The sequence below is a fragment of the Flavobacterium sp. FlaQc-48 genome, assembly GCF_044007335.1.
GTDB lineage: Bacteria > Bacteroidota > Bacteroidia > Flavobacteriales > Flavobacteriaceae > Flavobacterium.
The window spans coordinates 1-57,671 of the sequence record NZ_JBIPCR010000029.1; the positions used below are offsets into that span (position 1 = coordinate 1).

General features: G+C 33.5%; 57 protein-coding genes and 1 tRNA gene. 30 read left to right on the top strand and 28 right to left on the bottom strand.

The genetic code is table 11. The features are described from left to right. The 3 genes from ACHRWY_RS26715 to ACHRWY_RS26725 form a co-directional block, all read right to left on the bottom strand. Positions 1-2,569: hypothetical protein (locus ACHRWY_RS26715; protein ID WP_395358929.1), on the bottom strand; the 2,569-nt coding region annotated here is incomplete at its 3' end. A 269-nt stretch (positions 2,570-2,838) separates the two neighbouring features. Next, the gene (locus tag ACHRWY_RS26720) at positions 2,839-3,900 is read right to left on the bottom strand and encodes a helix-turn-helix domain-containing protein (RefSeq protein ID WP_395358931.1); all 1,062 of its coding nucleotides are present in this window, start codon (positions 3,898-3,900) and stop codon (positions 2,839-2,841) included. Between the two features lie 17 nt (positions 3,901-3,917). Further along, positions 3,918-4,976: a helix-turn-helix domain-containing protein gene (locus tag ACHRWY_RS26725; protein ID WP_395358933.1), complete on the bottom strand. Its 1,059-nt coding sequence runs from the start codon at positions 4,974-4,976 to the stop codon at positions 3,918-3,920. A gap of 212 nt (positions 4,977-5,188) precedes the next feature. Here ACHRWY_RS26725 and ACHRWY_RS26730 point away from each other — a divergent pair, with 212 nt between their 5' ends. From ACHRWY_RS26730 to purE, 4 genes are all read left to right on the top strand, one after another. Then, positions 5,189-6,343 carry a 5-(carboxyamino)imidazole ribonucleotide synthase gene (locus tag ACHRWY_RS26730; protein WP_395358935.1) on the top strand — a complete coding sequence of 385 codons (1,155 nt, stop codon included), beginning with the start codon at positions 5,189-5,191 and terminating at the stop codon, positions 6,341-6,343. A 66-nt stretch (positions 6,344-6,409) separates the two neighbouring features. Further along, positions 6,410-7,648: an AAA family ATPase gene (locus ACHRWY_RS26735; protein ID WP_395358937.1), complete on the top strand. Its 1,239-nt coding sequence runs from the start codon at positions 6,410-6,412 to the stop codon at positions 7,646-7,648. Between the two features lie 3 nt (positions 7,649-7,651). Then, entirely contained in the window at positions 7,652-8,242 is a 591-nt protein-coding gene (locus ACHRWY_RS26740) for a hypothetical protein (protein ID WP_395358939.1), read from the top strand. Between the two features lie 61 nt (positions 8,243-8,303). Continuing rightward, a complete protein-coding gene (purE, locus tag ACHRWY_RS26745) occupies positions 8,304-8,789 on the top strand; it encodes a 5-(carboxyamino)imidazole ribonucleotide mutase (RefSeq protein ID WP_039111763.1) in 486 nt (161 codons plus the stop codon). Between the two features lie 217 nt (positions 8,790-9,006). Here the strand turns inward: purE and ACHRWY_RS26750 are convergent, their stop codons facing one another. Further along, positions 9,007-9,678, bottom strand: coding sequence for a hypothetical protein (locus ACHRWY_RS26750; protein WP_395358941.1), 672 nt, complete (start codon positions 9,676-9,678; stop codon positions 9,007-9,009). 225 nt (positions 9,679-9,903) lie between these two features. Between ACHRWY_RS26750 and ACHRWY_RS26755 the strand changes: the two genes are divergently transcribed. Both ACHRWY_RS26755 and ACHRWY_RS26760 read left to right on the top strand, forming a co-directional pair. After that, on the top strand, positions 9,904-11,931 hold the full coding sequence (locus tag ACHRWY_RS26755) for a M3 family metallopeptidase (protein WP_395358943.1): 2,028 nt from the start codon (positions 9,904-9,906) through the stop codon (positions 11,929-11,931). Between the two features lie 145 nt (positions 11,932-12,076). Further along, entirely contained in the window at positions 12,077-12,736 is a 660-nt protein-coding gene (locus ACHRWY_RS26760; protein ID WP_395358945.1) for a vancomycin high temperature exclusion protein, read from the top strand. Between the two features lie 110 nt (positions 12,737-12,846). Here ACHRWY_RS26760 and ACHRWY_RS26765 read toward each other — a convergent pair whose 3' ends face one another. The 3 genes from ACHRWY_RS26765 to ACHRWY_RS26775 form a co-directional block, all read right to left on the bottom strand. After that, the gene (locus ACHRWY_RS26765) at positions 12,847-14,109 is read right to left on the bottom strand and encodes a cation:proton antiporter (RefSeq protein WP_395358947.1); all 1,263 of its coding nucleotides are present in this window, start codon (positions 14,107-14,109) and stop codon (positions 12,847-12,849) included. A gap of 267 nt (positions 14,110-14,376) precedes the next feature. Next, positions 14,377-15,297: a cupin domain-containing protein gene (locus ACHRWY_RS26770; RefSeq protein WP_395358949.1), complete on the bottom strand. Its 921-nt coding sequence runs from the start codon at positions 15,295-15,297 to the stop codon at positions 14,377-14,379. A 6-nt stretch (positions 15,298-15,303) separates the two neighbouring features. Beyond that, a complete protein-coding gene (locus ACHRWY_RS26775) occupies positions 15,304-17,079 on the bottom strand; it encodes a GMC oxidoreductase (protein WP_395358951.1) in 1,776 nt (591 codons plus the stop codon). A gap of 488 nt (positions 17,080-17,567) precedes the next feature. On the opposite strand from ACHRWY_RS26775, the gene ACHRWY_RS26780 reads away from it, so the two are divergent. The 8 genes from ACHRWY_RS26780 (at position 17,568) to ACHRWY_RS26815 (ending at position 22,780) form a co-directional block, all read left to right on the top strand. Then, positions 17,568-18,071: a GbsR/MarR family transcriptional regulator gene (locus tag ACHRWY_RS26780; RefSeq protein ID WP_395358953.1), complete on the top strand. Its 504-nt coding sequence runs from the start codon at positions 17,568-17,570 to the stop codon at positions 18,069-18,071. 510 nt (positions 18,072-18,581) lie between these two features. Beyond that, on the top strand, positions 18,582-19,634 hold the full coding sequence (locus ACHRWY_RS26785; RefSeq protein WP_395358955.1) for a YqjF family protein: 1,053 nt from the start codon (positions 18,582-18,584) through the stop codon (positions 19,632-19,634). Between the two features lie 12 nt (positions 19,635-19,646). Next, positions 19,647-19,979 (top strand): hypothetical protein, encoded by a 333-nt coding sequence (locus ACHRWY_RS26790; protein WP_395358957.1) that lies wholly within the window; start codon positions 19,647-19,649, stop codon positions 19,977-19,979. Between the two features lie 2 nt (positions 19,980-19,981). After that, positions 19,982-20,329, top strand: coding sequence for a hypothetical protein (locus ACHRWY_RS26795; RefSeq protein ID WP_395358959.1), 348 nt, complete (start codon positions 19,982-19,984; stop codon positions 20,327-20,329). An 18-nt stretch (positions 20,330-20,347) separates the two neighbouring features. Further along, on the top strand, positions 20,348-20,734 hold the full coding sequence (locus tag ACHRWY_RS26800; RefSeq protein ID WP_395358961.1) for a hypothetical protein: 387 nt from the start codon (positions 20,348-20,350) through the stop codon (positions 20,732-20,734). Positions 20,735-20,806: 72 nt separating this feature from the next. Beyond that, complete coding sequence (locus ACHRWY_RS26805) at positions 20,807-21,712, top strand: TIGR01777 family oxidoreductase (RefSeq protein ID WP_395358963.1); 906 nt, start codon at positions 20,807-20,809, stop codon at positions 21,710-21,712. Between the two features lie 145 nt (positions 21,713-21,857). After that, entirely contained in the window at positions 21,858-22,313 is a 456-nt protein-coding gene (locus ACHRWY_RS26810; RefSeq protein WP_395358965.1) for a cell division protein, read from the top strand. Between the two features lie 68 nt (positions 22,314-22,381). Next, complete coding sequence (locus ACHRWY_RS26815) at positions 22,382-22,780, top strand: DUF1090 family protein (RefSeq protein ID WP_395358966.1); 399 nt, start codon at positions 22,382-22,384, stop codon at positions 22,778-22,780. A 312-nt stretch (positions 22,781-23,092) separates the two neighbouring features. Here ACHRWY_RS26815 and ACHRWY_RS26820 read toward each other — a convergent pair whose 3' ends face one another. Further along, entirely contained in the window at positions 23,093-23,899 is an 807-nt protein-coding gene (locus tag ACHRWY_RS26820; protein ID WP_395358968.1) for a hypothetical protein, read from the bottom strand. A 219-nt stretch (positions 23,900-24,118) separates the two neighbouring features. Here ACHRWY_RS26820 and gcvP point away from each other — a divergent pair, with 219 nt between their 5' ends. From gcvP to ACHRWY_RS26850, 6 genes are all read left to right on the top strand, one after another. Beyond that, positions 24,119-26,968, top strand: coding sequence for an aminomethyl-transferring glycine dehydrogenase (gene gcvP, locus ACHRWY_RS26825; protein WP_395358970.1), 2,850 nt, complete (start codon positions 24,119-24,121; stop codon positions 26,966-26,968). A 560-nt stretch (positions 26,969-27,528) separates the two neighbouring features. Beyond that, a complete protein-coding gene (locus ACHRWY_RS26830) occupies positions 27,529-28,587 on the top strand; it encodes a 3-oxoacyl-ACP synthase III family protein (RefSeq protein WP_395358972.1) in 1,059 nt (352 codons plus the stop codon). Between the two features lie 140 nt (positions 28,588-28,727). After that, entirely contained in the window at positions 28,728-29,255 is a 528-nt protein-coding gene (locus tag ACHRWY_RS26835) for a methyltransferase (RefSeq protein WP_395358974.1), read from the top strand. Positions 29,256-29,352: 97 nt separating this feature from the next. Further along, the gene (locus tag ACHRWY_RS26840; RefSeq protein WP_395358976.1) at positions 29,353-30,201 is read left to right on the top strand and encodes a glycosyltransferase; all 849 of its coding nucleotides are present in this window, start codon (positions 29,353-29,355) and stop codon (positions 30,199-30,201) included. An 80-nt stretch (positions 30,202-30,281) separates the two neighbouring features. Next, entirely contained in the window at positions 30,282-31,028 is a 747-nt protein-coding gene (locus ACHRWY_RS26845) for an ABC transporter permease (protein ID WP_055091648.1), read from the top strand. Further along, positions 31,028-31,789, top strand: coding sequence for an ABC transporter ATP-binding protein (locus tag ACHRWY_RS26850; protein ID WP_395358979.1), 762 nt, complete (start codon positions 31,028-31,030; stop codon positions 31,787-31,789). The genes ACHRWY_RS26845 and ACHRWY_RS26850 overlap by 1 nt, the downstream gene beginning before the upstream one ends. A gap of 81 nt (positions 31,790-31,870) precedes the next feature. On the opposite strand, the gene ACHRWY_RS26855 is transcribed toward ACHRWY_RS26850, so the two are convergent. The 7 genes from ACHRWY_RS26855 to ACHRWY_RS26885 all read right to left on the bottom strand — a co-directional run bounded on the left by ACHRWY_RS26855 (position 31,871) and on the right by ACHRWY_RS26885 (position 37,993). Beyond that, the gene (locus ACHRWY_RS26855; protein WP_395358981.1) at positions 31,871-32,491 is read right to left on the bottom strand and encodes a hypothetical protein; all 621 of its coding nucleotides are present in this window, start codon (positions 32,489-32,491) and stop codon (positions 31,871-31,873) included. A 157-nt stretch (positions 32,492-32,648) separates the two neighbouring features. Next, complete coding sequence (locus ACHRWY_RS26860; RefSeq protein ID WP_395358983.1) at positions 32,649-33,254, bottom strand: SprT-like domain-containing protein; 606 nt, start codon at positions 33,252-33,254, stop codon at positions 32,649-32,651. A 110-nt stretch (positions 33,255-33,364) separates the two neighbouring features. Then, entirely contained in the window at positions 33,365-34,042 is a 678-nt protein-coding gene (locus ACHRWY_RS26865; RefSeq protein ID WP_395358985.1) for an SDR family NAD(P)-dependent oxidoreductase, read from the bottom strand. A 35-nt stretch (positions 34,043-34,077) separates the two neighbouring features. Continuing rightward, positions 34,078-35,055 carry a M20/M25/M40 family metallo-hydrolase gene (locus ACHRWY_RS26870; RefSeq protein WP_395358987.1) on the bottom strand — a complete coding sequence of 326 codons (978 nt, stop codon included), beginning with the start codon at positions 35,053-35,055 and terminating at the stop codon, positions 34,078-34,080. 313 nt (positions 35,056-35,368) lie between these two features. After that, the gene (locus ACHRWY_RS26875) at positions 35,369-36,079 is read right to left on the bottom strand and encodes an NRDE family protein (protein WP_395358989.1); all 711 of its coding nucleotides are present in this window, start codon (positions 36,077-36,079) and stop codon (positions 35,369-35,371) included. Then, on the bottom strand, positions 36,067-36,555 hold the full coding sequence (locus ACHRWY_RS26880; protein WP_395358991.1) for a DinB family protein: 489 nt from the start codon (positions 36,553-36,555) through the stop codon (positions 36,067-36,069). The genes ACHRWY_RS26875 and ACHRWY_RS26880 overlap by 13 nt, the downstream gene beginning before the upstream one ends. Positions 36,556-36,850: 295 nt before the next feature. Then, positions 36,851-37,993 (bottom strand): acyl-CoA dehydrogenase, encoded by a 1,143-nt coding sequence (locus ACHRWY_RS26885; RefSeq protein ID WP_072960457.1) that lies wholly within the window; start codon positions 37,991-37,993, stop codon positions 36,851-36,853. 486 nt (positions 37,994-38,479) lie between these two features. On the opposite strand from ACHRWY_RS26885, the gene ACHRWY_RS26890 reads away from it, so the two are divergent. The 3 genes from ACHRWY_RS26890 to ACHRWY_RS26900 all read left to right on the top strand — a co-directional run bounded on the left by ACHRWY_RS26890 (position 38,480) and on the right by ACHRWY_RS26900 (position 41,689). Next, positions 38,480-39,055 carry a chalcone isomerase family protein gene (locus ACHRWY_RS26890; protein WP_395358993.1) on the top strand — a complete coding sequence of 192 codons (576 nt, stop codon included), beginning with the start codon at positions 38,480-38,482 and terminating at the stop codon, positions 39,053-39,055. 147 nt (positions 39,056-39,202) lie between these two features. Beyond that, complete coding sequence (locus ACHRWY_RS26895; protein WP_395358995.1) at positions 39,203-40,429, top strand: Glu/Leu/Phe/Val dehydrogenase dimerization domain-containing protein; 1,227 nt, start codon at positions 39,203-39,205, stop codon at positions 40,427-40,429. A gap of 312 nt (positions 40,430-40,741) precedes the next feature. After that, positions 40,742-41,689: an energy transducer TonB gene (locus ACHRWY_RS26900; RefSeq protein WP_395358997.1), complete on the top strand. Its 948-nt coding sequence runs from the start codon at positions 40,742-40,744 to the stop codon at positions 41,687-41,689. A gap of 425 nt (positions 41,690-42,114) precedes the next feature. Here the strand turns inward: ACHRWY_RS26900 and ACHRWY_RS26905 are convergent, their stop codons facing one another. Beyond that, on the bottom strand, positions 42,115-42,510 hold the full coding sequence (locus tag ACHRWY_RS26905) for a biopolymer transporter ExbD (RefSeq protein WP_134150421.1): 396 nt from the start codon (positions 42,508-42,510) through the stop codon (positions 42,115-42,117). 3 nt (positions 42,511-42,513) lie between these two features. Continuing rightward, positions 42,514-43,209 carry a MotA/TolQ/ExbB proton channel family protein gene (locus ACHRWY_RS26910; RefSeq protein ID WP_395359000.1) on the bottom strand — a complete coding sequence of 232 codons (696 nt, stop codon included), beginning with the start codon at positions 43,207-43,209 and terminating at the stop codon, positions 42,514-42,516. Between the two features lie 129 nt (positions 43,210-43,338). On the opposite strand from ACHRWY_RS26910, the gene ACHRWY_RS26915 reads away from it, so the two are divergent. From ACHRWY_RS26915 to ACHRWY_RS26930, 4 genes are all read left to right on the top strand, one after another. Beyond that, complete coding sequence (locus tag ACHRWY_RS26915; RefSeq protein WP_395359002.1) at positions 43,339-44,565, top strand: bifunctional folylpolyglutamate synthase/dihydrofolate synthase; 1,227 nt, start codon at positions 43,339-43,341, stop codon at positions 44,563-44,565. 178 nt (positions 44,566-44,743) lie between these two features. Beyond that, a tRNA-Val gene (locus ACHRWY_RS26920) sits at positions 44,744-44,821 on the top strand. A 257-nt stretch (positions 44,822-45,078) separates the two neighbouring features. Beyond that, the gene (locus tag ACHRWY_RS26925; RefSeq protein WP_395359004.1) at positions 45,079-46,029 is read left to right on the top strand and encodes an SMI1/KNR4 family protein; all 951 of its coding nucleotides are present in this window, start codon (positions 45,079-45,081) and stop codon (positions 46,027-46,029) included. A gap of 184 nt (positions 46,030-46,213) precedes the next feature. Next, complete coding sequence (locus ACHRWY_RS26930) at positions 46,214-46,609, top strand: helix-turn-helix transcriptional regulator (protein ID WP_395359006.1); 396 nt, start codon at positions 46,214-46,216, stop codon at positions 46,607-46,609. A 72-nt stretch (positions 46,610-46,681) separates the two neighbouring features. Here the strand turns inward: ACHRWY_RS26930 and ACHRWY_RS26935 are convergent, their stop codons facing one another. The 9 genes from ACHRWY_RS26935 to ACHRWY_RS26975 form a co-directional block, all read right to left on the bottom strand. Then, positions 46,682-48,361, bottom strand: coding sequence for a HEAT repeat domain-containing protein (locus tag ACHRWY_RS26935; RefSeq protein WP_395359008.1), 1,680 nt, complete (start codon positions 48,359-48,361; stop codon positions 46,682-46,684). A 289-nt stretch (positions 48,362-48,650) separates the two neighbouring features. Then, positions 48,651-49,109, bottom strand: coding sequence for a hypothetical protein (locus tag ACHRWY_RS26940; protein ID WP_395359010.1), 459 nt, complete (start codon positions 49,107-49,109; stop codon positions 48,651-48,653). A 123-nt stretch (positions 49,110-49,232) separates the two neighbouring features. Next, a complete protein-coding gene (locus ACHRWY_RS26945; RefSeq protein ID WP_395359012.1) occupies positions 49,233-49,808 on the bottom strand; it encodes a hypothetical protein in 576 nt (191 codons plus the stop codon). A 76-nt stretch (positions 49,809-49,884) separates the two neighbouring features. After that, positions 49,885-50,403, bottom strand: coding sequence for a hypothetical protein (locus ACHRWY_RS26950; RefSeq protein ID WP_395359014.1), 519 nt, complete (start codon positions 50,401-50,403; stop codon positions 49,885-49,887). Between the two features lie 112 nt (positions 50,404-50,515). Continuing rightward, positions 50,516-51,721, bottom strand: coding sequence for a hypothetical protein (locus ACHRWY_RS26955; protein WP_395359016.1), 1,206 nt, complete (start codon positions 51,719-51,721; stop codon positions 50,516-50,518). Next, positions 51,714-51,977 (bottom strand): hypothetical protein, encoded by a 264-nt coding sequence (locus tag ACHRWY_RS26960; protein WP_395359018.1) that lies wholly within the window; start codon positions 51,975-51,977, stop codon positions 51,714-51,716. The genes ACHRWY_RS26955 and ACHRWY_RS26960 overlap by 8 nt, the downstream gene beginning before the upstream one ends. A 38-nt stretch (positions 51,978-52,015) precedes the next feature. Beyond that, positions 52,016-52,213, bottom strand: coding sequence for a hypothetical protein (locus ACHRWY_RS26965; protein WP_395359020.1), 198 nt, complete (start codon positions 52,211-52,213; stop codon positions 52,016-52,018). A 258-nt stretch (positions 52,214-52,471) separates the two neighbouring features. Beyond that, positions 52,472-53,242 (bottom strand): SDR family oxidoreductase, encoded by a 771-nt coding sequence (locus tag ACHRWY_RS26970; RefSeq protein WP_395359022.1) that lies wholly within the window; start codon positions 53,240-53,242, stop codon positions 52,472-52,474. A gap of 31 nt (positions 53,243-53,273) precedes the next feature. After that, positions 53,274-54,029, bottom strand: coding sequence for an SDR family NAD(P)-dependent oxidoreductase (locus ACHRWY_RS26975; protein ID WP_395359024.1), 756 nt, complete (start codon positions 54,027-54,029; stop codon positions 53,274-53,276). Between the two features lie 106 nt (positions 54,030-54,135). On the opposite strand from ACHRWY_RS26975, the gene ACHRWY_RS26980 reads away from it, so the two are divergent. Together ACHRWY_RS26980 and ACHRWY_RS26985 are read left to right on the top strand one after the other, a co-directional pair. Beyond that, positions 54,136-54,489: a winged helix-turn-helix transcriptional regulator gene (locus tag ACHRWY_RS26980; RefSeq protein ID WP_395359026.1), complete on the top strand. Its 354-nt coding sequence runs from the start codon at positions 54,136-54,138 to the stop codon at positions 54,487-54,489. A 272-nt stretch (positions 54,490-54,761) separates the two neighbouring features. Continuing rightward, on the top strand, positions 54,762-55,631 hold the full coding sequence (locus ACHRWY_RS26985) for a DMT family transporter (protein WP_395359028.1): 870 nt from the start codon (positions 54,762-54,764) through the stop codon (positions 55,629-55,631). Positions 55,632-55,686: 55 nt separating this feature from the next. On the opposite strand, the gene ACHRWY_RS26990 is transcribed toward ACHRWY_RS26985, so the two are convergent. After that, positions 55,687-56,424: an SDR family oxidoreductase gene (locus tag ACHRWY_RS26990; RefSeq protein WP_395359030.1), complete on the bottom strand. Its 738-nt coding sequence runs from the start codon at positions 56,422-56,424 to the stop codon at positions 55,687-55,689. A 78-nt stretch (positions 56,425-56,502) separates the two neighbouring features. Further along, on the bottom strand, positions 56,503-57,072 hold the full coding sequence (locus tag ACHRWY_RS26995; protein WP_395359032.1) for a Crp/Fnr family transcriptional regulator: 570 nt from the start codon (positions 57,070-57,072) through the stop codon (positions 56,503-56,505). Positions 57,073-57,200: 128 nt separating this feature from the next. Between ACHRWY_RS26995 and ACHRWY_RS27000 the strand changes: the two genes are divergently transcribed. Continuing rightward, complete coding sequence (locus ACHRWY_RS27000; protein ID WP_395359034.1) at positions 57,201-57,599, top strand: VOC family protein; 399 nt, start codon at positions 57,201-57,203, stop codon at positions 57,597-57,599. The last annotated feature ends 72 nt before the right edge of the window (positions 57,600-57,671 follow it).

The following is a 57,671-nucleotide window of genomic DNA, read 5'->3' on the forward strand; positions in this document are numbered from 1 at the left end:
CGTTTGAAGCAATCACAGGAATTTGATTATCGGTTACGGTTATGGTTTGAATTACTTCAACAGCATCATTTCCGTTAACATCTTTTACATTCCATTTGATTGTTGTTGTTCCTGCCGGATAAACATCAGTAAGCAATTTAGCATCACTTCTTACTCCTGTTGGAGTTCCAACGAAACAATTATCTGTAGCCGATGCTGAAACGGTTACATTTGCACCGCAAGTATCTGTATCAATATTTACACTTTGATCTCCGTTTGAAGCAATCACAGGAATTTGATTATCGGTTACGGTTATGGTTTGAATTACTTCAACAGCATCATTTCCGTTAACATCTTTTACATTCCATGCAATTGTTGTTGTTCCTACCGGATAAACATCAGTAAGCAATTTAGCATCGCTTCTTACTCCTGTTGGAGTTCCAACTGTACAATTATCTGTAGCCGATGCTGAAACGGTTACGTTTGCACCACAAACATCTGTATCAACATTTACATTTTGATCTCCGTTTGAAGCAATGACAGGAATTTGATTATCGGTTACGGTTATGGTTTGAACTACTTCAACAGCATCATTTCCGTTAGTATCTTTTACATTCCAGGCAATTGTTGTTGTTCCTACAGGATAAACATCAGTAAGCAATTTGGCATCGCTTCTTACTCCTGTTGGGGCTCCAACTGTACAATTGTCTGTAGCCGATGCTGAAACGGTTACGTTTGCACCACAAACATCTGTATCAACATTTACATTTTGATCGCCGTTTGAAGTAATAACAGGAATTTGATTGTCAGTTACTTCTATGGTTTGAAGTACTTCAACAGCATCATTTCCGTTAACATCTTTTACATTCCATTTGATTGTTGTTGTTCCCACCGGATAAACATCTGTAAGTAATTTGGCATCACTTCGCACACCTGTTGGATTTCCAACGCCACAATTGTCTGTTGCAGATGCTGAAACGGTTACAGTTGCACCACAAGTATTTGCATCAACATTTACATTTTGATCTCCGTTTGAAGTAACAACGGGAATTTGATTGTCTTTTACTTCTACTGTTTGTGTACATTGAACTGAGTTTCCGGAAGCATCAGTTGCTTTCCAAATTACTTCAGTAATTCCTATAGGATACACTCCCGAGGCGTCATTCGTTCCGGTAATATTATTGGTAACTGTAATTCCATTTGAACAATTATCCGAAGCTATTGAATTTGCATTACCAGCCACCCAAAGAAGTGCGTTTTTCATCAGAATAGTTCCATCTGTAGTAGCATTCCAAAAATCAGATCGTGAGGTTGATGAAGGAGGGAAAAAATTTAAATCTGCCCTGCGAACCTTTAATAATCCAACATTTTCTTTAATAATTACAAGTGGTGTCCCATCTGCCCAGTCTGCAATCTTAACCGCTCCTGTTGCCAATGTTCTGGAACTGCTTCTATAACCTGAAGTTCCCCCATTAAAACTTAACACCCCATTCATAATTGGATGCATTGAGTTGTAAACTGTCCCTAATGATTGCGATCTACCATTCAACTGCCCCCCTGCAATAAGACAACGGTATGCATCTGTATTAAAAGCACCTGACACTCCTAAGCCACTAAGTTCAAATACCATTGACACAACTCCTCCGCCATTATCTATATAAGTTGCTAAATTATTTCCTAAAAGTGTTGCGTTATTTAAAACATTATCAGTCCAAACTAATGCGGCTTTATAGTTAGCCAAAAGCGTCGTACCGGGCGTACCTGAAGCTGCATTAAAAACATCAACCGAGTCAAAAGCTCCAGTTGCAATTAATTTATTTTGTACTTCGGCTACCCAACTTGCATTCTCAGCAGCAATAAGTAATATTTTAGGTTTCAAATTACCTGCCTTAGGAATTACAACATTTGCAGTGCAAATTCCGGGATCACTATTTGTCACAATATTAGCAGGGCACGTTATTACCGGCGCAATATCGTCTATAACCTTAATTATCGCTGTTGCATAACTTTTATTTCCATCCGTATCAGTAACAACAAGAGTAACTGTATTGTCGCCAATATTTGCACAGCTAAAATTGAAAGAAGGTTTTAAAGATGCCGGTGCTGGTTCATATGAAGCGCTTATAGAAAGTACCTTACCTATATTCGGACAAGGATCGCCTCCCATATTGGCATTACTTATAAAAATACTGGCTGAATTTTTATTCAAGAAATAAGACGAAACAAAAGCTTGAACATTTGAATAACAGGAAGGATAAGAAGCATCTGCACAACTTTTGGCTGATGTACCATAAATTGCAAAATCTACCGTCTTAAAAATCGATCCTGTTGCTGCATCAGCCAACAGCGTACTGTTCTCATTTGCTGTAATACAACGCGTTCCAACAGTAGCGGTCGTCAGCATGTAACTGGCGATTCCTGTGTTATCTGTAGAACCATTATCCACATCCTGAGCATTCACTGTCACATTTCCGGAAGCATCGAGCTTTACAGTAATGTTTTTTGCTATTGCAGTAGGGGGATTTTGAGCATGTATCATATTGATAAAAAGAAATATGATACTCACTAAAAAGAGTAATTTTAATTTCATACTGGTTAGGTTTAGATTTATTTCAAGCGCAAAAATAGACTGAAATACAACCGTCGAATAGCCCATTCGGACACATCGATAGCCCGAAACGACCAACAAAATTAGCGATACCAGCAACCCTGTCTAAAACCTGAAAAACACAAACATTAACACGTTAAAAATCAATAATTTAAAAACAAAAACAGGTATAAATACGGTATTTATTAAATCATTGGGAAAAATCAGATTTAGGAGTAAAAAAAGAAAGAAAAGAAAGAATTTTACAGCGATTAAAACCGTATTTCAGAAGGCATTTTTCCAAAACGTTTTTTAAAATTTGCCGTAAACTTGCTGGAACTTTTATAACCCGTAGCCAAAGCAATATTTTTTATCTGCATATCGGTGTTTTGAATTAGCTGCATAGCAAGAAGTAATTTCTTTTCTTTATGATATTGCCCCATTGAAACACCATGAACTGATTTAAAAGTCAATTTGAGTTTTGTTGGAGACATCTCTACTTTTTTTGCAATATATTCGACTCCTAAAAAAGGATTGGCTATCGTATCCAAAAGTAATTTTTCGACTTTGGCAATTTTTCTATACTCTGGAGTCTCTGTTGGAGTATAATTACCTATTCGCTGATCTATATAAGCATTTTTAAAAAAGGTAGAAATCAGTTGAAATGTTTGTGTTTTTAAAATGGCTTTGCTTAACAAATCCCGATGATTTCTTTCTAAATTAATTAAAATTTCTTTAGACAATTCTGCAGCATTAGGCACAATATCCTGATAGGTAATAAAGCCTTTATCAGAATTCAGGAATTTTTTAATCTGGTTATCTTCAGGTAAGGTTCCAAAAGAAAAATTGAGTTCAGCCCATTCTTTACTAAATCCGTACAAATAAAATTCACAAACGGAACCTTTATAAAAATAAGCACCAACTTCTGTTCCGGGTCTTTTAAATCCCCAGTATTTGCTCGAAAAAGGCGTTTTATCGGCAAATGTATTTTGTAATTTTACCTCACTTTCAAAAACCGAAAAGGTAAGTGTATAATAGTCAATCGGAAAGTCTTCATCATAAATAGCCTTCAGCATCACGTTTTTCTTAAAAGTGATACTTGTCGCAATAATCCAGAAACCTTCTTCGATTTCGCGATAACGCATAACACCTTTCGAAAAAGGATTGTTCCTGTAAACTGCCTGTTCTTCTACAACATGTTTAACAGACGGAGAATTGACGATACTTTGTACGATTACCTGAGGAGAATTAGACAAATAAGGCAATTCAAAAAAACCATCTCTATAAAAGTTGATATTGTCTTTTATAAATTTAACCCACCTACCTACATTCATATACGGATGCTCATATTTTAATTTTCTCTAAAAACCGAAGGTAATATGCCAAATCTCTTTTTGAATGTGGCTGAAAATTTACTGGCACTTTCATAACCGGTGATGGCCGCAATCATCTGAATTTCGACTTCAGAGTTCTGCAGTAACTGTTGGGCAAGAAGCATATTTTTTTCTTTGTGATATTGCAGCATCGAGAATCCAAATACAATTTTAAAATTGGCTTTTAGTTTGGTTGGAGAAGTATTTACCTCAGCTGCAATAGTATCGATTCCAAGAAAAGCAGCTTGTAAATTATGCAGAATCATTTTCTCTGCTTTAGCCACATTAAAGTAATCTAAATTGCTTAACGAAACATTATCCGGTATACGACTATCCTCAAAAGAATGTTTAAAAAACTCGGTAATCAACTTCATACACGACTTGCGCAATTCTACTGTATTTAGATGTATTTTATCTTCAGCTTCTAAGATTTTTGATATTTTCTTTGATAAAATATGAGCATTTGGAGCAATATCCAGCCAGGTATAAAATCCTTTTTGTGTATTAAAAAAACTTTCCAAAACACCTTTTCCACAAAATTTACCTGATTTAATATTTTGATCAACCCATTCTTTATTCATCGCAATGTTAAAGAATTTCCCTTCAGTCCCTTTATAAAAATAGGTAGCCACTTCAGTTTCCGGTTTATAAAAAGTCCAGCAGGTACTCAATAAAGTAATAGGATCAGCATCCTTAAAAGGAAATTTATATTCGAAAACAGAAAACGATAAAATGTAATACTCTTTGAGGTGATCCTTTGTATAAGTAGCTTTTGCAAGGACATTTTCTTTAAGTGCAATATTGGTTTCCAAAATCCAGAAACCTTTTTCGATCTTGCGGTAACGCATTTTACCCTTCCAAAAAGTATTGTCTGAAGAAATAACCTGCTTTAAAGCATTATGTTTGATTATAGGGATTTTTATCAGACTGTCTAACATCACCTGAGGAGAATTAGACAGGTACGGTAATTCGAAAAAGTCATCTTTTAAGAGAAAAAGAAACTTTTGAATGTGTTTTGCCCAATCGTTTGTGGTCATGTACTTTATTAAATCTAAGGCGGTTAAAAATCGGATCAAACGTACGGAATTCAAGCCCACAAAACAAAATTTTAAAACGAGATATTTCAAAAAATTTTAACATTTGAAACAATCTTTTTTTTTTGTACTACTAATAGTAAAAAACAGCAATTCAACACACAATAAATTGGCATTTCTATTTTATCAAGTATCTTTGCAAAAACACAACTACAATGAATTATTTTTCTTCTGATTTTAAATTAGGAATATTAGGTGGTGGACAATTAGGCAAAATGCTGTTGTCTGACACCCGAAAATTTGACATACAAACTTATGTTTTAGATCCCAGCGACGAAGCGCCGAGTAAAATTGCCTGTAATAAATTCTTCAAAGGCGATTTGATGGATTATGAAACGGTTTACAATTTTGGAAAACAAGTCGATGTTCTGACTTTTGAAATCGAATTGGTGAATCTTGAAGCTTTAACGCAACTGGAAAATGAAGGATTAAAAGTATACCCTTCCCCTAAAACCTTAAAAGGGATTCAGAATAAAGGAACCCAAAAAGATTTTTACACTAAAAGCAATATTCCAACAGCTGTCTATTTACGATTTGAAAGTCCGTTGCATTTGCAAAAATCAGTTGGAGATAATGAAATCACCATTCCTTTTGTATGGAAATGTACGGAGTTTGGTTATGATGGAAATGGTGTAAAAGTAATTCGTCAGATTTCTGATATGGACGATTTACCAAACGTAGAATGTATTGCAGAGACCATGGTACCGTTCAAAAATGAATTGGCTGTTATTGTAGTAAGAAACCCATCAGGAGAAATTAAAACTTATCCGGTTGTTGAAATGGAATTTCATCCGGAAGCCAATCAGGTAGAATATGTCATTTGTCCTGCCAGAATCGACGAGAAAGTCGCAGAAAAAGCCAGAGCTATTGCTTTGAACGTTTCAGAGAAATTCAATCACGTTGGACTTCTTGCCGTTGAAATGTTTCAAACCAGCGATGATGAAATTCTGGTAAATGAAGTTGCTCCCCGTCCCCACAATTCAGGACATTATTCTATTGAAGCCAGTTATACTTCACAATTCGAAAATCATTTACGGGCCATTTTAGATCTTCCGTTAGGAAATACAGACAGTAAAGTTGCCGGAGTTATGGTCAATTTAGTAGGTGCTGAAGGTTTCTCCGGAGATGTAGTTTACGAAAACATCGAAACCATTTTAGGATGGGATGGCGTTACCCCACATATTTATGGTAAAAAGCAAACAAGGCCTTTTAGAAAAATGGGGCACGTTACGATTGTAAATGAAGATATGAGAGAAGCGAGACGAATTGCAGAAGAAGTTAAGAATACGATTAGAGTGATTAGTATATAGTTTTCAGTCTCGGTCGCAGTCTATAATAGCAATCATTTTTTAATTAGCTTTGTAAAAACTCAATAAATGAAAATTTCAAAATTACATATCGATCAGTTTAGGCATTTAGAAAATCTAGATTTTGATTTTACTTATCCTGAAGATTTCCATATTGAAGAAAAAAGAGGAAAACCCTTAGACAAAATATGTTTTATTGGGCAAAGTGCGACGGGAAAAACTAGTTTGTTAGAGTTGATAGATATTAAAACACATAACAATTCTTATATTGATTACCCAAAAGAATTTGAACATCACCCGTCACTCGAAAAACTAAAAGCATCATTACATGTATTTTTCAACGATGATACAGAAGAGTTTTGCATTCAAAATCAAGAAATATTAATAAATTATTTTGTTGAAGAAAAATTAAGAACAGATGATGAAACAAAAAAAATATTTTTTCCTTCAGAATTAAACATAAATAAAGTTATAAACTTCCTTCAACCTGAAGGCTTACAAAATTTAAATAATTTAGACAAAAATCTTCTTTTAAAAAAATACAATCAATTTAAACTTGAAGAGAATAATTACTCTGAAATTTATCAATATCTTTTAAATGATTTTATAGATTATCGAGAGAATCTTTTAAAGAAAAGTTCTCAGCTTTTCAATTTCAAAAATCCAAACAAGTTTATTGATGATTTTAATTCATGGAGACTTCACAACCCAAATCCTAATGAGGAATTTGCTATAAAATTTAATAATGTTTTAAAAAAATTAAATCTAGAAGTCGATATAAACAATCCTTCATCATTTCTGAATGTTAAACATTTTAACAATGAAGATTTCATACCAATACATTCGCTAAGTACAGGTACTAAACTTTTAATTTCTTTATTATTACCTCTATTTAAGTTTAATACTAAAGATGCAATAATTTTAATAGACGAACCTGAACGTTCTTTATACCCAGATATACAAATGGATCTAGTCGACTATTACCAAGATCTAGCCCCAGAAGCACAATTTATCATTGCTACTCATTCGCCTTTTATTGCTGCTTCATTTGAACCAGACGAACGATTTATTTTATACTTTGATGAAGAAGGAAAAGTTGCTGTTCGTAGAGGAAGTTCTCCTATTGGTGATGATCCAAATGATATGCTTTATAATGATTTTGGAATTGATTATATAAACAGATATGGTAAAAAAGTTTATAATGAATATCTTGAAAAAAGAAGACAATTGTTGTTTGAAAAAGATGAAGAAGTAAAACAAAAACTTCAAGATGAAATTGAATCTATTGGAGATAAGTATAATTTTTAATGAATGAAAAGAGTTTTAAAATCTCCGATTTCTCAAATTATTTCTGACAAGATCACTTATAAGTCTAAAGGAGATAATTCTAAATTAGGTTCGCTTCTTTTAAAAGAACAAAAAGGTTTTTGTGCTTATACGGAACATTACATTGGATTTGAAGATGCAAACGACACTGAGCATTTTAATCCAAATTTAAAAGACCAGCCAGAAGATAATTATTATAACTGGTATAAAGTCAAACACCTTCCTAATCAAAGAAAAACAAATAGTTGGATAGAACCAATATTAATGCCCTATGCTGAAGATTTTGAACATAGAGTTATCTATAATGAAGGCGAATATTTTGCAAAGCCAGATGACGATGAAGCAAATAACCTAATCATTTTATTGGACTTAAACAATCAAAAAAGAGTTGAAGATAGAAAAAACTATATTAAGCGAAGAAGAGAATCTATAAATGATAGAAAGCTTCAAACTGATATAGAAATAAAAAAGTATTTTCAAGACAAAATTGATAACGAAATTAATTCAATTTCTTATTTAAGAGCAATCCAAGAAGAATTCGGTATAGATATCTGGAACATGATTCCAGAACTTTAAATAAAGAGCAAAAGTCTTTCAGTCTCAACAATAACCTGAAACAAAAACAAACAACACACACATGAGCAAAGTAGCCATTATAATGGGAAGCATCTCAGACATGCCGGTCATGCAGGATGCCATCGACATACTAAAACAATTTAATATAGAAACCGAAGTAGATATTGTTTCGGCACACAGAACGCCGGAAAAATTATTTGATTTCAGTAAAAATGCGCATACCCGCGGTATTTCGGTAATTATTGCCGGAGCCGGAGGAGCTGCACATTTACCTGGAATGGTCGCTTCGATGTCACCGCTTCCTGTAATTGGAGTTCCGGTAAAATCAAGTAATTCTATAGATGGCTGGGATTCGGTTTTATCGATTCTGCAAATGCCTGGTGGAGTTCCGGTTGCAACGGTTGCTCTAAACGGAGCCAAAAATGCAGGGATTTTGGCAGCACAAATCATAGGAAGTCACGATAAGAAAGTACTTGATACTATTATAGCTTACAAAGAAGAATTGAAAGCAGCAGTTAACAAAGCGGCCGAAGGATTGAAAAAATAAGTTTATTCCGCAGAGATACACAAAGAAAAGATAAAGAGATTCACTAAGATTTTTTACATCTATTTTGAAGAAAACTTTGTGAATCTCTGTGTTTTCTTAGAGACTCTTTGTAAAACAAAAATTTATGCACATTCTAAGAAAATAAAAAAATAAAACATACAAAAAACAGAAAGGCTTCCCATCACGGAAGCCTTTCTTGCTTTATCGTTTTTTGAGATTACGCTTCCTCTTCAATATCTTCCAGAACAGATTCAAATTCATATTCCGTTATATCTTCTTTATTTATCCAGTTTTCAGAAGTAACGAGATTATAATTTACATTATCTTCTGTTGTCAATTCCCAAACAATAGCTTCAGATTCAGGAAATGGAATGTTTTGAGAGATTTGATTTTCAAACAATCTTTTGATAAGGTTTCTGTCAGACAGGCCATTATTCAATAATTTCAACACATTTTCGGGTGTCAGTTTTTGTACTTCACCTTCAGTGGGTGTCATTGAAAAATGAACAACAGACGCTTTTGCATTCGGGAATTTTCCGTTGTATGCTTTAAAAAGTAATTGATTAATATGAAACAAAGTTCCCTGCATGTCTATTTCGGGGTATTCCTCACAAACCTTATCAATTAACATATTGTGCGATATTTGCTCGATTTGTCCGTCGCCTAATCGATCAGCAAATTTATATTTCAAGGCTATTTCGGCAGCTTCATTAGGTTCGTAATCCGATATAGCCATTTCTAACAATTCCGGCAAACTCGCTTTGTCTGCAGTTGCCCCGTCCGGATAATTGAATTTTTCTAACAACTGGACAAAATCTTCATCAGTCCAATATCCTTCTACTTCATTAACCGTATCTATATTCTTTATTACAATTTGATAATTCATCATTTTCTTTTTTACAATTATTTCTGATTAGCGTTTTATAATGCTAAATCGTATTTTTTTTCAATTTACGCTTTTAAAAAGGCGTACAGAAATAAATAACATATCTATAACACAATTTAAGAGGATTTTATGCCCGGAATCGATTTTGTTTAGATGATTAGATTTTTATAAATTGCTATCTTTGGAATTCAAAAATATTGACTTCAATTCATAAAATAATATATCATAATGAACGTTTTACTTTCAAAATTTACCACCAAACATAATACAGCACCTTTTTCGCAAATTAAAATCGAAGATTATATCCCGTCTTTTCAGGAAGGAATTGCTTTGGCTAAAGCCGAAATTGATGCTATTGTAAACAATCCCGAACCACCAACTTTTGAAAATACAGTTGTAGCGATGGATTATGCGGGAGATATTTTAGATCGCCTTTCGAGTATTTTCTTTAATTTGAATTCGGCAGAAACAAATGACGAAATGCAAAAAATCGCTCAGGAAGTTTCGCCCTTATTATCAGAATTCGGAAATGACATTACGCTAAATGCTGCTTTGTTTGCTAAAATAAAAGCCGTTTACGATCAAAAAGAAACACTGAATTTAAATCCGGAACAAACAACCCTTTTAGATAAAAAGTATAAGAGCTTCTCGAGAAACGGAGCCAATTTGCCTGAAGACAAAAAGGACAAACTACGTGAAATTGACAAAGAATTATCTAAAGTAAGTTTACAGTTTGGCGAAAATATTTTAGCTGAAACGAATGCATTCGAATTGCATTTAACAGATGAAAAAGACTTGGCCGGATTACCGGAAGGAACCATTGAAGCGGCAAAATTACTGGCTAAAAGCCAGGAAAAAGAAGGCTGGATTTTCACTTTAGACTATCCAAGTTATCTTCCGTTTTTAACGTATGCCGACAATCGCGAATTGCGTAAAAAAATGGCAATTGCTTTTGGGGCAAGATCATTTCAGAATAACGAATTTGACAATCAGGAAAATGTTTTAAAAATTGCCAAATTGCGTTTCGAAAGAGCCAATTTGTTAGGTTATAAAACGCATGCTCATTTTGTTCTGGAAGAAAGAATGGCCGAAAGTCCGGAGAAAGTTTTCTCTTTCCTCAATGATTTATTAGCAAAAGCAAAACCGGCTGCTCAAAAAGAATTTGCTGAATTAACGGCTTTCGCCAAAGAACTGGACGGAATCGAACAATTAGAAAAATGGGACGGTGCTTATTATTCTGAAAAATTAAAACAACAGCTTTTTAATTTAGATGATGAAAAACTGAAACCTTATTTTCAGTTAGAAAAAGTATTAAACGGCGCTTTTACGGTTGCCAAAAAATTATACGGATTAACCTTTACCGAAGTTTTTGATATCGATAAATACCACGAAGAGGTAACTACTTATGAAGTAACCGATGCTGAAAATAATTTAGTTTCTATTTTCTATGCTGACTTCTTCCCAAGAAAAGGAAAACGAAATGGTGCCTGGATGACTTCGTTTAAATCACAATCTATAAAAGACGGCGTAAACGAAAGACCACACATTTCGAACGTTTGTAATTTCACCAAACCAACAGAAACGAAACCTTCCTTACTAACCTTTAACGAGGTAACCACTTTATTCCATGAATTTGGTCACGGTTTACACGGAATGTTAGCCAATACAGTTTATCCTAGTTTATCCGGGACTTCTGTATTTTGGGATTTTGTAGAATTACCAAGTCAGATTATGGAAAACTGGTGTTATGAGCCGGAAGCTTTGGCTTTGTTTGCGAATCATTATGAAACCGGAGAAATTATTCCGATTGAATATGTACAAAAAATCAAAGAAAGTGCCAGTTTTCAGGAAGGTTTAGCTACGTTGCGTCAGTTAAGTTTTGGTTTATTGGATATGGCATGGCACGGACAAGATCCAACTTCTATTACGGATTTAAAAACTTTCGAAACAGAACAATTTGCCAATACACAATTGTATCCTGATGTAAAAGAAAATGCCATGAGTACCGCTTTCTCTCATATTTTTCACGGCGGATATTCTTCCGGATATTATAGTTACAAATGGGCCGAGGTTCTGGATGCTGATGCTTTTGAATACTTTCAGGAAAAAGGAATTTTTAATCCTGAAGTAGCAACAAAATTCAAAGACAATGTACTTTCAAAAGGAGGAACAGAACATCCGATGATTTTGTACAAACGTTTTAGAGGTCAGGAACCAAAACCGGAAGCTTTATTGAAGAGAGCAGGATTGTTATAGACTTTCCCAGATCTTTAGACTTTATACAATAGTAGAAACCGGGATAGAAATATTTCGGTTTTTTTATGCTGTTCTGACAAAAACACTAAACATAATTTTACTTATCTTCACTACTTTTTAAACCTGTAATCTTATAAATAATACTTTGAAAAAATATTTTAGAATAGCTCTTTACCTCGCCATTATTGGACTGGTTGCCATTGTTTCCGTAAATTATTACGTAAAGTCTTCGACTAAAAAACATATTTATTATTCGATTAAAAAGTTCCCTAAAAATGATGTAGGAATTATTTTTGGAGCGGGAATCAATGGAGATCAACCCAGTAAATATTTAAAAGACCGCCTTGATGCCGGAATTTCTTTATACAAAGCAAACCGAATTAATAAAATTTTACTTTCGGGAGATAATGGACGTGATGAATATGATGAATTAACGGTAATGAAAACGTATTGTTTCAATCATGGAGTAGACACCACAAAAATATTTATTGATTATGCCGGTTTCGATACCTATTCAACAATGTATCGTGCGAAACATATTTTCAAGATTAAAAAAGCAACATTGATTTCTCAGGAATATCATTTGAATCGTGCGATTTACATCGGACAAAAACTCGGAATTAAATCGGTCGGATATTCTGCAAATTCGGGAGAATACAGAGGTTATAAATATGTCACTTTTAGAGAATACATTTCTGTTTTTAAAGCACTTTTTGATGTCTTAAGAAATCGGGAACCCCGTTTTTTAGGAAATCCAATTGATATAAATGGCGTTTCAAATTATTCTAAAGAAGACAAAAGATAAAAAAAACCTGCAAAATAATATTGCAGGTCTTCTGGTTTATAATTTTAAAGATAAAAAATTCTTATTCTATTTTCTTTATTCTATTTTCTTTATTCTTTATTCTATTTTCTTTATTCTTTCTCCAAAACCCTTTTGGCTAATTTCCCCACAGTCAGTCCCTGTACCACAATCGAAAATAAAACTACAATATAAGTTACTTCCAGAAGCAGGTTTTTATATTCGCCCTCTGGCATAGAAAGTACTAATGCAATAGAAACCCCTCCTCGAATTCCTCCCCAGACCAGTACCATTAAAGAGCCTTTGTTGTAAGCAGATTTTATACCGAAAATCTTAAATATATCGAAGAATTTCCAGGGTAAAACTATAGAAGCAACTCTGGAGAACAACACTATAAAAATCGCTACAAAGCCTGTTAAAAGTTGTTTGTTCAGATCTGGTAACAGTAACAATTCAAAGCCAATAAATAAAAATAAAATAGCATTGAGTATCTCATCAATAAGTTCCCAAAATTTCCCTAAATAATCTTTTGTAACTTCACTCATCGCAACTTTTTTTCCGTAATTACCAATGATCAATCCGGCAACTACCATGGCCAACGGACTTGAAACATGTAAACTTTGGGCAATTAAAAATCCTCCCATTACAATAGAAAGCGTGATTAAAACGGAAACTTTATAGTCATCTATTTTTTTCATAACCTTTGATGCTGTAAATCCTAAGACAGCCCCTAATAAAAGCCCTCCTATTCCTTCCTTTGCAAACAACCAGGCAATAGAACCAAAACTCATATCAAATGTTGGATCGGTTGCCATTTTTAAAACAACAGCAAACATAACTACTGCTACTCCATCATTAAACAATGATTCCCCAACAATTTTAGTTTCAATTCTTTTGGGAACTTTAGCTTCTTTTAAAACACCCAGCACCACGATTGGATCAGTTGGAGAAATTAATGTTCCGAAAACCAAACAAAATATATAAGGAATCTTTATACCCAAAACTGGTGCAGTATAAAAAAGCAATACAGAAATAATTAAGGCAGACAATACTACACTAACTGTAGAATAAATCATAATAGGAACTTTTTGTTCTTTAAGATCCGACATATTCACATGCAGTGCGCCTGCAAACAAAAGAAAATTCAACATCGCCCCCATTAAGATTTCGTTGAAGTCAAATTCTTTTATCAATTCAAAAAAATGTTTTGTGGTAGCCGGAAAATAAGAATCTCCCAACAGGCGAATCCCAACGGAAACCAACATTGCAATAATCATGATTCCGATAGTTCCCGGGAGTTTTAAAAATCTTAGATTTAAATAGGCGAAGAAAGAAGCCAATACAATTAGTATTGAAAAAGTGTAGTATAATTCCATAAAAGTGATTTTTACAAAAATAAATTTCCATTATCTAATACAAAATTCCATTTCCTGAATTAACATAACTTTATAATTCTCAAAATGGCTTTTAAAACTATTCCTGAAATTTATAACTTCTTAAAAACAGGTCTTCAAAGAAGATAAGCATTAAATAGAAAACCGGGACATTGCTGTTCCGGTTTTCATTTTGTTTTCATAGTTTATTTTGCAAACCAACTGTCTGGCGAAACTGATTTGTTACTATAGTAAGGCCAACATTAACTTCTATAAAAGTTTATTGATAATTTCCAGCTGTTCCGGAAATTTTCTTTTAAGCTTTTCAATTTGTTCAGGCGCAGGAAGAAAACTATCTCTTTTATCCCAGGCAGGCGCAAGACTACAACTCGACAAGGCGTAACCCGGTCCTAGCAATTCAGCACCAAACCAATGATTATGAGGCGCTATTCCTTGTAAAAGTTGTCCCTGATCCAGGTCACTTCCAAATGTTACGGTACTATAAATACCTTCTTCTGAAAAAATATGAAGTTTAATGGCACTTCCCTGATGAAAAAACCATTGTTCATCCTGATTCAGTGCATGAATCTTAAGAATTTCTCCTTCCTTTAAAAGAAAATAATTAGTAGAATAAGCTGTTCTGTCGCCCAAAAAACGTTCCGGTAAAGCTTCTTCCGAAAGTATTAAATCACTACCGGTACCATGTGCCAAATAACCTCCAATTCCGGTTGGAATCATTCCTAACTTCTCAATCAATTGATCTGCTTCATGATTCGCATCCGGAAATCGTTTAGAAAAACAAACTGTAATTCCTATAATTTCATTTCCATCCTTTTTACGCAAAAGTCCTTTTTGAGTAACAATTTCCAAATCAGCCATTGATCCGTCAGCTTCAGTAACCTGGATTGTTTCGTAAAAGTTCAGTAAAGGAACGCCATTTCTCATGACTTCCTGATCGTGGGCAACATGGGCAGCACGACTGTCTCTTGTACCAATAATATCTTCCTGCTTTTGTCCAACTAAGTCCGCAAAATTTTTATTGACCCATAAAAAAACCGAATCATGGTTTTTTATACAAAAATATACACCATCCGTTTTGTTCAGTACATCTCCTACTGTCATTTCCGGATTGGTATCTAAGGGTATATTATTTATATCGACGCCTAACGCCTCTAATACCTGATTTTCCATAGCTAATTAATTTGAAACAAAAGATTTAGAACTTGTTTTAATCTTAGTATGCGACTCATGATATAAGTTGTCTGCCAGATCCTGAGCCAAAGCAACCATCGTCATTGTGGGATTCCATGATCCGCTTGCAGGCCAAAGTGCGCCACCAGTTACGTATACATTCTCAACACCATTTGGACGATAATCAAGACCTACAACTCCTTCGTCGTCTTTACCAATCCAAAGACTGGAACCTTCGTGAACTAGTCCGCCTACCCTGCGTTGATTAACAGGAGGACGCTCGCCCATCCATGCTCCCTGATCAGCATTTCCGTGCCAGTATTCTACAGCCGTACTTCCGTTTGGTGACAAGGCATCTTCTAACATTTGAAAAGTTCCGTGATCCATGGTATCCCAGGTCTGCAAATCGGTTTCACTGGCTAGTGCCTGAAGCGTCACATTTGTTGTAGGGTCAGACTCTCCGTTTGGACGCAAGTAATTGTCTGAATTTCTAAAATCCATTTCACCCAAAACGGCACATACAAACACCAGATAATCTTCAGAACTTGTAAGTTGCGCCATTGAGGCAGTAGCGACAACGTCCGGCATATAACGGGCTGCTTTTTGTGCATTTTTAACAGGCTCTTTATCGGATAAAACCGATAGCTGAACATGATACTGCATACCACTTTCTGAATTTACCCCTGCCATATAAATAGCTGCCAGCTCTAATTCGCTTAACTGATTCGCAAAATCATAATCTTTACGAGGAACGCGGGCTACAATTGAAGTAATAAAATGGGCCGTAAAACGCTCTCCGGCTTTTTTAACCTGAGGAAAAGAATTTAAAATTAACGTTGCCGGAGGAAGTGTTCCCATAGCCAAAATTACTTTTGCATCGCCAACATTTACCATTCCTCTCGAAGTGTCTAAAGCAGTCGCAACGCCATCTTGCTGATGAATGCGGTTTACAACGCAATTCGCAACCATTTTTAGTGGACTACCTTCTTCGTTTTTACTTAAATCAGATTGCTTTATTGCAAGATCAAGCATTACGGACGGAGTTGAAAATTTAGCAAAATCCAAACCTTCCTGCACACCGGATCCGGCGGCTAAAGGCGCTGCCATACTTCTCGTCGCCGACGTTACTTTACCTAAATTAGCAGCCAGCATTTCCTGAAGTTCCGTTTGCAATAATCCGTAAACAGGACGTTGTAATGCAACATGTTTTAGAACGGCCGGATCTAAATCACTATCTATTTTATCTGCAGGAACTACATTTAATAAAATTTCTGCTGATTTAAAATGGGCTTTTGCAGCATCTATGGTTTCTTGTGGCCAATATTGCATTTCCTCCTCTGTAGGTCTTGGGCACCAGGCGCTCCACATGATACTTCTTCCTCCAAAAAAAGGAATCATTCCGTGTTGAAACTGTATATTTCCCGGTGGCTGTAAGGCAGTTTTACTGGAAAGTGTCCACGGAAATGTTTCGGATAAACCTCCTAATACATGTTGATACGGAATAGGTAAATTCTGAAAATGTTCCGGCAGGAAAAACGGTCCGCGTTCTATGATTAAAATCTTAGACATTGGATTTTGAGCCAAAGTTCTTTCGGCAAAAGCCAAAGAGCAAAATCCGCTACCAATTATAATGAAGTCAAAATGCTCTTGTTCACGGGCAACTTTCCAATCTGTTTCTGAAAGGAAAAAAATGTGATCCAATACTTTTTGTGGTGTTGGATCCTGCGGGCCTGGTGTAGGGAAACCATTCGCAAAATTGGGGCTTGATGAAAATGTTGTCATAATAATTTGTTTTTGGGTTTTTTGTTTGAAATTTGATTCCTGTTTCATCACTAAGTAGTGAAACCGATCGATTTTATGCGAAGTAAAACTCGATTTGCATCGTAAAATGAATTGGAAATTACTAGTATCTCATATTTCTTGTCTTTAACAAACTGTTCGAGCTGTTTCAGTTACAGTACTTTTGTTTGTTCTATACGATTATTCGTTTCCAAAGCCTTTTAATCCCTTTGCAACTTTGGTTTCGTAACCAATAAAAATACACTTGGGGATTATTTCTATTTCAAAACTATATCAAATTGATAGACTTAATTTAAAAAATGCTACGGGATGGAAATTATTAGGCATGAATGAGATAAAAGAATACCACAGGAAAATCTGATACGTATAAACACCTGTTTTTACTCATTTAAAGAAAGTAAAACAGCTTTTTTTATATTAAACTTTCATTTATTTTTGAAAGTTTAAAAACTTTTACTTACATTTGACACATGGAATTCAAAGAAGCAAAAAACAAGTTTGTACAAACCTGGGGAGCATTAGGTTCTCAATGGGGGATTAATAAAACCATGGCACAAATCCATGCTTTATTAATGGTCTCAAACGAAGCTGTTTCTATGGAAGACATTATGGAAGAATTACAGATTTCCCGTGGAAACGCCAGCATGAACCTAAGAGCTTTAATGGACTGGGGAATTGTTTATAAAGAATACAAAGCCGGAGAACGTAGAGAATTTTTTACTGCAGAAAAAGATCTGGACGAGTTGGCAGTTAAAATTTCAAGAGAAAGAAGCAAAAGAGAAATCAAACCTGCACTTAAAATATTAAAAGAAGTTTCGACCATCGAAGCAAAAGATTCTGCCGAAGAAAAACACTTTGTTGATCAGACTTCCAAGCTATACGATTTTGTTTTAAAAGCAGATAATATGTTAGACAAAATAACTGAATTCAATGATAACTGGTTAGGAAAACTGGTTTTGAAAATTATGAAGTAAAAACATCCAACTAAAAAAATTTCATTAAAACTTTCATTTTTTTCTGAAAGTTTAAAACAAACAGGAACTATGAAAACTATAAAAAAACTAAACAATTTCGCTCTTATAATATGCTTTCTGTTCTATTTAACCTGTTACTTACGATTTGCCGGACAAATATTTCTTACTGTTATACAAATACTTACAGCGATTTACTTAACCATAAAAATATTTTCAAAAACAAATAGGGAGAGCATTAAAAAACAAATAATAACATACTGGACGATTATCGTTTTTAATGCAACAATCCTATTTTCATTTTTCAGTTTTATAATGTGGAACGACTTTTTACAAATCCTCTTTGTAACCCTAATTCCAAATATCACAGCCATTTATTTTTATAGAATAGTACTTAAATATGAAAACCTACGAATTGCAAAATGAAAGTTAGCGAGGGAATTTGTTTAAAAATAATGAACTCAAAAATCAATCAAAACTTCCTTTTTTCTGAAAGTTTAAAATATATAAACCATGACATTTAGTACACTACACAAAATCAATAAAATATTTTACTTCACAACACTGGCCCTTTATCTTTTAGTGTATTTCGGTATGTTGTTTCAAATTATTCTGGGAATAGTACAAGTAATAATAGGGTTTACTCTGCTTATAAGAAGGGATGAATTGAGTAAAAGCAAAAAAATAAAGCTCATTATCTATTGGATTCTGGTCATATTAGTCTTCTTCTTAGTTTTAATCAATCTCAATTTTAACTATGTGGCAGGTAATTTGTTTTGCCTGTTTGTACTCCCAATGGCCATCGCAACTTACTTCTATTTTTTTACAGCAAATCTTAACTCTGAATCATTTTTGGAAGCAGAATGGGAAAATCTGGCCTTATTTAATTATGAGGCAGATAAAGCAGTTTTAGAAAAATATGTTCCTGCGGGAACTGTAATAGATACCTGGAACAACAAATGTTATGCAAGTTTAGTTGGTTTTATGTTTAAAAACACGACCGTTTTAGGATTAAAATTTCCATTTCATATCAATTTTGAAGAAGTTAATTTAAGGTTCTATGTAAAACGTTTTGAAGATGGGGAATGGAAACGTGGCGTCGTTTTTATTAAAGAAATTGTTCCTAAAAAAGCGATCACCTTTATTGCCAACACTTTGTATCAGGAGCATTATGAAACGCAGCAAATGGACCACGAAGTCATCGAAAAGAAAAACACAAATACTTTTATTTATCAATGGAAGAACGCCGATAAATGGAATACCATTCAGGTAGAAACGACAAAAATCCCAACAGCAATTGAAGCTGGCTCTGAAGCTGAATTTATAACTGAACACTATTTTGGCTACACCAAAATCAATCAAAATACCACTTTCGAATATGAAGTTACACATCCTGTATGGAAGCAATTGGAAGTACTACATCATAACATTGACATTGATTTTGAAAAAACATACGGGAGAGATTTTGAATTTCTACAAAACGCTAAACCAATCTCCGTTTTCCTGGCGAAAGGCTCAAAAATTACAGTTCAAAATAAACGAAAAGTAAGATTATTAAAAATTTAGAAAAGTAAACCTATGAAAACTATAAAACAAACCAATTTATTTGCTCTTGCTCTTCCTTTTACAATTTTATTAAGCTATCCGTTTTTAAAAGAAGGCGCACTTATATTTAGTTTATTGTCAACGATGGTAACCGGCTTTTTACAATTTTGTATAGGAGTAAGAATGTTAACTGAAAATCCTGGTGACAAAAGTCTGCAGAAATATATGGCAGGAGTAGTTATATTTTTTGCTTTATGGTATATCAACAGTCAAATAGAGTATAGCAAAACATTATTTCATATAATTTTTTCAATTCCGCTAGTACTTGCAATTTACCTTACTGTAATCATTTATAAAAAACCATAATCATGAATTTCAACATCATAGGGTATTTTATTTATCTCAGCATTACGATTTTCATCATTCTAAAAGTTGGAAAAATCTGCTACAAAAACGGCAATATTTATGTAGCAGAACTGATTCCTAATCATACTGATATTTGTCAAAAAATTAATCAGGTCCTACTTTTAGGATATTATCTCTTAAACATTGGTTATTGTGCCATGACCTTAATTTCCTGGCAGAAGATCCTATCCTCAACTCAGCTTATAGAAACGATCGGGATAAAAACAGCTGTAATTATTTTTATAATCTCCGTTTTGCATTACCTCAACATTATAATTATAACCAAATACATTCATAAATTAATTAAATAACACTTAAATTCAAATATCATGGAAACTACAAAAATCTTAATCGGTTACGGCATTTATTTACCAGTTGCATTATTGCTAACGTATTACGTTTCTAAAACACTTTTTAAAAACGGAAAAATCTTTATGCTGGACATTTTTAAAGGCAGAGAAGATATTGCCGAAGCAACCAACAGACTTTTTGAAACCGGATTTTATCTTTTAAATATTGGTTTTGCTTTAATGATTTTACAATTACAATTAAACAATAACAGCTATCAGGAATTAATTGAAAGACTGAGTTACAAAATTGGAGGATTTTCTATTTATCTTGGCATTATGTTATTCTTCAATTTATATTTCTTTTTTAGAGGAAAAAGAAAAGCCAAAGAAGCTCAGGAAGAAGAACGATTGGTTTTTAAAGCATAATACTCAACACCAAACCTAACAGGTTTTAAAAACCTGTTAGGTTTCAATAGCCACAAATCAAAACATACCACTATGAAACTCGTAATCGCAGCCGGAACAGGATTTTTAGGACAGGTTCTAATTAATCATTTCAAAAATAAATTTGAAGAAATTGTAATTCTGACCCGAGGAAAATCTCAAACCATTGACGGAATAAAATATGTAAACTGGAATGCAAAAACTTTTTCTGGTTGGGAAAATGAACTGGAAAATGCGAATGTTCTAATAAATCTCGCAGGGAAATCAGTTGATTGCCGTTATACCCAAGAAAACAAAAAACAGATTTTATTATCTCGAATTGAAAGCACAAAAGTTTTAAATAAAGCCGTTTTGAATTGTAAAAATCCGCCGAAACACTGGCTGAATTCATCGACGTCAACGATTTATCGTTTTTCATTAGACAAACAAATGGATGAAGTTCACGGAGAAATCGGAAATGATTTTTCTATAAATGTCGCTTTATCGTGGGAAAAAGCATTCTTTAAAACAGAAACTCCCAACACCTTAAAAACGGCTTTGCGAACTTCAATTGTTTTAGGAAAAGATGGTGGTGCTTTTATTCCGCTTAAGACTTTGGCAAAAATAGGTTTTGGAGGAAAACAGGGAAAAGGAAATCAATTTATCAGTTGGATTCATGAAGAAGATTTTGCCCATGCAGTTGATTTTATCATTCAAAAAGAAATTACCGGAGTTATCAATATTGTTTCTCCTGAACCTATTCATAATGATGATTTCATGAAGAAGCTTCGAAAAGCAGTTGGTTTTCCTTTCGGAATTCCAATGAGTACCTTTTTTCTCGAAATTGGATCTTTCTTTATTCGAACAGAAACCGAATTGGTTTTGAAAAGCAGAAATGTGATTCCAAAAAGGCTTTTGGAAAATGGATTTGAATTTAAGTTTGGAGATATTGATGATACTTTTAAAAATTTATTACACTAAAACTACGCGTATTTTTGTCATCCCGAGGAACGAGGGATCACACACGAAACTCGACAAAGAATGATCGATATGCTTTGTCGAGCTTCTTACGGAGATTTCTCCTTCGTCGAAATGATAAGATTGCGTAAAAACATAACGTAAATACATGACCACAATCAATCTCACAACCAAAATAAAAGCCCCAAAACAGATCGTCTTCGATGCTTCAAGAAATATCGATCTTCACCTGCAATCTGCCAGCAAATCAAACGAAAAAGCAATTACCGGAATAACATCCGGATTGATAAATTTAAACGAAACAGTAACCTGGCGCGGTAAACATTTTGGCTTTTATCTCACACACAAAAGCCGAATCACCGCAATGAATTTCTATGATTATTTTGTGGATGAAATGGAACGCGGCAAATTTAAATCTTTCAAACATGAACATTTTTTTGAAGAACAAAATGGCATCACCATCATGAAAGATAAAATGCAATATGAAACTCCGTTTGGGATATTAGGAAAAATGTTTGATATTTTATTTTTAGAAAAACACCTTATATATTTTCTTCTGGAAAGAAATAAAGTTTTGAAAGAAGTATCAGAGAAACATAGTTGAATAACTTTCTTACTTTTATAAGTCTTAAATACATAAAAACAATTAGTTAATCATTAAAAAATAGACTTATGACTTTAAAAACTAAAATTTTATCGATAGCATTTTTTGCCGTTTCTTTTATTGGATTTTCGCAAAGCAATTGTACTACTTTAAAAGGCTGCGAAAGAAAATTATGTGAATTAAACACAAAATTAACTGCAGCTAAAAAAGCGGGAAATCAAAACCAGATCAAGGGTGTTGAAGATGCAATAGCTAAAACCAAAAAGAACTGTACCACAAAAACAGTACAAAATGACCTTGACAAAAAAGTAAAAGAAAAACAACAAAAGGTTAAGGAAAAAACAGACGATCTGAACAAAGCGATCAAAGACAACGAAAGCAAAGAAAAAATCGCCAAGAAAAGAAAGAAACTGGACGAGGCAAAAGCTGACCTGAATAAAGCATTAGCGGAGCAAAAAACGAAATAATTATTTTAGATTTTTTCTCTCGCAGATTTGCTTCGCCTATTAGCTATCGTTTGGGTAGCAGATTCGAAATTAATCTGAATAGTCTCCGGCTTTAGCTGGAGACTATTCAAAAGATGATTTATCAATTTCTTTTGAAAATAAATTTTCTCGTTTTATGGTTTGCGTGAGGGATAGAAGCGGAAAGCCCACAGCCTGACGAAGGAAGGGCGAGGACTTGCAGCGGATAGCCCGGTCCGGAGGGACACGCCCAAAACAACAAAACTATACTTTATAAAATTTTAGAAATGCCGATATTGAAAAGCATCGGTTTTTTTATAGAAATACAATCATAAGCCACCAAAAAATGGGCACGCTTTCGACCCAGAAAGAAGTATAATATTTAGATCTATTGGAGTTTGCGAATAGAATAAACAGCATTAACATGACGACCATAATAAGGTTTATAATAAGGTCATGAAAACTAAAAGACAAGATCCCAACAATCCAAAACGGAACTAAAAGTGAAAAACCTAAAATCTTAGTGCGCTTTACCCCTATGGTTTGCGGAACAGTTTTAAGATGCGGATCGTCATTGGCCAGATCTAAAATTTCGAAAACCAGAATCAGCACAAAGACCAACACAAATCGCTGAATGCATTTTATAAAAAAATTAGTTGTAAACGGAACTTCGGCATTTATATAAGGCAAAACCAACGTGGCTCCTACCCAACAGAGTGCCACAATATATATTTTTACCCCGGCCCAGTTTCGGGCATTTTTTCTGTTAGGGAAAAAGGGTAAAGTGTAAAGTGCGGTTATAGCAAAAATTCCAACAGATACTATTTGTGTAATTCGTTTGAGATGAAAAAAATAATACCCCACTAAAACGAGTGAAATTAGACTTAAAACAGCGATAATTTTCAATTGATTTCCTATCGGTTTTTGCTGCACGCGGACCAACGCATCATATTTAACAAAATTATACCCCACAATTGTTCCAAAAAAAACGAACAAGGCCATGGGTTCATTGTACTGAATATGAAACACATAAAACGTAACCCGAACCAAAGCATAACAGGATAAAGCCACATGAATACTGCTATTCAGGTAAAAATCCAATATCTGTTTTAATAGTTTCATTCTTTAAATCTAATCAATTATTAACAAATCAACTCTTTAGTTGTAAATTTCATAAAAATTGAAGTTAAAAACACCTATTAAATTATTAATAATACTTAATTTTGCGCCACAAAAAAACAACACATTTACTATAAAATGTAATAAACCTTGTGTGACACTTGATTACATCAAAGAAGATACATTGTAAATTACATGCCTTTAAAAAAATAATAGCTACAAATGAGAACAGATGCTTTTGCTTTAAGACACATTGGCCCAAGAGAAACAGATCTTCAACACATGTTACAAACCATTGGGGTTGAATCGATCGAACAACTTGTTTACGAAACCCTTCCGGATGATATTCGTTTAAAAGCACCTTTGAATTTAGATCCTGCAATGACAGAATACGAATTTGCAAATCACATTCAGGAATTAGGAAAGAAAAACAAAGTATTCAAATCCTATATTGGTTTGGGTTATCACCCGACTATCGTTCCGGCTCCAATTCAAAGAAATATCTTCGAAAATCCAGGATGGTATACGGCGTATACCCCTTATCAGGCAGAAATTGCTCAAGGTCGTCTTGAAGCCATTTTAAATTTCCAGACTACAGTTATTGAATTAACAGGAATGGAAATCGCAAATGCTTCTTTATTGGATGAAGGAACTGCTGCTGCCGAAGCTATGGCTTTGTTATTTGACGTTCGTACACGTGACCAAAAGAAAAACAATACAAACAAATTCTTCGTTTCTGAAGAAATTTTACCACAAACATTATCCATATTACAAACACGTTCAACTCCTATTGGAATTGAATTAGTTGTTGGAAACCACGAAAACTTTGATTTTTCAAATGAGTTCTTCGGAGCCATTTTACAATATCCGGGAAAATACGGTCAGGTAAACGATTACAGTGCTTTTGTTGCTAAAGCAAAAGAAAACGAAATCAAAGTAGCTTTTGCTGCTGATATTTTATCATTGGCCGCCTTAACTTCTCCGGGAGAAATGGGAGCTGCAGTAGTAGTTGGAACAACACAGCGTTTTGGTGTACCAATGGGTTATGGTGGTCCTCACGCTGCTTTTTTTGCCACTAAAGATGAATACAAACGATCTATGCCGGGTCGTATTATTGGAGTTTCTATTGATGTAAACGGAAATCGTGCTTTACGTATGGCGTTAGGAACGCGTGAGCAGCATATTAAACGTGAAAAAGCAACTTCAAATATTTGTACAGCTCAGGTTTTATTAGCAGTTATGGCCGGAATGTATGCGGTTTACCACGGACCAAAAGGATTACAATATATTGCAAACAAAGTTCACGCATCGGCGGTTACTACTGCTGAAGCTTTAAATAAATTAGGCGTTTTCCAAACCAATACAGCTTACTTTGATACTATTTTGGTAAAAGCAGATGCTCAAAAAGTAAAAGCTATTGCGGAGAAAAACGAAGTAAACTTTTATTATGTTGATGCTGATACGATTTCTATTTCATTTAACGAAACAACTTCAATTGCCGACATCAACCAGATTATTGCCATTTTTGCTGAAGCTTTAGGAAAAGAAACTTTTACTGTTGCCGAATTAGCTACTGCAAGTCAATTACCTGCTTCATTAGAAAGAACATCACCTTTCTTAACGCATGATGTATTCAACAATCATCATTCAGAAAGTCAGATCATGCGTTACATCAAAAAATTAGAACGTAAAGATTTATCGTTAAATCATTCGATGATTTCATTAGGTTCTTGCACAATGAAATTAAACGCAGCTTCAGAAATGCTGCCTTTATCAATGCCAAACTGGAACAGCATTCACCCTTTTGCACCGGTAGAACAAGCAGAAGGTTATATCACGATGCTTAAAAAATTAGAGGAACAATTAAATGTAATTACCGGATTTGCCGGAACAACATTACAGCCTAACTCTGGAGCTCAGGGAGAATATGCCGGTTTAATGGCTATCCGTGCTTACCATTTATCAAGAGGAGAAAGTCACCGTAATGTATGTTTGATTCCTTCATCTGCTCACGGAACCAATCCTGCTTCTGCAGCGATGGCCGGAATGAAAATCATTGTTACTAAAACTACTCCGGAAGGAAATATTGATGTAGAAGATTTAAGAGAAAAAGCGATTGAACACAAAGATGATTTATCTTGTTTGATGGTAACGTATCCTTCTACTCACGGAGTTTTCGAATCTTCGATTATTGAAATCACAAAATTAATCCACGACAATGGCGGATTAGTATATATGGATGGTGCAAACATGAACGCGCAAGTTGGATTAACAAATCCTGCTACAATTGGTGCTGACGTTTGTCACTTGAACTTACACAAAACATTCGCAATCCCTCACGGTGGTGGCGGACCTGGAGTTGGACCAATTTGTGTAAACGAAAAACTGGTTCCGTTTTTACCAACAAACCCAATCTTAAAAGTTGGCGGTGAACAAGCTATTACAGCTATTTCATCTGCACCTTACGGATCTGCTTTAGTATGTTTAATTTCTTACGGCTACATTACAATGATGGGTGCCGAAGGATTAAAAAGTGCTACTGAGCATGCCATTTTGAATGCTAACTATATGAAATCACGTTTCGAAGGACACTACCCAATTCTTTATACCGGAGAATGCGGAAGAGCGGCTCACGAAATGATTTTAGATTGTCGTGCGTTTAAAGAAAACGGAATTGAAGTAGGTGATATCGCGAAGCGTTTAATGGATTACGGTTTCCACGCTCCTACGGTTTCTTTCCCTGTAGCAGGAACTTTAATGATTGAACCTACTGAATCTGAAGATTTAGCAGAATTAGATCGTTTTTGTGATGCTCTTATTTCAATTAGAAAAGAAATTGAAGCTGCAACAGCCGATGACAAAAACAATGTATTGAAAAATGCACCTCACACATTGGCAATGCTAACTACAGATAGCTGGGATTTTCCATATACCAGAGAAAAAGCGGCTTACCCATTAGAATATATCGCTGAAAATAAATTCTGGCCATCAGTTCGTCGTGTAGATGATGCATACGGTGACAGAAACTTAGTTTGCAGCTGTGCTCCTATTGAAGCTTACATGGAAAACTAAGAAATAGTTTTCGAATTATATATTCAAAACCGACAGGTCTTTTAACTTGTCGGTTTTTTTGTTTCAGGTACCAACCTAACGTGAAACCTGAAACCTGAAACAAATCTACAATCAGAAATCTATAATCTAAAATAGTAGTTGGGCGTGCCAGTATTTAAAAAAGGCCTAATCAACTTTGCGCTCATGAGGCCTTTTCTTAAATACTGTCGGGCTATCCGCGCTACTTTGGTAGCCAACTCCTATCCCTCACGCACAAACGCCATTAACACAACTTCAAAATAAAGTATAAGGTTTTCTATTTTTTAACACTTTTTGAAACTTCGGTTTTATTTGTAACAAAACACAAAAAAACTTTACAATTTTTCCGAAAAAAAATAAATCAAAAAACAAAACTCAATCGTTTGAAATCTCGGTAAAACTTAAAATTCATTAGAAAATTAACAATAAATCCCACAAATAATTATTATTTGATAATTATATGCATGCATAGTATTTTTTATGATAGTTATCATGAATTTATTTATACTTTAGCACTAAATTTATTGGATAATTACTGAATAATGAAAATAAAAATAATAGGCATAGGAAGCTATATTCCAAATAAAGAAGTAAGCAATACTGACTTTGGTGATCATGTTTTTTTGAATGAAGACGGAACTCCTTTTGCTTACCCTAACGAAGTTGTAATTAAAAAATTCAAAGGTATTACCGGAATCGAAAATCGTCGTTATGCCGAAACACAACATACTGCATCTGATTTAGCCTTTTTTGCCGCTCAAAAAGCGATTGCAAATTCCGGCATTGACAGTGAAACTTTAGACTATATTATATTTGCGCATAATTTTGGCGATGTAAAATCAGGAACGCACCAAACTGATATTTTACCAAGTTTAGCGACACGTGTAAAAAACAAATTGGGCATCAAAAATCCAAAGTGTGTGGCGTACGATATTCTTTTTGGGTGTCCGGGCTGGATCGAAGGCGTTTTACAAGCCAATGCTTTTATAAAATCCGGAATGGCAAAAAGAGTTCTGGTAATTGGAGCCGAAACACTTTCAAGAGTAGTAGATGATCACGATCGCGACTCGATGATTTATTCTGATGGTGCCGGAGCCTCTATCCTGGAAGCCTCAGAAGATGAAGCCGGTTTATTATCTTATGAAAGTGCTACTTATGCTAATGATGAAGCTAACTTTTTATACTTCGGTAAATCGTACAATCCTGATTTAGATCCGGATATTAAGTACATTAAAATGTATGGGCGTAAAATTTACGAATTTGCTTTAAGTAATGTTCCATGCGCTATGAAAAGCTGCTTAGATAAAAGCGGTATTTCAATTGATCAAGTAAAGAAAATCCTGATTCATCAGGCAAATGAAAAAATGGACGAGGCTATTATCGATCGTTTTTATAAATTATACGACAAAACTGCCCCTAAAGATATTATGCCAATGAGTATTCATGATTTAGGAAACAGCAGCGTTGCCACAGTTCCTACTTTATTTGACTTGTTGATTCAGGGCAAAATCGAAAATCACGAAATCAACAAAGGCGACGTTGTTATTTTTGCTTCTGTTGGAGCAGGAATGAATGTTAATGCATTTGTTTACCGATACTAAATTAACAGTTTCAGTCGCAGATTTTAGTTTACCTTTTAAACAGACCGAAAACTTTGACTCAAAACAGAATACTAAAAAGTCCGCATTTTAAAATGCGGACTTTTTAGTATATTTGCGCCTTTGCCGTTAAAAACTATAAAATGTACGAAAAAACGTTTCCGAATAAAAGATTCAAACTTACTTTAGAATTTTTACAAAAACACATCAAAACATCTGAAACTATTCTGGATTTAGGAGTTGAAAATCCATTTTCAAAAATCATGAAAGAAGCAGGATATTCAGTAAAAAATACAACTGGTGAAGATTTAGATTTGAACCAGGATGTTTTTCAAAATGAAAAGCAGGATGTTGTAACTGCCTTCGAAATATTCGAACATTTACTAAATCCGTTTACGATTTTAAGCGAAATCAAATCAGACAAGCTTTTAATCTCAATTCCGATGCGTTTATGGTTTTCTCCGGCATATCGTTCTAAAACGGATATGTGGGACAGACATTACCACGAATTTGAAGACTGGCAGTTAGACTGGCTTTTAGAAAAAACCGGATGGAAAATCATCGACAGACAAAAATGGACCAACCCGGTAAAAAAATTCGGACTAAGGCCTTTTTTACGCAGTTTTACCAATAGATATTATATTGTTTATGCTGAAAAAGTAAAAGCATAAACAAATTCCAATATTTAAATTCTAAATTCCAATTTAACCACATTATTGGTAAAATTGGAATTTGGAATTTAAACAGACTGGATTTAATTTGAAAATTATGAAGTATTACATCGTTATTCCCGCACACAACGAGCAAGATTTAATTGGCCTGACCTTACAATCTTTGGTTTCGCAAACAGTTTTGCCTTCAAAAGTTGTTGTTGTCAATGACAATTCAACTGATAAAACAGAAGAAATTGTATTGGGATTTGCAAAGGAAAATTCGTTTATTTCTGTTGTAAACAAAACATCTGATGCGATTCACATGCCGGGAAGCAAAGTAATTCAGGCTTTTCAAAAAGGATTTGAAACACTGGATGCTGATTATGACATTATCGTAAAAATAGATGGCGATTTAATTTTTCCTCCAAATTATTTTGAAACCATTATCAACCACTTTCAGTCTGATCCAAAAATTGGAATGGCGGGAGGATTTTGCTACATCGAAAAAAACGGAGACTGGATCCTGGAAAACCTAACAGATAAAGATCATATCCGTGGTGCACTGAAAGCTTATCGAAAGGAAACTTTTCAGCAAATTGGCGGCTTAAAACCTGCTATGGGCTGGGATACAGTTGATGAATTGCTTTGTAAATATTACGGATGGAAAATAGTTACAAATGAATCTTTACATGTAAAACATCTTAAGCCAACCGGTGCAAATTATAATAAAACGGCACGTTACAAACAAGGCGAAGCTTTTTACACCTTAGGATACGGTTTCTGGATCACAGCAATTGCATCGGCCAAATTGGCAATGATGAAGAAAAAACCTTTTCTGTTTTTTGACTACATCAGAGGATTCTGGAAAGCAAAAAAAGCCAAAACACCTTTATTGGTTACACCCGAACAAGCTAAATTCATAAGAAATTATCGTTTTCAGAAAATGAAACAAAAGTTAATTTGATTGCTAAAACAACCGAAAAACCTCGTCTCATAACCCAAAACTCATAACTTCTTTTTACCTTAGCCAATATTTCTAAAACTATGATGCTAATTCGTTATATATCTCAAATAGGAAGATATTTTTTAATGCTGAAGGAAATTTTCAATAAACAGACCAAATGGCCTGTGATGAAAAAATTGATTTTTAAAGAAATCGACGATTTAATAATCGACTCTCTTGGTATCGTTTGCTTTATCTCTTTTTTTATTGGAGGAGTTGTTGCCATTCAAACGGCATTAAACTTAACTAATCCTTTAATTCCAAAATATTTAATTGGTTTTGCGACACGTCAATCTGTGATTTTGGAGTTTGCTCCTACTTTTATTTCGGTAATTATGGCCGGGAAAATGGGGTCTTACATCACTTCCAGTATTGGTACAATGCGTGTTACCGAACAAATTGACGCTTTAGAAGTTATGGGGGTTAATTCATTAAACTATCTTGTTTTTCCAAAAATAGTAGCCTTATTGATGTATCCTTTTGTTATTGGTATTAGTATGTTCCTGGGTATTTTTGGCGGATGGCTTGCTTGTGCTTATGGCGGATTTTCGACCAGTCAGGACTTTATTCAGGGTGCTCAGATGGAATTTATTCCTTTCCATATAACCTATGCCTTTATTAAAACTTTAATTTTCGCAATGTTATTGGCTACGATTCCGTCATTTCACGGATATTACATGAAAGGTGGCGCATTAGAAGTTGGTAAAGCAAGTACAGTTTCATTTGTATGGACATCTGTTTGTATCATTCTTTTTAATTATATATTAACTCAATTATTATTAGGATAATGATCGAAGTAAAAAACATAGAAAAATCGTTTGGCGACAGTAAAGTTTTAAAAGGTGTTTCGACCGTTTTTGAAACGGGAAAAACGAACCTGATTATTGGGCAAAGCGGATCCGGAAAAACTGTTTTATTAAAAACTTTATTGGGAATTCATACACCGGATTCCGGAACAATTGAATTTGACGGAAGAATTTACTCTGAATTGGAACCGGATGAAAAAAGAGAATTAAGAACAGAGATTGGAATGGTTTTTCAGGGAAGTGCTTTATTTGATTCCATGACTGTTGAAGAGAATGTTGCTTTTCCGCTAAAGATGTTTACCAATGATAATAAAGCAAAAATCAAAGAGCGTGTTGATTTTGTTTTAGAAAGAGTAAATCTGGTTGATGCACACAAAAAACTGCCTTCAGAGATCTCCGGAGGGATGCAAAAACGTGTGGCGATTGCACGTGCGATTGTAAACAATCCAAAATATTTGTTTTGTGATGAACCCAATTCAGGTTTAGATCCAAATACCTCAACGTTGATTGATAATTTAATTAAAGAAATTACAGAAGAATACAATATCACAACCGTAATCAATACGCACGATATGAACTCTGTAATGGAAATTGGCGAAAATATTGTTTTCCTGAAAAAAGGAGTAAAAGCGTGGCAGGGAACTAAAGAAGAAATATTCAGAACAGACAACAAAGATATTGTCAAATTTGTTTACTCTTCAAACCTGTTCAAAAAAGTAAGAGAAGCGTATCTGAAAGGATAAAAAACGATTAGATTATCTATATAAAAATTCCAAATTCCAACCTTAACAGATTGAAATTTGGAATTTTTTATTGAACCATTTCTAATATTCTCTGGCGAATCCAAACCCAATCGATACCCCAACGCCAATATAACTGTTTTTTGAAATGTTACCCAAAAGCTTCACCCCAATACTAGGTATCAAAGCATTGTAGACTAATTTAGATTTTTTTCTCTTATAAAACCACTTATAATTAGCCTCAAAAGGAACACCGTAAAAGGTTTCATAATTGCGTATATAAGTATATGTTTCTTCTGCTTCATCGACAATCCTTCTCTTTGAATCCAGATTATTGCAACTTATTCCGGCAGAAACACTAAAAGACCGTCTCTCAGACATCCATCTTCTGCCATACAATACGGCATATTCAGAATTATCATCTGATTTATAATAGGTGGGCAACGGAAAAAACGGATTAATATCATTTGAGATATAGCCAACTACATTAGCATATCGCAAACTAAAAAGACTTTTTTTGTATTGATAATTTAACTCGGCGCCACCGGAAAAACCAAAATGTTTCATCCCGGTTAAACCTCCGAAAATTTCCCCATAAAGAATTGGGTTTGTTTTTTCAGTGGTTTCAACATCATTATTTTGTTGGGCATGAATAGAACCGGAAAGCAATAAAATAAGAAATGTGCTAAGTAGTCTTTTTATCATAATCAATTTTTTCTGTTAGTTAAAGATGCAACAATTTCGTAAATTTAAAACAAAACACACATTATATTTACGTAAAACTCCATCTTTACAATAAAAAAAACAAATTTCAATTGAAAAGCAATTGAAATTTGGTTTTTATAGTTTTGCTTTACTTCAATTAATGATTACCCGGCAACAGCTCAACTTCGGCGTTTGGATTAAACAAGTACGTTTTTCCAGAACTAATTTCGATACATTCGAAACGTTTGGTCCTGACGGCTAATTTCTTGAATACTTTACCATTTTTAATTCGGAACACACTTCCGTATGGAATCTCAAAAACATAATTCTTATCGCTATTGGCATCGTATTGTTTTAAGGCCAAAGACAATGTGGTATCGGTATCACTGCTTGCAGACGGATTTTTAAAATGTCTGGCCAGTAAGGGCAATAAATGCCCCGGAAAAATTTCAGGTCTGATATAGGGAACCATCAAACGCTGAAAAGTAAACTTCCATTCATTTCCGTGTGGCTTTATATTTCGGCCAAATTTCTCAAATGCTACCAAATGCGCAATTTCATGAATGAGTGTAATTAAGAAACGATATTTATTTAAACTGGCATTTACCGTAATTTCATGTTTACCACCAGGTCCCTTCCTGTAATCGCCATGACGCGTCTGACGTTCATTTACGATTTTAAGGTGAACCTGATTGGCTACGATCAATTCAAAAACAGGCTTTACAGCATGTTCCGGTATATATTTAGCTAAAGTTTCGTTCAAAATAATTATGAATTATAAAGTATGAGTGATGAGTTTTTAACCTGGCTTTTCTTTGATGTAATTATTATACTTTTGATGATTTTTAATACTAACAGCTAATTCATAATGAATTACGGGTTTGTAGACGAAACTTCTAATACTTTTCCGTTAAAATACTTATTTCCGTTAAGCGTAAAATCATAAATATACGTTGCCATTCCTTCGGCAGAAATGGGCGCCTGATATCCCGGGAAAGCTTCGTTGAGCATTTCTGTCTGAACAGAGCCTAAAGCGAGAACATTAAATGAAATACCCAGCTCTTTATATTCTTCTGCCAGCAATTCCGTTAAGGTAATAACGGCCCCTTTACTTGAACTGTAAGCGGCTAATCCTGCAAATTTAAGACTTCCTCTTACACCACCAATTGAACTGATTGTCACGACATGACTCCCTTTTTGAAGATATGGCAAACAAATTCTGGTAAGATTGGCAACTGCAAAAACATTTACCTTATAAATACTTTCAAAATCAGCCTGAGTTGTTTCTGCAAAAGGTTTTAACAGCAAAGCGCCTGCATTATGAACCACTGCATCAACTTTTTTCCAGCCTGAAGACAGAAAATGATCTACTTCATTCAAAGCTGTTTCATCTGATAAATCAACTGAAAGGCACGTTACATTTTGATGTTCTAAAAGGGTTTGAGGTATTTTTCTGGAAATGGCTAAAACCTGATGACCAGCATTAGCAAATTGCAACGCTAATTCGTAACCAATTCCTCTACTGGTTCCGGTAACAATAATATTTTTCATAAAGCAAAAATAAGAAAATCAAATAAATAGACAGATTATTTATTCATTGTAATTTCTTCTGTTGGAGTACTGGCTATTTTAGTCACGGCTGGTAAAAACTCCTGAATAAAAGTGGTCATGTGCGGAATATCCATCAATTTAAATTCATCTGAAACATGATGGTAAAATTCAAAATTTTCAAAATCAAACGTACTTATTGATTGACATGGTTTTCCAAAAGCTTCAAAAAACGAATAATTATCAGATCTGTAGAACAACTTGTATTCAGCCTCTTTTGGTAAAAAACCTATTGTTTTTTTTCCGGTATATTCATTAATTTTTTCAGCCATATTCGATTTATCAAAACCGGTAATGTAGGCTAAATAATCACGCTTCATGGGTACACCAATCATTTCGATATTGAGTTGGGCATACAAATTGAAGTCTTGTTTTTTAAGTTTCTGAACCAGACTTTTAGACCCTAACAAACCTTTTTCTTCTCCCGCAAAAAACACAAAAAGAATACTGCGTTTATTTGATTTTGTCTCGCTAAAATATTTTGCCATTTCTGCAACAGCCGTAACGCCGGATGCATCATCATTTGCACCATTATTAATGGCATCACCTTGTTTATTTTTCTCTAAACCAATATGATCGTAATGCGCACTTAAAACTACAAACTCTTTCTTTAATACAGGATCTGTTCCTTCTAAAACGCCCACTATATTATAGGCTGGTGATTTAAAATTCGTCAATGTATCCCTATATGAAGCAAAATAAGGTTTTACATCATTCTTTTTAAAAAAGTTTTCTAAAAAAACGGCTGCTTTTTCTATTCCTTTTGTACCCGTTTCACGCCCCTCCAGCTCATCGGAAGAAAGGTATTTGAGAAAATCCGAAACTTCTTTCTCTTTTACTTGATAGGTAATTTCAATAGGCCTGGATGCCGATGCTGGTTCTTTTGTACTTACTGCAGATGGATTTGATTTGCAGGCCAGGAAAACAACAGGAACAAGAAAGTATAGTTTTTTCATAAATGAAGATTTAAATCTCTAATGAAGAGGGTTTAAAATATTTTTCACATGCTTTGAATACCTGAATAATTCCTTAAAAAAATAATAGAATACAAACGGGCATAACAGGCTTTGAGAATGGAATTGTTTTTTTGGAAAAGCGTTTGTAAAACAACAATCAAACGTAACATTTCCGGAACATCTCAATCAAAGTTCCTGCAATATAATACTATTTTAACTTTCTTACTATTGTAATATACTTTCCGTTAAACGAATATAAAATCTAACTTGTCCAAACGGGACTCCTAAAAAATTTAAAAAGATGATCTTTATTTTAAAAACTTGTAAAAGAAGCTGAGAAATCCTGAGCTTTCTCTAAGTCATAATGTCGCATCTTTCCTGTATTTTGCTCTATTATAACTTGTGTAATACTTACCGTTTTTATTGTATTCTCCCTATTGATTACCAACCCATTTTCAGAATCATCACGTTTAGTATCGCGATGAAAACCAAAGATTTCTGAAGCTGAAATTTCATTTGTACTCTTTAAGAAATCAACAAACCAGGAAGTTCTTTCTTTTCTGACTTTATCTGAATACAAAGTAACGGATGACCAAATGTAATTTTGAAACTCATTTAGCGGTGTTGTTCTTTTTGCAAAACCATCCCAAATCAATTCATACAATTCCAAATTCTGGCACAAAATCAGGGTAAAAGGTTCTATATCTTCTAAATTGATCTGATACCAGAAATCCTTTGGCGAATCATTAGAAATAATATCCAAAACAATTAATCCACGACTTTTTCTATACGGAAATATGCGGTCATGTTTTACAATTCCTCCGTTGAGAAGTACCAAAACAGTTCCGTATTCGTCAACTGCAAACCAGGTCCCTCCTGCTTTAGGATCTTTTGGATACATAACATTTTTACCGTTATGATAATAACTTCTTGGCGAAATAGCACTCGGACGATTTACTTTTTCATCACGATTTGAGGTTATGATTACAACACCGTCATTATTGATATAACTTACTGTACACATTGTTTTCTATATTCTATTGTAGAATGTGCAACCCCGGAATTCTCATCGGCTGCCTTATTTTCAAATTGTAAAACGGCGACTTTTATTAAAGCCTGATGATGAACACAATGTTCCAGATTATAGAGTAATTCTCTGTAGTAACTACTTTGAATCCTGATCGCAAGTCCACTAATTACCTGTTCTAAGTAAAGGACCCTGTTTTCACTTTTCAATCCTGTTTTTATTTCGGCTATACAGTGTTTTGCAAACTCAGTCTCCGTTTGAATTTGGTTGTTTCTTTCTCTATTACTATAATTCAAAATTCCTGAATCATATCCGTTTTCCAGACATTGAAACCTCTCAATGATCTGTTGTATATTTTCACCAATCGTTGCATTACTTAAAGTATCGCAAGATTTTGAATACTCCTGAGCAGACACCTGATCTAACAGACCAAGTAATTCATCTAAACTGTGACGTATTGATTTTAGTAACATGGCTATTTGAAATTTAGAAGATTAAATACTTTATTTTAGGGTACGGGTAATCAATTTGTATTGAACCTATTGTAATGTACGTTAATATTTTACCTATAGTTTTCAGGAGTATTAAAAACAATTCCGGCTTCTAATAAATACTGCTTTTGAGTCAGAAAACAAAGTATGTTTTACTTCATCTTTTTCTTTCAGCCTTTTAAATTAGTAGCGAAAAGCTATCGCGACTAAAAACAAAAAACCCTTTCAGCCTGTTGAGCCTGAAAGGGTTTTATTAATTATTTTTTTTTAAGGATAATTATCCCGCTATAACTGATCTTGAAATTACGATTTTCTGAATTTCAGAAGTTCCTTCATAAATTTGAGTAATTTTTGCATCACGCATAAAACGCTCTACGTGATATTCTTTTACATAGCCGTTTCCTCCGTGAATCTGAACTGCTTCAACTGCGGTATCCATGGCCACTTGCGAAGCAAATAATTTTGCCATTGCACCACTTACATCATAGTTTTTATGCTGGTCTTTATCCCAGGCTGCTTTCATACACAAGTGGCGTGCTGCTTCGATATTTACAGCCATATCTGCCAGTTTAAAAGCAATTGCCTGATGATTGCAGATTTCTGTTCCAAAAGCTTTACGTTCTTTCGAATATTTTAAAGCCAGCTCATAAGCTCCGGAAGCAATTCCTAAAGCCTGAGATGCAATTCCGATACGTCCGCCTGCTAGTGTTTTCATCGCAAACTTAAATCCAAAACCGTCTTCTCCAATTCTATTTTCTTTCGGAACTTTTACATCACTAAACATTAAAGAATGTGTATCAGAACCACGAATTCCCATTTTTTGCTCTTTTGGGCCAATAGAAAAACCTGGCATATCTTTGGTCATGATCAAAGCGTTAATTCCTTTATGCTTTAATTCCGGATGTGTCTGGGCAATTACCAAATAAACAGATGCCGTATTCCCGTTGGTAATCCAGTTTTTTGTTCCGTTTACGATATAATGATCTCCCATATCAACGGCCGTAGTTTTTTGCGAAGTTGCGTCACTTCCGGCTTCGGGCTCGCTTAGGCAAAATGCTCCGTGAATTTCACCGGATGCTAAACCCGGTAAATATTTTTGCTTTTGTTCCTCGGTTCCAAATTCCTGTAAACCCCAACAAACTAATGAATTATTTACAGACATTACTACAGAGGCCGATGCATCAACTTTTGAAATTTCTTCCATAGCGATAACATACGAAATAGCATCTAAACCGCTTCCTCCATATTTAGGATCAACCATCATTCCCATGAAACCTAACTGCCCCATTTTTTTTACTTGTTCTGTCGGAAAAATTTGTTTTTCGTCGCGCTCAATAACACCCGGTAACAATTCGTTTTGAGCAAAATCTCTGGCGGCTTGTTGAATCATTAAATGTTCTTCGGTAAGATTGAAATCCATAGTTATAATATTTTATTGTTTTTCTAAACCTCTTTTCAGGAAAATAAGTTTAGTGATTGGTTAATTTTTGTTTTTTGAATTGATTTTTTTCTGCAAAAAAGGCTCCCAAAGATAATTTTTAAATGTGAAATTAACAATGCATGCATACAAAATTAAGAGATCAGCAAAGATTACGATAACGTTTTCGTAATAATTTCAAAATTTAGCGCAACAGACATCAAATTTGCAACGTTTTCTGTAAAATTTAAGAATAAATATTTGGGTTAAAAGAGCTTGTACCTAAAAAAGTTTAGTAAAAAACCTTCATTAAAAGATTAAACAATCCTTAAAACGCGTAAATACACGTAAAATAAGTCTTACTAATTTGATTATTAATCTAATACGAATCTAAAAATAAAATTCAGCAATAAAAAAACATGTTTAACAATAAGGATTAATTGACAAATTAACATTATTTTTGCCTAAAAATTATAATATTGACAAAACATGAAAAAGATTTTACTATTACTTACACTCCTTTTTAGCGTACAGTTTTCGACAGTTTTTGCACAAACTCAGTTAGAAGTAAATGGCGTTACTGTTCCAAGAAAAATTGAATTTCAGGGAAAGACTTTACAACTTAATGGTGCTGGCGGGAGATCAAAAATGTGGTTGGAAGTTTATGTGCAGGCATTATATTTATCTCAATTGAGTCAGGATCCGCAATTTATTATCGACAGCGATACAGAAATGGCAATTCGAATAGAAATCACCTCTTCTATGGTTTCTTCAAACAAATTAACCAAGGCCATGAACAGCGGTTTCGAAAAATCTGCAGGAAGCAATCTGGAGCAATTGCGCCCCAGAATTGAAGAGTTCAAATCTTTCCTGAGTGATGCTATTACAGAAAAAGATGTTTTTGTTCTGGCCTATAATCCGCTTGATCAAACGATCAACGTTTATAAAAATGAAACATTAAAAGGAAAAGTTTCAGGATTTGATTTCAAAAAAGCCTTATTCGGCATCTGGCTTTCAGACAAACCAGTTGACGAAACTTTGAAAAAACATTTATTGGGAATATAATTATTCTCCTAATTTTTTATAGAATAGTGAAGCCGAAAACGCATTGTTTTCGGCTTTCTTTTTTTTGTTAGTTAAAATTGCTATTAAATACATTATTCGCATTATTCTATTTTATACTTTTACGCAAACTAAACATATCTCAACAAAATGAAAGATTTATTACAGCAATTTGAAAATAAAGAGCCTGAAATTGTTTTTAACTGGAAAGATTCTGAAACTGAAGCTGAAGGCTGGACTGTTATTAATTCACTTCGCGGAGGAGCTGCAGGTGGAGGAACCAGAATGAGAAAAGGCTTGGATATGAATGAAGTTTTATCATTGGCCAAAACAATGGAAGTTAAATTTTCTGTTTCCGGACCTGCAATTGGAGGCGCAAAATCCGGAATTAATTTTGACCCGAACGATCCTCGTAAAAAAGGGGTGTTACAACGTTGGTACAAAGCGGTTTCGCCTTTATTAAAAAGTTATTACGGAACTGGCGGGGATTTGAATGTGGATGAAATTCACGAAGTAATTCCAATGACCGAAGAATGTGGTGTATGGCATCCGCAGGAAGGCGTTTTTAACGGACATTTTAAACCAACCGAAGCCGATAAAATTAATAGAATTGGCCAATTACGCCAAGGTGTAATTAAGGTAATCGAAAATCCTAAATTCTCGCCTGATGTTACCAGAAAATATACTGTTGCCGATATGATTACAGGTTATGGCGTTGCAGAGGCGGTTCGTCATTTTTATGCCACTTATGGTGGAGATATAAAAGGTAAAAAAGCAATCGTACAGGGTTTTGGAAATGTAGGCTCTGCTGCTGCTTTTTACCTGGCCGAAATGGGTGCAAAAGTAATTGGAATCATTGACCGCGATGGTGGATTAATTAAAGAAGATGGTTTTTCTTTTGAAGAAATCAGAACTTTATTTTTAAATAAAGACGGAAATAAACTAGTTGCCGATAATATGATTCCGTTTGAAGAAATCAATTCTAAAATATGGACGATTGGGGCTGAAATTTTCACGCCTTGTGCTGCTTCAAGATTGGTACAGCAAACCCAAATTGACAGTTTAATTGCCAACGGATTAGAAGTGATTTCTTGTGGTGCGAATGTTCCTTTTGCTGACAAGGAAATTTTCTTCGGGTCCATTATGGAAGAAGTTGATCATAAAGTAAGTTTGATTCCTGATTTTATCTCGAATTGCGGAATGGCAAGGGTTTTTGCTTATTTTATGGAGAAGAAAGTGCAAATGACAGATGAGGCTATCTTTAACGATACTTCTGAAATTATAAAAAATGCGATTGTAAAAGCCCATGCTTTAAATCCGTCAAAAACAAATATCAGTGCAACTGCTTTTGAAATTGCATTGAAACAATTAGTATAGTTTTCTTTATACTTTTATTCTAAACGAGTCAAATAATGTTTGGCTCGTTTTTTTTTGTTTAACCGCAAAGTGCGCGAGGGTTTACGCAAGGTTCGCAAAGCTGTTTTTTTTTAATCTCGCAAAGTCGCGAAGCCGTTAAGAAAAACTTAAAAAAAAGAAAAACTTTGCGCCTCTGCGACTTTGCGAGAAATAAAATAGCGTTCCTTATGTAAACCCTCGCGCACTTTGCGGTTAAATTCCCTCTTTGTTTCTAAACAATTTTTAGTACTTTTAAACGTTTTTAAATAATACAATTACAAAATCAGAATCAAAATGAGTTCAATAAAAGTGAACCCAAATAAAATCAATCCAAACAAAGCGGGCTCTTCTGTTTCTTCTGACCAGAAGAAGTCATTAGCGCTTACTACTCTTATATATGCCGCAATATTGATATTGCTGTTTTTTATCCGTTTTTGGCCTCCATATAATCCGGAAAATAATTCAGCACTAGCCAGCGGAGGTGGCGGAGGTGGTGTAACGGTAAATTTTGGCGACAGTGATTTAGGTTCAGGAGCTAATTATAAAAGTGAAGTTTTAGAAGTAAAAAATAACGTAAAACAAGCTCCTGCAAAAGCAACTCCCGAGGAAGCAACCATAACACAGGAAAATACAGCAACTGATGAAACAGATGTCGTAATTCCGACAAAAGAAAAACCCAAAAAAACAACACCTGTTGTAAAACCGGAAACAAAACCGGTTCCTGAAAAACCAAAAGTTTCGAACGCTACAAACGATGCCTTGTCGAGTATTCTAAAAGGCTCCAATAAAGGTGGTGATGGCGATGATAAAGTAGCCGGGAATAAAGGAAAAGCAGGCGGAAGTTTAGGTTCTAACGGCTATTACGGCACCGGAGGTTCTGGTGGCGGAACAGGCGGAGGAAATGGTACAGGAAAAGGAATTGGTACAGGAAGCGGTTACGGAGCCGGAAGCGGCGGTGGTTCTGGCGGCGGATCAGGATATTCATTAGGAACCAGAAAGGCTTTATCGAAACCCGCACCAAAATACACCTGTAACGAAGAAGGAAGAGTGGTCGTTGAAATTACGGTAGATCAAAACGGAAAAACTATCAGTGCAACGCCTGGAATAAAAGGAACTACAAATACGGCAAGATGTTTACTGGATCAAGCCAAGATTGCTGCCATGAATACGAAATGGGAAGCTGATGCTGATGCTGCGGCCAAACAAGTGGGTAAGATTATTTATAATTTTAGTTTGGATTAAGAAACACGAATTGCACGGATTTACACGAATAAAAAAAGGCTTTCTGATGATTTTCAGAAAGCCTTTTTTGGTATTTATTTCTTTTTTTCATTCAGTTTGTCATTTCGACGTAAGGAGAAATCACACTCGCTAATCAACAAAGATTGGCTTTACTTTGCGTCCCGAAGCTTCGGGATTGTGTGATTTCTCCCTTTGTTCACAATGACATACTCTATAGCTACTTTTTCTTTAATCTATGCTCTATACTCTTTCTTCTTTCTTCTATTCTCTTTCCTCTTTATTCTTTCCTCTATGCTCTTTTTCCGCGTGAGGGATAGAAGCTAGCTACCGAAGTAGCGCGGATAGCCCGACCGCAATAAAAAAATGGGCGAATCAACGTTATGCTGATTGGCCCATTTTTTTATTGTGGTCACGCCCAAATGATTTTACTTAGGACTTGTAGCAATTACAAATTTTAAATTGTTCTTCACCCCTATTTGCAACACATCTACTAAGTCCTGCACTTGTAAGTTAAACGGAATTCGAACTACAACGGTTTGTTCTTTATCTGTTCCTATTTTAGTCATTAAACTGGTTTCGAGATTTTCAAAATCAACCGGTTCTTTGTCAATGTAGAATTTTTTATCTTCTGTAACAGACAAACTAATCAATTGCTTATTGGTCTTTTCATTTGCTTTCGCCTTTGGCAGAGTCATTTTGATAACATTAGGGTTTGCAAGCGTTGAGATAATAAGAAAAAACAACAGCAGGAAAAACATAATATCACTCAGTGATGAAGTCGCCACTTCGGCATGAAATCTTCTTTTTCTCTTAATAGACATACCTTATGCTCTTTGAATTATGTTTACAAATTCTAATATTTGTTTCTGAATTTTTAAAGCAAAATCATCAATTTTCCCGTTCAGTAAGTGGTAAGCGCTATAGGCAATAATACCTACAATAAGCCCGGAACCGGAACTGATCATTTTTTCGTATAAACCTCCGGAAATGTTTCCGATACTAATATTTTCAGTAACCGAAATGCTGTAGAAAATCTTAATAACCCCGGAAATAGTTCCAATAAAACCTAATGTTGGTGCAATACCGGCAATAAGTCCCAGATGCCCTAAACGTCTTTCCATTTCTCCAATTTCGATATCGGCAGCACGGTCCATATTAGATTCAATTTCAGCAATTGGCCTTCCAATTACCAACACACCTTCTTTTAAGATATTTGCAGCAGCAGTATCGCTTCTTTCAACAATTGTTCTCGCCAGTTCAATATTACCGGCATTTAATTTATCTCCTACGTCCTGCATTAATCGGCTATCAATTCGGGACGCTTTGCTAATATATAGGTAACGCTCAAAAATAACATAGATCGTGTAAAACAATAGAATAGCGATGGGTATTAAGAAAAAACCTCCTTTTAAGATAAAACCTAAAACTGAGATCTCTGTATTGGGTGCAATTTTTTCGATAACTACGTTAGATGCGGCGTTTGCAATGGTATCTGTTTGTAATTGAATAAAACTAAACATATATTAATTCTGGTTTTTAATAATTAATTCTAAAAAATATTTGAAATTTGCAATAAAGATAATTTTCGCTCTAATATAAAACTAAAAAAATCGAAAATTATTTCAATCCACAACTCTTTTATCCAAAATATGAATTATCAGGAAACCACAAACTGGATGTTTAATCAACTCCCAATGTATCAACTTCAGGGCGCATCAGCGTATAAGGAGGATTTGACCAATATCAAATTGCTCGCAGCACATCTTAATCATCCGGAAAAGCAGTTAAAATGCATTCATGTTGCGGGAACAAATGGTAAAGGATCGACTTCGCACATGCTGGCTTCGGTTTTACAGGAAGCGGGATATAAAGTGGGTTTGTATACTTCGCCCCATTTAAAAGATTTCAGGGAAAGAATCAAAATCAATGGTGCCGAAATTTCTGAAGATTTTGTTTGCGAATTTGTCGCCAAACACAAAGATTTTTTTGAAGCCAATGATATGAGTTTTTTCGAAATGTCTGTTGGTTTGGCTTTTGATTATTTTGCTGCTGAAAAAGTAGATATCGCTATTATCGAAGTTGGCCTTGGCGGACGATTAGACGCCACAAATATCATTACACCCTTAGTTTCTGTTATTACCAACATCGACTTAGACCACACTCAGTTTTTAGGAAATACTCCGGCAGCAATTGCTGGGGAAAAAGCGGGAATTATTAAACCGGATGTTCCGGTTGTTATTGGTGAATATACAAATGAAACTCAGCCTGTATTTTTGGCTAAAGCCGAAGAAAACAAAGCGCCGGTATATTTTGCTTCTGATTTAATTTCTACAGTTTTTCCTTCAGATCTAATTGGAGATTATCAATTTCATAATAAAAAAACAGTTCAGCAGACGATTGCGGTTTTGAACGCTCAAAATGAATTTAAGGTTTCTGATGAAAGCTTAAAATCTGGTTTATTGAAAGTGGTAAAAAATACGGGCTTGCAGGGAAGATGGCAGCAATTGGGAACAAACCCTAAAATCATTTGTGACACGGCACACAATAAACACGGATTGGCGGTTGTGATGCATCAGCTTCAAAATGAAAAATTTGAAAAATTACATATTGTTTTAGGCGTTGTAAACGATAAAGACCTGGATTCTATTTTGCCTCTTTTTCCTAAAAATGCGCAATACTATTTCTGCAGACCTGATTCGTCAAGAGGTTTAGACACTGAAATCCTGAAAGAAGCGGCTAAAAAATATGATTTATCAGGAGAGAAATACGCTTCTGTAGCCGAAGCTTTCGCAACAGCACAGCAAAACGCTGCAAAAAACGATTTTATTTATGTTGGCGGAAGTACTTTTGTCGTTGCTGAGTTGCCATTAAACTAGCGGAATTTTAAATTATCAGAAAAAGACTAAAAAAACTTCTCTTATAATAAATTCAATTACAACGAGATAGAAAAAACTTTAAAAAAACTTTAAATTTTTAGCGGGTTTTGTTTGCAGAACTGAAAAAGTGCCTTATATTTGCACTCGCAATCACAAACGATAGCAACCTAGTAAAATAGGGCGATTAGCTCAGCTGGTTCAGAGCACCTCGTTTACACCGAGGGGGTCGGGGGTTCGAACCCCTCATCGCCCACCAAGAAACTCCTTAAGAAATTAAGGAGTTTTTTTTATGTCATACTTCACATAATTCGTTTCGTTTCAAAATAATCTCAATTTATTAAAAAACACCAATCCTAAGCATTCTGTTTTTATGTACTATTGTAAAAACTTTTACCTGATTACTTAACACATGTACATCGAAAAAAAGATAGATGTGCACCATAAAGTAGAACAAATAAGAAAGTTGATAGTAATTTTGCAAGACAAGAATCTTAACAATATTTAGGACATTACATGATAAAAGATATTTGGAAACAACCTTCAGCAGGTTTTACGGAAGAAACAATTGGAAGAACAGAAGATCAAATACTTCAAAAAGAAATCGAAATTGGATTTAAATTTCCAGCACTATATAAAGAACATATAAAACTACAAAATGGTGGTCTTTTATGGAAAAGTGCTTTGAATTATAACGGAGAAGTAAACGAACTTTTATGTAATGCCTCTGTTTTTGATCCAATAATTAACCACAATGGTTATAAGACCTTAAAGGATGTTTTATTAGAATATATGGATAAAGAGAAATTAGAAAATTCTTCAGATACAAATTTTCTTTATTTAGACAGACTTCCAATTCTTTCCACTATGGGCGGTGATACAATATTGTGTTTTGACTATGGTTATAATGTTGAAAACGAATATGAAACACCAGAAATTGTATATTTTGAATTAGAGTGTGCTGAAAATGGCTACGAAGAGAGAATAAGATTAAAATCTTACGATGAACTAATTAATAATTTAGTTTATTATGGCTATGAATCGACTTCTTTTTATATTGGTGTAAAATCAAATGAATCAATTGATAAAATTGCTGAATGGATTAACAAATCACTTGGGCTACAACTTGAAATAAAGACAGATGATTATTACGGTTGGTACAACTTCGAAAAATGGTATTGGGGAGAATTAAAACTAAATACGAGCCTGTTGGCAAATATTAAATTAACACCTAATCAGTTTTTGAGTAACACGTTCCTTTTTCAAAACAACAAAGAATTTAATTATGTTATTGATATTGATCTAAGACTTGGAGTAGATTCTTTTCAAGACAACTCTAATAATTTAATGTCAATCTTAATGGATAAGTTTCAACCATTTTTATTGGATATAGATTGGACTTTTTTAGAAGTACCATTTCATAAGGAAAATAAAATTGAATTAGAAAAAATAATGCAAACTTTCTAGTATTAAAATAAATTTTCAAAAAATGTCAGAATTGCTATTAAGTGTTCGATTGCTGTCCCTGACACCCCACCAAAAACTCCTTAAGAAATTAAGGAGTTTTTTTTTGTATAATTGTATCATACAATTTCAAACCTGTTTTTTACTAAATCGGAAATCTCTGAGAAATTTTAAATATCTTTGAATTATGAGCACACTATCAAAACCAAATCATATAGGGCGAAAAATTAGCCGTATTCGTGAACTTCGCGACATGAAACAAGAAGCTTTGGCACAAGCTTTAGGAACAAACCAGCAAACTATATCTGCTATTGAAAATAGTGAAACTATAGAAGATGGAAAACTTGCAGAAATTGCAAAAGCATTGGGTGTAACAGTAGAAGCAATCAAAAATTTTTCAGAAGAAAATATGATTAATTTTTTTAACACTTTTAATGAAGCTGTAAATAATAGCCACTTTGCAAGTACTAATTACAACTGTACTTTCAACCCCCTTGATAAAGTTGTAGAACTTTACGAACGTTTAGTTCAGGCTGAAAAAGAAAAAGTTGAATATCTTGAAAAAATAATAAAAGGGAAATAACCTTTAAAAAGCAAAAACTCCTTAAGAAATTAAGGAGTTTTTGTTATGTCATTACCTGAGCTCTATTTTTATTTAATTCCAATTTTTCAATAATTCACTTGCAAGTTCTTTTACAACTTCTTCATCACTGTTTAAAAATGTTTTAATTTCTTTTTTTGCTTTTTCTCCTTTAACCATTGCTAATGCTTGCAAATATGTTCTTGAATTTAAATCGCTTTCTTTTCTGGTTTCTTCACAAACTTTAATTAACAAATCTACTGAACTAATATCTTTTAATCTTCCCAATCCTAATGCTGCATCATATCTGATTGAAAAATCTGACTGATCACTTTTCAGGATTTTTTTAAAAAGTTCTTTATGTTTTTCTAATGGAAAATTTGCCAAATATTCTATCGAGCTTCTTTCCCAATCTTGATCTTCACCATTATTTTTATATATTTTTTCGAATGTACTTTGTTGATTATTTATATTATTCTCAATAAATAAATTCACTAGAGCAACTGTTCTATATTCTTGATCATTTATTAAGTCTGGCAAAAGATCAATTACTTTTTGATTTTTACTCCCTTGCAATGCAACAGCACTCCAATATCTTACAGAAGAATTTTCATGTTTTAAGAAGGCAATTAGAATATTTATACTTTCAGTATCTTTTCTACCTTGTAGCGCTCTCACTAATTCTCCAATTACCTTTTCGTTTTTACATTCTTTTAAAGTATTTTGAACATATGATAATAACTCGTCAGAATAAATTAATTTATTTTTTGAAACCGAAAAATAATAATCATCTGAAACCTTTTTTGTTTTTAATAATTCTAACCAAAACTTTACATTCTCAACCTTCTTTGATTCAAAAAAACAATCTAATAAATCATCTGAAATACTATCCTTTTGAGTTGTTAATGATCTTAGATATTCATTATCACTATTTGTTGGGCTATTAGCCAAAGCTTGTAAGGCAATTTTTCTTATTTTATCATTGTCTAAAAGCGGCTTAAAGGTTTCCAATAAATCCCCCATTTGGAGTTCTTTTACCGTATAAATTGCATACCCTTTTATGTTCATATCCCAATTTTTAACAGCCTCTAAAACAATTTTCTCTGTTTCGGCATTTTTTCCAGTTTGTGATAATATCTGAATAGCTAAAATTTTAGCTTTTACATTTTCACTATTATATCTTTTGTATGCTGTTTCCTGTAAACTATTTTTGCCTAGTTTGAAAAACAAAGGCAACATATGGGCATCACCAAAGTTTTCGTTTTCTACTAAAAAGTCAAATAGTTCAGTAGTATGTTTCGTTTTTAAATTCAGTAATGCCATTCCGCACCAAACTAAATTCCCTTTTTCTTTTTCTGTTTTTAATTTCTTTAACAATTGTTCTTCTTTTGTGAGATCATTAGAAGCTCCAATTATTAAATATGAAAACAAACGTTGAAATGAATTGTCTGAATTCAATAGCTTATCAATGTTATCAATATATAAATTGTCATTTTTAAAATCGCTTAACGGAAAGTTTGTTAACGTTTGTCCTTTTAAATTTGATGCTAATTGTGTGATATCACTTTGTGGAGTTAAAAGATGCGGATATTTTGAAAACAAATCATTTAGTTTTTTTTCATTAAATGTTTTGTCTAAAGACAATTTAAAATCAATTTTAAAATTTGTTATATCCTGGCATTGAACTTTTATAAAAAAAGTCAAAAGGATAATTGTAATAATAAGTTTTGTTTTCATTTGTACTTTTTTCTTCATTTCGTAATTCTTTTTTACCAGTAATCAAATAGTACCAATACATTTCTTTGACTGATTTTGTGCAATTTAGCATTTCGTAAGGCGAATATAAGAATATTCAAAATACAATTTATCAACGCAATTTAGATTAAAACAGAATGATTTCTCTGTCTGATATTATTCAAAATTTTTCCAAATCCTGTAGAAGATATTTCGTAAATAAGTTAGTAAAGATCCACAAAAAAACTCCTTAATTTATTAAGGAGTTTTTTTAGAATTAAAAAACAAATATTGTCTGTTGCTACTTATTCTATTTTACCTGAATAATTTCACTTTTTATAGAATCATTCGGCTTTAGTGTATCCTTTTCTTTATTGATGATTTCATTATCGCTAATGGTATCATTATCGATTACTGCGGGTTCTCCATCTATTACAGCTTTTCCCATACAACTTGTTAAAGAAAAAAGAAGACTCAATGAGAACAGAGCCATTTTTTTAATGGGTTTAATCCTGATTCTGCTAATTCTATTTCTTAAATCATCATATTTGATACTCTTCTCATTCTTAATTTGATCCAACTTAAAATGCCCGCAAATACTTTCCTTTCCTGAATTTTCAATCAAATATTTTTTAATTTCCTTGTTCTCCATTTTTGTAAAATCAATTACTGTTTTACTACAAGAATTACAAAATCTACCCTCATTGTTTGGTATCATTGTATTCCAATTTTGACTGCAGGGTTTTGGTACATTAATTTGATTTTCCATTTGATTTAAAAATTACTAATTGTTGTTTTTTAAGGTTCACTACTTCTTCAGGCAAGACAAATATAATGCCGCAATAAATGAACTCTTAAAATTGAGAAAAAATATAGTTGCAGTTTTTATTAATCAATTACTCAATTTCACTTTTATTATTTTAAAATTTCCGTTTTCATCTTCTTCCCATTTATCTTGGCCAATTAAATAATATTTTCCTTTTTCTTTAATTATCCGATTTTCAAAATCCTTATCTTCTGATATGAATGCATTAGTTTTTGCGATCATATGCCAGGTTCTATTTTTAAATGACCAGATTGAAATATTATTCCACCAACCTTGATTTGTTCTTGAAAAAACTATTATTTCGTTTGCCTTGTCATTATTAACATCTTCAGTTTTCGCTACAAAGATCCCTAAACTTTGAGCAAAACTTATTTTAGGAATATTACTTTTAAATTGAATATCTATATCACAATTATTTTTTCCACATTCAATTTCATTTGTTATTACATTCCATTTATAATTTACAAATGCCGTATCGTCAATTTTATCATTATCAAAATCCCCAACAAAAAACTTTTTCTTATGTATTTCTATTTCATTCAGAATGGGCTTTTCTAGTTCCGGTTTTTTCGAAATACTTTTTTCTGTTTTAGTTCCGCAACTATAAATAACCAAAAGCAAAATTAAAAATCTAATTTTCATAATTACATTTCCTCTATCATACTAAACGTCGATTAACTCATTTGCATCAGCAATAAAAAATCTTAATCTATTGAACTTATAAACGTTCAATACTTTTTATGGTAATCCCAACAAAGCAATCATCCATACAGCCTTTTTCGACATATCCGCATTGCGATATTAAGCCATCATTTTTTGCTTCAAAATAATTCGTTGCATTTTTTCGTTTAATAAGCCATTCCTCTTTTGCTTTAGCGTAGATTTCATCTAATGTTAAAGCAGCGGCGCCATTTTGATGACTATTTATTTCGCTTTCATTCTCTGTCCACTCTAATTGTTCTGCCGGAATATTGGCTGTATTACCAATATATTTAAAATTTCGGTATATGATTTTTCCGTTTGAAACTGTTATTGTAGTCTGCCAGCTGTAAGTTGCAAATACCGAACCTCCGGCAACAACATATTTATATGAATTTTTCGAAGATTCTTTAAAATTTAACCACGTCGCCTGACTGCTTTGAAAATCGTTTTTATAACTCAAACTTTCATCTGAAGAACAGGAAATTATTAAAGTAATGATGAATAATAATGCTATGTAATAAATTTTATTTTTCATAATTTATCTATTTAATCTTATACTTTATTTTTTCACTTCTAAACTATAACATAAATTCAACTTTTTAGTGGGCTTGCTCAATAGAACACTTTTAAACCAACATTATTGCAACTTATTCTTCAAAAACTAAACCCATCTGTATTAAGTGGTTTATCGTTTTCTCTTCTAATAAATCTTTAGACAAACTTGAATGCACAATATTCATCGAACTAGGAAATTGAATCGTTCTTAATTTATTGTTTTTTAAAGTAACATCTTCTAATTTTTTATTTTCGGAAAGGTCTAAGCTTTCCAACATTGTGTTTTGCATTATCAATCTATTAATTGAAATATTATCGGACAAATGAATAGATTTTATTGGATTTTCATCAATGTAAAGTGCTTCAAGAGACAAGTTTTTAGATAAATCTATTCCTGCTAAGCTACTTTTGCTAATATATAAGTTGATTAATTTAGTATTATTAGTCAGGTCTAAATGAGTATGACTAACGTATTTATTGGACTCCCTATCATGATCTCCTCCTAAAGAAAGGGATTTTAGATTTACGTTTTTTTCGAGATTGATTGCCGAAAATGCATTATCTAATATAAATAACTCTTCTAAGAGAACATTTTCTGAAAGATCAATCTCTGATATTTGATTCCAGGTTATATCTAATTTTTTTAATTTGGGAAAACAATTAACATCAACTGAATCTAATTCACTATTTTCCAGCGTAAGCTCTTCTAATTCCGGCAAACCGTTTTCATCCCAGCTACATGATGGTCCATATGAACAATAAATTTTTTTAAGCGATTTATTTTTTTCATTTAGAGTAGCATCAAGCCTCATATGTTCGAGATGTACTTCTTGCAGATTTATATTATTTGTTAAGTCTAAATCTTCCAATTCGTTTAAACCATCAAGAAATATTTTTTTTAGGTTGATGTTCGTTTTTAAGTCTAATTTTTCTACAAATAAATTCCCCAGTATGAGAACTTCTAATAGTTTGTTTTTTGAAAAATCAATTTCTGTAAGATGTTCGCTATCTTCAATAGTAATATTTTTTAATTTCAGATTATATCCAAGATCCAACTCTTCTAAGTCATATGAATTTATAGTTAGTGTTTCCAAATTAGGAAAATACTTAATTTCATTGATAGAAGTTAAACTGAAGCTATGGCGCTCGCAATTAAGTTCTGTTACTTCGGCTAATGAATTAATTTTTAAGTCTAACAGTAATTTTTTAAAATTTTCATCTTTAAAATTAATATCTGACATTTTTTTTTCATTGAAGTCCATTATAAAAGAACGCAAACAATTTAATATCTTATTCATCTAACAACATTTTATGATACATTTCTTCTCGTAATTTTTTAAATTCTTTATTTAAAAGGAATATCAATTTTTCAGATTCATTTTGATTTTGTACCTCTTCAAGTAATATTCCTATTGAAACATTATGAGAGATTTCTTTATGATTAATAACAAAATTTACATGAACTGAATCTTCCAGAAAAAAATCTGAATAATGGTTTTGCAAACCTAATTCCTTTTGATTAATAAGCAGGTCTATTAAATTTTTAATTTCCACAGGTATTTCAAAAGGAGCTTCAAATCCAATATCTGCTTCTATTTTTGACTAATTTTGTTCCTATTGTAAAAACTAATTTGTCCTTTGCATTCATAATAGATATCAGTAAAAATCGTAAATTTTAATAAACGTTCCGTCCAGCCATCAGAATATAAATAGGACAGGATATATTCTTCATTCAAAGCATAATTACCTGCCTCATCAAATCTTTGAAAATCTAATTGTCTAAAGCTCATTTCTACTTTTGTTTTTAATACCAGAGGATCAATTATAAATAATATTATTAAAAAAAATGTCAAAAGTTTCAGTTCTTTAAACACTTTAACGAATATAACATTTTACTACAATTAATAAGCTATTCCAAATTGGCTTACAAATCAAAAACCTCCAAAGTCATTTGATTTTGGAGGTTTTAGGTTCAAATTTGCTGTTTAATATTGCAGCACTACATTAAGATCAATTCGTTAGATTAATCATTTATACTTGTATGATAATTATTTCATCAGGCTAATATTAGTTAAACCACCATCAGATAAGATTTCAGTACCCACTATAAAAGCCGAATCATCTGACGCTAAAAATACAGCAGCATGACCAATGTCAGACGGAAGTCCTTGTTTGCCTACTGGTGTAATGTCTATCCACATTTGTTTTACGTTTTCTAGCTGTTCTTCTGGTACGAGTTTTCCAAAAACAGGCGTATCAATAGAACCTGGTGAAAGCGCATTTACCCTTATTTTTCTTGATAGTAAATCCAATGACAGCCCTTTTGCCAATGATATAATAGCCGCTTTTGCTGCTCCATAAATTGCCATTCCCGGAGCGGCACGATGTGCAGCACTAGAACCGATAAGAATGACAGAAGCACCATCGTTTAAATACGGAAGCGCTTTTTGTACCGTGAAATAAGCACTTTTCAAATTCAAATCCATATAACTATCATAACTTTCCTCTGTAGTATTTGCTATGTCTCCCATTGCAACACCATCTACAACTCCGCCCGCATTTACTACCAATACATCAATTTTGCCAAATTTATCGAAGGTCTTTTTGAATGTATTTTCTAAATCGTTGAAATTCGTAACATCGCCAGAAATACTGATAAAATTTTCACCAAGGATTTCTATAGCATGGTTTAATGTTTTCTCATTTCTTCCTGTAATGGTACCAACAGCTCCTTCGTTTTTGAATGCCTCTGCAATACCAAATCCAATTCCACTATTACCGCCTGTAACTACTGTTACCTTATTTTTTAATTTGCTCATTTTGTTTCTTTTAATTTTTTAATAGATGAAATTATATCCCGTAAATACCTCCTGAAACAGAGATTTTTTCTCCCGTGATCCATGCTGCATCATCAGAAGCAAGAAATACGGCAACTTTTGCAATATCTTCCGGTTGTCCTGTACGGCCAAGCGGTGTAGTGGCAACTAATTTCGCTTCGAAATCACTACCTATAAAGCCGGCACTATGTGAACCTTCTGTTTCTACCACACCTGGTAAAATAGAATTGATACGGATGTTTCTTCCGCTGAATTCTTTCGACAAAGAAATCGTGATGGCATCTAATGCGGCTTTAGTTGCAGAATATACGGCACCTGTTGGCAACGGTGTGTTGCTTGCGCCTGAACTAATATTGATAATATTTCCTCCCTTTTCACCAAACAATTTTAAAGCTGCCTGAATAGCAAATAGAGATCCCAAAACATTCGTATTAAATTGCTTGTGAAAAGATTCTTCTAAAGCTTCTTCGATAGGGGCATATTGATAAATGCCGGCATTATTTACCAGAATATCTAATGCTCCAAAAGCATTTTTTGTTTCTTCGAATAATCGGTTAACATCTGATTCTTTAGAAACATCACCCTGAACCGAAATTGCTATTCCTCCATTATCTGTTATCGTTTTTACTACTTTATCAGCATCTTCTTTACTTGAAACATAGTTAACAATAACCTTTGCTCCTTCTGCTGCAAAATATTTTGCAATCGAAGCACCAATTCCTTTTGAAGCACCTGTAATAATGGCTACTTTATTTTTTAATTTACTCATTTTTGTATTTTTAAAATGTTACAGATGCAAATTTAGAACGGATTAATTTATTTTAGTAACTTTGTAACTAAAAGTAACAGTAACCTTGAAGTAACAAAGTAACCTTATGGAGTGTAACATACCTGAAAAAGAACAGCACAAAAAAGAAATGATGGCTGTTCAGGACTCAATGGACGTGCTAAGCGGAAAATGGAAAATAGCCATTATATCGTCGATCTGTTTTTATAACAAAAGAAGATTTTCTGATATCCTGAATGATGTTGTGGGCATTTCAAATAAAATGCTAAGCAAGGAATTAAAAGAATTGGAAATAAATAAACTGATTAAAAGATCTGTTTTAGAAACACAACCTATCACTGTTCAGTATACACTGACGGACCACGGAAAAACACTGCAGACAATCATTAATAATTTGACAGATTGGGGTATAGAACATCGAAAAAAAATTATTGGTGATTAATGTCTTTTTTATTTTCAACATAAAATTTCTTCTATAACGTTTATTATTATAACGAAAAAAAAGGTAGTCGAATTTAGAGTACTATTCAAATTTTCATACATTTGAAAAAACAAAAACAATGAATAGAAAAGGTTGTCTTCCTCCGCCAAGAGTTTAATTTCTTTCTAAAATAAGATGAAGTTATAAGTTGATAAAATGTCAACTGTTTTTCTGTGCTTCATATTTAACTAGTAATTAATTAAATCTTGTTCGGTTTCGGACAATCCATTTTCATGAAAAATTCATATTTAAAACTACACTTAGCTGTAATACTTTCGGGTTTTACCGGTATTTTCGGTAAGCTCATTTCTCTAAATGAAGGAATCTTAGTTTGGTACAGAACCTTTTTTTCTGCCATTATTTTATTTTTTCTTATCAGGCTGACCAAAACAGTAGTACAAATCAACATTCGGGAAAAACTAAATATTGCTAAAATTGGATGTTTTCTCGCCATTCATTGGGTATTTTTTTATGCCAGTATCAAATACTCCAACATTTCTATAGGCGTAGTTTGTTATTGCTTAACAAGCTTTTTTACTGCCATTTTTGAACCATTGCTCAATAGAAATAAACTCGTTTTCTCTCAATTCGTATTTAGTGCGATCACACTATGTGGAATAAGTTTGATTTTCCATTTTGACAGCTCGTATCACACAGGAATTCTATTAGGCTGCATTTCATCTGCATTTGCAGCGCTTTATACTATTTATAATGAAAAATTAGTTAAAACATACGACAGCAAAATCATTAATTATTACCAAATGACCGGAGGTACAATTTGCTTAACAATCCTTATGCCCCTTTATCTGATTTTCTTTCCTGCTAAAAGTTTAATTCCCAGTGAAAATGACTTTTATTATCTGATTTTATTATCCTTATTTTGTACGGTTGGCTTGTATGTTTTATTTGCAGAAGCTTTAAAAAAAATACCTGCTTTTACAACTAATCTTACCTTTAATTTAGAACCTGTTTATGCTATAATTTTAGCTTTTGTATTTTTTAATGAAGGAAAAGAAATGAGTATATCCTTTTACTTTGGATTGTTTTTCGTGATGACTTCGGTTATCCTGCAAACCATTATTTCATTAAGAAGAAGTAAATAAAAAAGAAACCTCCAAAGTGAATCGCTTTGGAGGTTTTAAGTTTTTTTAGTTTATTTTACCAGGGACTAACTCCGGTTTCATCTTCTATATCATTGCTGAAAAATTGTCCTGTAGGGGCATTTTCATCTGTTAATGTATGTTTAATTATAAAATCTACTGCACTTTCTACAGTTCCCGGTCCGCTATGGTGGTTAAAATCTGTTGCGGTATAACCCGGATCAATTGCATTTACTTTAAATGGTAACTCCCTTAATTCGTAAGCCAAATTAATGGTGTACGCATTTAAAGCTGCTTTTGATGTTCCATAACCTGATGATTTAAAGTTATAATATTTCCAGGTTGGATCGCTGTGTAAGGTCAAAGATCCAAGCCCTGACGTAATATTACTGATTCTTGGACTGTCTGATTTTTTAAGCAATCCTAAAAATGCCTGTGTAACGCTGATAACACCAAAAAAGTTCGTGTCAAATACTTCCTGAATATCTTTGATCGGAGTATTCGAAGCATTTTGAGGTAAAGCCCCGCTAATTCCAGCATTGTTAATCAGAATATCTAATTTTCCCTGTTCGCTTTCAACTGTATTTTTGGCAGCTAAAATAGAATCGGGTTTTGTAACATCAATTTCAATTGCTTTGATATTTCCGAATCCATTTGCGGTTAATTCCTTTACTACTGCTTTTCCTTTTTCAAGATCGCGTGATCCTAAATAAACAAACAATCCTTTTTCCGAAAGTTTTTTGACTGTTTCCAATCCAATACTTCTATTTGCTCCTGTAATTAATACTGATTTCATTTTTCTATATTTTAAATTATTGAAACAAAGGTCTTTCAATTCAAAATGGAATCATTTGCCATTTGGCAAAAAATAACTTTATTGGATATTTTTTCGAATCCGGCTTAACGAAGATTGCGTAACCCCCAAATAAGAAGCGATATAAGAAAGCGGAATCCTATTGACAACATTTGGATAAATCTCCAAAAACATCAAATAACGTGTCGTAGCATCTTCTGAAACTAATGGACTTCTTCTTTCCACTTTTTGTCTCAGCGCTTTCGAAATAATTTTATGTACAATGGCATCCCAGCCAATAATAGTATCAGAAAGTTCCAGCCAGTCCTTTCTGGAAAAAACAATTAGTCTACAATTCGTAATGGCCTGAACATATGCCATCGAGGGAATTTCATTATCAAAACTTTCCAAATCGACTACCAGATTATTTTCTTCAATAAAATATTTTGTGATTTCTTCGCCTTTATTATTGTAATAACAAACACGCACAATTCCGTCTAAAACAAAGCCAACTTGTTTAGAAACTTTCCCTGCTTCCGAAAAATATTCATCTTTTGGAAGATCTAATTCAGTTGCTTTTTTCGAAATCAAATCAATTTGCTGCTGATTTAAATTTCCAAATTGCAATATGTACTCTATAAACTCTTTCATAACTGCAAGTTAGTTAAAGTTACTTTCTTATAATTTGTCATATGGCAAAAAAATTAAACACTCCTGACATACCCTTGTCACCAGACCACTTTACTTTTGAAACATAATAAACAATTAAAAACAAAATTATGAATTTAGCCTCATTAAGAATTATCACTGCCGACATTAAACGTTTAGTTCCGTTTTTAGAAAATGCAACTAATTTAAAAGCGATCTGGTTCACGGACGATTTTGCAGAAATAAGAACAAGTTCATCAACTTTGGCAATAGGAAGCACAAAAACATTAAGCCTCTTTGGCGAAGGGGTTGCACAACCCGCAAATAACAAAAGTGTAATCATAGAATTCCGTGTTGAGAATGTTGATGATGAATATGAAAGGATTAAGGATTTTGTCAACGATATAGTTCAGGAGCCAACAACGATGCCATGGGGAAATCGTTCATTGTTATTTCGGGATCCGGATGGTAATTTGATTAATTTTTTTACCCCTGTTTCTCCGGAAGCTATTAAAAAATTCAACGAATAAATTGCATCTGCAATGAAATTTCAAAAAAAATGCCCCCAAATTGTGTCTAACATTTTGGGGGCAGTTCATTAT

Coding starts and splice junctions, on each gene's coding strand:
- ACHRWY_RS26720 (WP_395358931.1), bottom strand. CDS start 3,900: ATGAATGTAGGTAGGTGGGTTAAATTTATAAAAGACAATATCAACTTT.
- ACHRWY_RS26725 (WP_395358933.1), bottom strand. CDS start 4,976: ATGACCACAAACGATTGGGCAAAACACATTCAAAAGTTTCTTTTTCTC.
- ACHRWY_RS26730 (WP_395358935.1), top strand. CDS start 5,189: ATGAATTATTTTTCTTCTGATTTTAAATTAGGAATATTAGGTGGTGGA.
- ACHRWY_RS26735 (WP_395358937.1), top strand. CDS start 6,410: ATGAAAATTTCAAAATTACATATCGATCAGTTTAGGCATTTAGAAAAT.
- ACHRWY_RS26740 (WP_395358939.1), top strand. CDS start 7,652: ATGAAAAGAGTTTTAAAATCTCCGATTTCTCAAATTATTTCTGACAAG.
- purE (WP_039111763.1), top strand. CDS start 8,304: ATGAGCAAAGTAGCCATTATAATGGGAAGCATCTCAGACATGCCGGTC.
- ACHRWY_RS26750 (WP_395358941.1), bottom strand. CDS start 9,678: ATGATGAATTATCAAATTGTAATAAAGAATATAGATACGGTTAATGAA.
- ACHRWY_RS26755 (WP_395358943.1), top strand. CDS start 9,904: ATGAACGTTTTACTTTCAAAATTTACCACCAAACATAATACAGCACCT.
- ACHRWY_RS26765 (WP_395358947.1), bottom strand. CDS start 14,109: ATGGAATTATACTACACTTTTTCAATACTAATTGTATTGGCTTCTTTC.
- ACHRWY_RS26770 (WP_395358949.1), bottom strand. CDS start 15,297: ATGGAAAATCAGGTATTAGAGGCGTTAGGCGTCGATATAAATAATATA.
- ACHRWY_RS26775 (WP_395358951.1), bottom strand. CDS start 17,079: ATGACAACATTTTCATCAAGCCCCAATTTTGCGAATGGTTTCCCTACA.
- ACHRWY_RS26780 (WP_395358953.1), top strand. CDS start 17,568: ATGGAATTCAAAGAAGCAAAAAACAAGTTTGTACAAACCTGGGGAGCA.
- ACHRWY_RS26785 (WP_395358955.1), top strand. CDS start 18,582: ATGACATTTAGTACACTACACAAAATCAATAAAATATTTTACTTCACA.
- ACHRWY_RS26790 (WP_395358957.1), top strand. CDS start 19,647: ATGAAAACTATAAAACAAACCAATTTATTTGCTCTTGCTCTTCCTTTT.
- ACHRWY_RS26795 (WP_395358959.1), top strand. CDS start 19,982: ATGAATTTCAACATCATAGGGTATTTTATTTATCTCAGCATTACGATT.
- ACHRWY_RS26800 (WP_395358961.1), top strand. CDS start 20,348: ATGGAAACTACAAAAATCTTAATCGGTTACGGCATTTATTTACCAGTT.
- ACHRWY_RS26805 (WP_395358963.1), top strand. CDS start 20,807: ATGAAACTCGTAATCGCAGCCGGAACAGGATTTTTAGGACAGGTTCTA.
- ACHRWY_RS26810 (WP_395358965.1), top strand. CDS start 21,858: ATGACCACAATCAATCTCACAACCAAAATAAAAGCCCCAAAACAGATC.
- ACHRWY_RS26815 (WP_395358966.1), top strand. CDS start 22,382: ATGACTTTAAAAACTAAAATTTTATCGATAGCATTTTTTGCCGTTTCT.
- ACHRWY_RS26820 (WP_395358968.1), bottom strand. CDS start 23,899: ATGAAACTATTAAAACAGATATTGGATTTTTACCTGAATAGCAGTATT.
- gcvP (WP_395358970.1), top strand. CDS start 24,119: ATGAGAACAGATGCTTTTGCTTTAAGACACATTGGCCCAAGAGAAACA.
- ACHRWY_RS26830 (WP_395358972.1), top strand. CDS start 27,529: ATGAAAATAAAAATAATAGGCATAGGAAGCTATATTCCAAATAAAGAA.
- ACHRWY_RS26835 (WP_395358974.1), top strand. CDS start 28,728: ATGTACGAAAAAACGTTTCCGAATAAAAGATTCAAACTTACTTTAGAA.
- ACHRWY_RS26840 (WP_395358976.1), top strand. CDS start 29,353: ATGAAGTATTACATCGTTATTCCCGCACACAACGAGCAAGATTTAATT.
- ACHRWY_RS26845 (WP_055091648.1), top strand. CDS start 30,282: ATGATGCTAATTCGTTATATATCTCAAATAGGAAGATATTTTTTAATG.
- ACHRWY_RS26850 (WP_395358979.1), top strand. CDS start 31,028: ATGATCGAAGTAAAAAACATAGAAAAATCGTTTGGCGACAGTAAAGTT.
- ACHRWY_RS26855 (WP_395358981.1), bottom strand. CDS start 32,491: ATGATAAAAAGACTACTTAGCACATTTCTTATTTTATTGCTTTCCGGT.
- ACHRWY_RS26865 (WP_395358985.1), bottom strand. CDS start 34,042: ATGAAAAATATTATTGTTACCGGAACCAGTAGAGGAATTGGTTACGAA.
- ACHRWY_RS26870 (WP_395358987.1), bottom strand. CDS start 35,055: ATGAAAAAACTATACTTTCTTGTTCCTGTTGTTTTCCTGGCCTGCAAA.
- ACHRWY_RS26875 (WP_395358989.1), bottom strand. CDS start 36,079: ATGTGTACAGTAAGTTATATCAATAATGACGGTGTTGTAATCATAACC.
- ACHRWY_RS26880 (WP_395358991.1), bottom strand. CDS start 36,555: ATGTTACTAAAATCAATACGTCACAGTTTAGATGAATTACTTGGTCTG.
- ACHRWY_RS26885 (WP_072960457.1), bottom strand. CDS start 37,993: ATGGATTTCAATCTTACCGAAGAACATTTAATGATTCAACAAGCCGCC.
- ACHRWY_RS26890 (WP_395358993.1), top strand. CDS start 38,480: ATGAAAAAGATTTTACTATTACTTACACTCCTTTTTAGCGTACAGTTT.
- ACHRWY_RS26895 (WP_395358995.1), top strand. CDS start 39,203: ATGAAAGATTTATTACAGCAATTTGAAAATAAAGAGCCTGAAATTGTT.
- ACHRWY_RS26900 (WP_395358997.1), top strand. CDS start 40,742: ATGAGTTCAATAAAAGTGAACCCAAATAAAATCAATCCAAACAAAGCG.
- ACHRWY_RS26905 (WP_134150421.1), bottom strand. CDS start 42,510: ATGTCTATTAAGAGAAAAAGAAGATTTCATGCCGAAGTGGCGACTTCA.
- ACHRWY_RS26910 (WP_395359000.1), bottom strand. CDS start 43,209: ATGTTTAGTTTTATTCAATTACAAACAGATACCATTGCAAACGCCGCA.
- ACHRWY_RS26915 (WP_395359002.1), top strand. CDS start 43,339: ATGAATTATCAGGAAACCACAAACTGGATGTTTAATCAACTCCCAATG.
- ACHRWY_RS26925 (WP_395359004.1), top strand. CDS start 45,079: ATGATAAAAGATATTTGGAAACAACCTTCAGCAGGTTTTACGGAAGAA.
- ACHRWY_RS26930 (WP_395359006.1), top strand. CDS start 46,214: ATGAGCACACTATCAAAACCAAATCATATAGGGCGAAAAATTAGCCGT.
- ACHRWY_RS26935 (WP_395359008.1), bottom strand. CDS start 48,361: ATGAAGAAAAAAGTACAAATGAAAACAAAACTTATTATTACAATTATC.
- ACHRWY_RS26940 (WP_395359010.1), bottom strand. CDS start 49,109: ATGGAAAATCAAATTAATGTACCAAAACCCTGCAGTCAAAATTGGAAT.
- ACHRWY_RS26945 (WP_395359012.1), bottom strand. CDS start 49,808: ATGAAAATTAGATTTTTAATTTTGCTTTTGGTTATTTATAGTTGCGGA.
- ACHRWY_RS26950 (WP_395359014.1), bottom strand. CDS start 50,403: ATGAAAAATAAAATTTATTACATAGCATTATTATTCATCATTACTTTA.
- ACHRWY_RS26955 (WP_395359016.1), bottom strand. CDS start 51,721: ATGAATAAGATATTAAATTGTTTGCGTTCTTTTATAATGGACTTCAAT.
- ACHRWY_RS26965 (WP_395359020.1), bottom strand. CDS start 52,213: ATGAGCTTTAGACAATTAGATTTTCAAAGATTTGATGAGGCAGGTAAT.
- ACHRWY_RS26970 (WP_395359022.1), bottom strand. CDS start 53,242: ATGAGCAAATTAAAAAATAAGGTAACAGTAGTTACAGGCGGTAATAGT.
- ACHRWY_RS26975 (WP_395359024.1), bottom strand. CDS start 54,029: ATGAGTAAATTAAAAAATAAAGTAGCCATTATTACAGGTGCTTCAAAA.
- ACHRWY_RS26980 (WP_395359026.1), top strand. CDS start 54,136: ATGGAGTGTAACATACCTGAAAAAGAACAGCACAAAAAAGAAATGATG.
- ACHRWY_RS26985 (WP_395359028.1), top strand. CDS start 54,762: ATGAAAAATTCATATTTAAAACTACACTTAGCTGTAATACTTTCGGGT.
- ACHRWY_RS26990 (WP_395359030.1), bottom strand. CDS start 56,424: ATGAAATCAGTATTAATTACAGGAGCAAATAGAAGTATTGGATTGGAA.
- ACHRWY_RS26995 (WP_395359032.1), bottom strand. CDS start 57,072: ATGAAAGAGTTTATAGAGTACATATTGCAATTTGGAAATTTAAATCAG.
- ACHRWY_RS27000 (WP_395359034.1), top strand. CDS start 57,201: ATGAATTTAGCCTCATTAAGAATTATCACTGCCGACATTAAACGTTTA.